This is a genomic window from Rhodococcus sp. X156 (assembly GCF_004006015.1).
Classification (GTDB): Bacteria; Actinomycetota; Actinomycetes; order Mycobacteriales; family Mycobacteriaceae; genus X156.
In genome coordinates, this window is record NZ_CP034766.1 from 2815497 (window position 1) to 2871173 (window position 55677).

The 55677-nt window shown below is 73.1% G+C and carries 57 protein-coding genes and 2 pseudogenes (2 of these 59 running past the window's edge); 31 read left to right on the plus strand and 28 right to left on the minus strand.

All coding sequences use genetic code 11. The annotated features are described in order from the left end of the window. From ELX43_RS13320 to ELX43_RS13340, 5 genes are all read left to right on the plus strand, one after another. Positions 1-208, plus strand: the 3' portion of a protein-coding gene (locus ELX43_RS13320; RefSeq protein WP_241248952.1) for an ABC transporter substrate-binding protein. It extends 776 nt beyond the left edge of the window; the window shows 208 of its 984 coding nt (coding positions 777-984); its start codon lies beyond the left edge, outside the window; it ends in the stop codon at positions 206-208. 86 nt (positions 209-294) lie between these two features. Next, the gene (locus ELX43_RS13325) at positions 295-1056 is read left to right on the plus strand and encodes an ABC transporter permease subunit (protein ID WP_241249925.1); all 762 of its coding nucleotides are present in this window, start codon (positions 295-297) and stop codon (positions 1054-1056) included. Further along, positions 1053-1760 carry an ABC transporter ATP-binding protein gene (locus ELX43_RS13330; protein WP_241248953.1) on the plus strand — a complete coding sequence of 236 codons (708 nt, stop codon included), beginning with the start codon at positions 1053-1055 and terminating at the stop codon, positions 1758-1760. The genes ELX43_RS13325 and ELX43_RS13330 overlap by 4 nt, the downstream gene beginning before the upstream one ends. Continuing rightward, positions 1757-2935: an LLM class flavin-dependent oxidoreductase gene (locus ELX43_RS13335; protein ID WP_127783847.1), complete on the plus strand. Its 1179-nt coding sequence runs from the start codon at positions 1757-1759 to the stop codon at positions 2933-2935. Before ELX43_RS13330 ends, ELX43_RS13335 begins: the two co-directional genes overlap by 4 nt. Positions 2936-2974: 39 nt before the next feature. Beyond that, positions 2975-3463 carry a carbonic anhydrase gene (locus ELX43_RS13340; RefSeq protein ID WP_127783848.1) on the plus strand — a complete coding sequence of 163 codons (489 nt, stop codon included), beginning with the start codon at positions 2975-2977 and terminating at the stop codon, positions 3461-3463. Between the two features lie 6 nt (positions 3464-3469). Here the strand turns inward: ELX43_RS13340 and ELX43_RS13345 are convergent, their stop codons facing one another. Both ELX43_RS13345 and ELX43_RS13350 read right to left on the minus strand, forming a co-directional pair. Continuing rightward, positions 3470-4507 (minus strand): hypothetical protein, encoded by a 1038-nt coding sequence (locus ELX43_RS13345; RefSeq protein ID WP_127783849.1) that lies wholly within the window; start codon positions 4505-4507, stop codon positions 3470-3472. A 103-nt stretch (positions 4508-4610) separates the two neighbouring features. Then, on the minus strand, positions 4611-4829 hold the full coding sequence (locus tag ELX43_RS13350) for a hypothetical protein (RefSeq protein ID WP_127783850.1): 219 nt from the start codon (positions 4827-4829) through the stop codon (positions 4611-4613). Positions 4830-4914: 85 nt separating this feature from the next. Between ELX43_RS13350 and ELX43_RS13355 the strand changes: the two genes are divergently transcribed. Together ELX43_RS13355 and ELX43_RS13360 are read left to right on the plus strand one after the other, a co-directional pair. After that, entirely contained in the window at positions 4915-5871 is a 957-nt protein-coding gene (locus ELX43_RS13355) for a helix-turn-helix domain-containing protein (protein WP_127783851.1), read from the plus strand. A gap of 83 nt (positions 5872-5954) precedes the next feature. Then, positions 5955-6707: a GAF and ANTAR domain-containing protein gene (locus tag ELX43_RS13360; RefSeq protein ID WP_127783852.1), complete on the plus strand. Its 753-nt coding sequence runs from the start codon at positions 5955-5957 to the stop codon at positions 6705-6707. Here ELX43_RS13360 and ELX43_RS13365 read toward each other — a convergent pair whose 3' ends face one another. Beyond that, positions 6708-7052 (minus strand): ANTAR domain-containing protein, encoded by a 345-nt coding sequence (locus ELX43_RS13365; RefSeq protein ID WP_127783853.1) that lies wholly within the window; start codon positions 7050-7052, stop codon positions 6708-6710. Between the two features lie 492 nt (positions 7053-7544). Between ELX43_RS13365 and ELX43_RS13370 the strand changes: the two genes are divergently transcribed. Next, the gene (locus tag ELX43_RS13370) at positions 7545-8108 is read left to right on the plus strand and encodes a GAF domain-containing protein (RefSeq protein WP_127783854.1); all 564 of its coding nucleotides are present in this window, start codon (positions 7545-7547) and stop codon (positions 8106-8108) included. 4 nt (positions 8109-8112) lie between these two features. Here the strand turns inward: ELX43_RS13370 and ELX43_RS13375 are convergent, their stop codons facing one another. The 4 genes and pseudogenes from ELX43_RS13375 to ELX43_RS18060 form a co-directional block, all read right to left on the minus strand. Further along, positions 8113-9033, minus strand: a complete 921-nt coding sequence (locus ELX43_RS13375) for an alpha/beta hydrolase (RefSeq protein WP_127784903.1) — start codon at positions 9031-9033, stop codon at positions 8113-8115. Positions 9034-9159: 126 nt separating this feature from the next. Next, entirely contained in the window at positions 9160-10044 is an 885-nt protein-coding gene (locus ELX43_RS13380) for a thioesterase family protein (RefSeq protein ID WP_164860663.1), read from the minus strand. 229 nt (positions 10045-10273) lie between these two features. Then, complete coding sequence (locus ELX43_RS13385; protein WP_241249926.1) at positions 10274-10762, minus strand: nuclear transport factor 2 family protein; 489 nt, start codon at positions 10760-10762, stop codon at positions 10274-10276. After that, positions 10742-11170 (minus strand): annotated as a pseudogene (locus tag ELX43_RS18060) (nuclear transport factor 2 family protein); the annotation flags it as partial. The gene ELX43_RS13385 and the pseudogene ELX43_RS18060, both read right to left, overlap by 21 nt. Positions 11171-11482: 312 nt before the next feature. On the opposite strand from ELX43_RS18060, the gene ELX43_RS13390 reads away from it, so the two are divergent. The 3 genes from ELX43_RS13390 to ELX43_RS13400 are packed head-to-tail and all read left to right on the plus strand — an operon-like array spanning position 11483 to position 14311. Further along, positions 11483-12874: an MBL fold metallo-hydrolase gene (locus ELX43_RS13390; protein ID WP_127783856.1), complete on the plus strand. Its 1392-nt coding sequence runs from the start codon at positions 11483-11485 to the stop codon at positions 12872-12874. Further along, positions 12871-13452 (plus strand): rhodanese-like domain-containing protein, encoded by a 582-nt coding sequence (locus ELX43_RS13395; protein ID WP_127783857.1) that lies wholly within the window; start codon positions 12871-12873, stop codon positions 13450-13452. The genes ELX43_RS13390 and ELX43_RS13395 overlap by 4 nt, the downstream gene beginning before the upstream one ends. A 7-nt stretch (positions 13453-13459) precedes the next feature. Continuing rightward, the gene (locus ELX43_RS13400; RefSeq protein ID WP_206518264.1) at positions 13460-14311 is read left to right on the plus strand and encodes a sulfite exporter TauE/SafE family protein; all 852 of its coding nucleotides are present in this window, start codon (positions 13460-13462) and stop codon (positions 14309-14311) included. A 117-nt stretch (positions 14312-14428) separates the two neighbouring features. Here ELX43_RS13400 and ELX43_RS13405 read toward each other — a convergent pair whose 3' ends face one another. From ELX43_RS13405 to ELX43_RS13415, 3 genes are all read right to left on the minus strand, one after another. Further along, positions 14429-15598: an acyl-CoA dehydrogenase family protein gene (locus ELX43_RS13405; protein WP_164860664.1), complete on the minus strand. Its 1170-nt coding sequence runs from the start codon at positions 15596-15598 to the stop codon at positions 14429-14431. A gap of 68 nt (positions 15599-15666) precedes the next feature. Continuing rightward, positions 15667-16167 (minus strand): 5-(carboxyamino)imidazole ribonucleotide mutase, encoded by a 501-nt coding sequence (gene purE, locus ELX43_RS13410; RefSeq protein ID WP_277601698.1) that lies wholly within the window; start codon positions 16165-16167, stop codon positions 15667-15669. Further along, positions 16160-17377 carry a 5-(carboxyamino)imidazole ribonucleotide synthase gene (locus ELX43_RS13415; RefSeq protein WP_277601732.1) on the minus strand — a complete coding sequence of 406 codons (1218 nt, stop codon included), beginning with the start codon at positions 17375-17377 and terminating at the stop codon, positions 16160-16162. The genes purE and ELX43_RS13415 overlap by 8 nt, the downstream gene beginning before the upstream one ends. Positions 17378-17538: 161 nt before the next feature. On the opposite strand from ELX43_RS13415, the gene ELX43_RS13420 reads away from it, so the two are divergent. Continuing rightward, positions 17539-18081, plus strand: coding sequence for a GtrA family protein (locus ELX43_RS13420; RefSeq protein WP_127783859.1), 543 nt, complete (start codon positions 17539-17541; stop codon positions 18079-18081). 58 nt (positions 18082-18139) lie between these two features. On the opposite strand, the gene ELX43_RS13425 is transcribed toward ELX43_RS13420, so the two are convergent. From ELX43_RS13425 to ELX43_RS13440, 4 genes are read right to left on the minus strand one after another with little or no spacing between them, the layout of a single operon-like run. Further along, positions 18140-19498 (minus strand): HAMP domain-containing sensor histidine kinase, encoded by a 1359-nt coding sequence (locus tag ELX43_RS13425; RefSeq protein ID WP_127783860.1) that lies wholly within the window; start codon positions 19496-19498, stop codon positions 18140-18142. 15 nt (positions 19499-19513) lie between these two features. Further along, the gene (locus tag ELX43_RS13430) at positions 19514-20221 is read right to left on the minus strand and encodes a response regulator transcription factor (RefSeq protein ID WP_127783861.1); all 708 of its coding nucleotides are present in this window, start codon (positions 20219-20221) and stop codon (positions 19514-19516) included. A gap of 36 nt (positions 20222-20257) precedes the next feature. Continuing rightward, positions 20258-20806, minus strand: a complete 549-nt coding sequence (locus tag ELX43_RS13435; protein WP_127783862.1) for a PH domain-containing protein — start codon at positions 20804-20806, stop codon at positions 20258-20260. A gap of 35 nt (positions 20807-20841) precedes the next feature. Next, positions 20842-21672 carry a biotin--[acetyl-CoA-carboxylase] ligase gene (locus ELX43_RS13440; protein ID WP_127783863.1) on the minus strand — a complete coding sequence of 277 codons (831 nt, stop codon included), beginning with the start codon at positions 21670-21672 and terminating at the stop codon, positions 20842-20844. 65 nt (positions 21673-21737) lie between these two features. Here ELX43_RS13440 and ELX43_RS13445 point away from each other — a divergent pair. The 3 genes and pseudogenes from ELX43_RS13445 (at position 21738) to ELX43_RS13455 (ending at position 24289) form a co-directional block, all read left to right on the plus strand. Further along, positions 21738-23374, plus strand: a pseudogene (locus tag ELX43_RS13445) (acyl-CoA carboxylase subunit beta). Continuing rightward, the gene (locus ELX43_RS13450; protein ID WP_241248954.1) at positions 23371-23640 is read left to right on the plus strand and encodes an acyl-CoA carboxylase epsilon subunit; all 270 of its coding nucleotides are present in this window, start codon (positions 23371-23373) and stop codon (positions 23638-23640) included. Before ELX43_RS13445 ends, ELX43_RS13450 begins: the two are co-directional and overlap by 4 nt. 7 nt (positions 23641-23647) lie before the next feature. Continuing rightward, positions 23648-24289 carry a Maf family protein gene (locus ELX43_RS13455; protein WP_241248955.1) on the plus strand — a complete coding sequence of 214 codons (642 nt, stop codon included), beginning with the start codon at positions 23648-23650 and terminating at the stop codon, positions 24287-24289. A 133-nt stretch (positions 24290-24422) separates the two neighbouring features. Here the strand turns inward: ELX43_RS13455 and ELX43_RS13460 are convergent, their stop codons facing one another. Next, positions 24423-25505, minus strand: a complete 1083-nt coding sequence (locus ELX43_RS13460) for a ScyD/ScyE family protein (protein WP_164860665.1) — start codon at positions 25503-25505, stop codon at positions 24423-24425. A gap of 249 nt (positions 25506-25754) precedes the next feature. On the opposite strand from ELX43_RS13460, the gene ELX43_RS13465 reads away from it, so the two are divergent. The 5 genes from ELX43_RS13465 (at position 25755) to ELX43_RS13485 (ending at position 30928) form a co-directional block, all read left to right on the plus strand. Further along, positions 25755-26657 (plus strand): sulfurtransferase, encoded by a 903-nt coding sequence (locus tag ELX43_RS13465; RefSeq protein ID WP_206518020.1) that lies wholly within the window; start codon positions 25755-25757, stop codon positions 26655-26657. Then, positions 26654-27085 carry a SufE family protein gene (locus tag ELX43_RS13470; protein ID WP_127783866.1) on the plus strand — a complete coding sequence of 144 codons (432 nt, stop codon included), beginning with the start codon at positions 26654-26656 and terminating at the stop codon, positions 27083-27085. The genes ELX43_RS13465 and ELX43_RS13470 overlap by 4 nt, the downstream gene beginning before the upstream one ends. A 57-nt stretch (positions 27086-27142) precedes the next feature. Further along, positions 27143-28117 carry an NADPH:quinone oxidoreductase family protein gene (locus ELX43_RS13475; RefSeq protein WP_127783867.1) on the plus strand — a complete coding sequence of 325 codons (975 nt, stop codon included), beginning with the start codon at positions 27143-27145 and terminating at the stop codon, positions 28115-28117. A gap of 344 nt (positions 28118-28461) precedes the next feature. Beyond that, positions 28462-30261 carry an acetyl/propionyl/methylcrotonyl-CoA carboxylase subunit alpha gene (locus ELX43_RS13480; protein WP_127783868.1) on the plus strand — a complete coding sequence of 600 codons (1800 nt, stop codon included), beginning with the start codon at positions 28462-28464 and terminating at the stop codon, positions 30259-30261. Between the two features lie 106 nt (positions 30262-30367). Further along, positions 30368-30928, plus strand: a complete 561-nt coding sequence (locus tag ELX43_RS13485) for a GNAT family N-acetyltransferase (protein WP_127783869.1) — start codon at positions 30368-30370, stop codon at positions 30926-30928. A 28-nt stretch (positions 30929-30956) separates the two neighbouring features. Here ELX43_RS13485 and ELX43_RS13490 read toward each other — a convergent pair whose 3' ends face one another. Continuing rightward, positions 30957-32681, minus strand: coding sequence for a glycerol-3-phosphate dehydrogenase/oxidase (locus ELX43_RS13490; protein ID WP_127783870.1), 1725 nt, complete (start codon positions 32679-32681; stop codon positions 30957-30959). A 76-nt stretch (positions 32682-32757) separates the two neighbouring features. Next, a complete protein-coding gene (locus ELX43_RS13495) occupies positions 32758-33732 on the minus strand; it encodes an MIP family channel protein (RefSeq protein WP_127783871.1) in 975 nt (324 codons plus the stop codon). 150 nt (positions 33733-33882) lie between these two features. Here ELX43_RS13495 and glpK point away from each other — a divergent pair, with 150 nt between their 5' ends. Then, entirely contained in the window at positions 33883-35418 is a 1536-nt protein-coding gene (gene glpK / locus ELX43_RS13500) for a glycerol kinase GlpK (RefSeq protein ID WP_127783872.1), read from the plus strand. Here the strand turns inward: glpK and ELX43_RS13505 are convergent, their stop codons facing one another. Further along, the gene (locus tag ELX43_RS13505; protein WP_127783873.1) at positions 35419-36852 is read right to left on the minus strand and encodes an NAD(P)H-quinone dehydrogenase; all 1434 of its coding nucleotides are present in this window, start codon (positions 36850-36852) and stop codon (positions 35419-35421) included. It lies immediately after the preceding gene. Between the two features lie 136 nt (positions 36853-36988). Here ELX43_RS13505 and ELX43_RS13510 point away from each other — a divergent pair, with 136 nt between their 5' ends. Then, positions 36989-37456, plus strand: coding sequence for a gamma-glutamylcyclotransferase (locus ELX43_RS13510; RefSeq protein ID WP_127783874.1), 468 nt, complete (start codon positions 36989-36991; stop codon positions 37454-37456). Here the strand turns inward: ELX43_RS13510 and ELX43_RS13515 are convergent. Next, on the minus strand, positions 37453-38706 hold the full coding sequence (locus tag ELX43_RS13515) for an amidohydrolase (RefSeq protein ID WP_127783875.1): 1254 nt from the start codon (positions 38704-38706) through the stop codon (positions 37453-37455). The genes ELX43_RS13510 and ELX43_RS13515 overlap by 4 nt on opposite strands. Then, complete coding sequence (locus ELX43_RS13520; RefSeq protein ID WP_127783876.1) at positions 38699-39397, minus strand: enoyl-CoA hydratase-related protein; 699 nt, start codon at positions 39395-39397, stop codon at positions 38699-38701. Before ELX43_RS13520 ends, ELX43_RS13515 begins: the two co-directional genes overlap by 8 nt. Before the next feature lie 101 nt (positions 39398-39498). Between ELX43_RS13520 and ELX43_RS13525 the strand changes: the two genes are divergently transcribed. Continuing rightward, positions 39499-40446, plus strand: a complete 948-nt coding sequence (locus tag ELX43_RS13525) for an alpha/beta hydrolase (protein ID WP_127783877.1) — start codon at positions 39499-39501, stop codon at positions 40444-40446. Positions 40447-40462: 16 nt separating this feature from the next. Here ELX43_RS13525 and ELX43_RS13530 read toward each other — a convergent pair whose 3' ends face one another. Next, positions 40463-40666 (minus strand): hypothetical protein, encoded by a 204-nt coding sequence (locus ELX43_RS13530; RefSeq protein WP_127783878.1) that lies wholly within the window; start codon positions 40664-40666, stop codon positions 40463-40465. 62 nt (positions 40667-40728) lie between these two features. On the opposite strand from ELX43_RS13530, the gene ELX43_RS13535 reads away from it, so the two are divergent. Continuing rightward, positions 40729-41232 carry a flavin reductase family protein gene (locus ELX43_RS13535; RefSeq protein ID WP_127783879.1) on the plus strand — a complete coding sequence of 168 codons (504 nt, stop codon included), beginning with the start codon at positions 40729-40731 and terminating at the stop codon, positions 41230-41232. A 21-nt stretch (positions 41233-41253) separates the two neighbouring features. Here the strand turns inward: ELX43_RS13535 and ELX43_RS13540 are convergent, their stop codons facing one another. Then, on the minus strand, positions 41254-42015 hold the full coding sequence (locus ELX43_RS13540; RefSeq protein WP_127783880.1) for an SDR family oxidoreductase: 762 nt from the start codon (positions 42013-42015) through the stop codon (positions 41254-41256). Positions 42016-42233: 218 nt separating this feature from the next. Here ELX43_RS13540 and ELX43_RS13545 point away from each other — a divergent pair, with 218 nt between their 5' ends. Next, a complete protein-coding gene (locus ELX43_RS13545; RefSeq protein WP_127783881.1) occupies positions 42234-43046 on the plus strand; it encodes an aquaporin in 813 nt (270 codons plus the stop codon). A gap of 10 nt (positions 43047-43056) precedes the next feature. On the opposite strand, the gene meaB is transcribed toward ELX43_RS13545, so the two are convergent. Genes meaB through mutA form a run of 3 tightly spaced genes read right to left on the minus strand, consistent with a single transcriptional unit; the run spans position 43057 to position 48301 of the window. Next, positions 43057-44046, minus strand: a complete 990-nt coding sequence (gene meaB, locus ELX43_RS13550; protein ID WP_127783882.1) for a methylmalonyl Co-A mutase-associated GTPase MeaB — start codon at positions 44044-44046, stop codon at positions 43057-43059. A gap of 2 nt (positions 44047-44048) precedes the next feature. Continuing rightward, on the minus strand, positions 44049-46379 hold the full coding sequence (gene scpA, locus ELX43_RS13555) for a methylmalonyl-CoA mutase (RefSeq protein WP_127783883.1): 2331 nt from the start codon (positions 46377-46379) through the stop codon (positions 44049-44051). Continuing rightward, positions 46376-48301: a methylmalonyl-CoA mutase small subunit gene (gene mutA, locus ELX43_RS13560; protein ID WP_127783884.1), complete on the minus strand. Its 1926-nt coding sequence runs from the start codon at positions 48299-48301 to the stop codon at positions 46376-46378. Before mutA ends, scpA begins: the two co-directional genes overlap by 4 nt. A gap of 98 nt (positions 48302-48399) precedes the next feature. Between mutA and ELX43_RS13565 the strand changes: the two genes are divergently transcribed. Then, complete coding sequence (locus ELX43_RS13565) at positions 48400-49233, plus strand: purine-nucleoside phosphorylase (protein ID WP_127783885.1); 834 nt, start codon at positions 48400-48402, stop codon at positions 49231-49233. Then, positions 49230-50912 (plus strand): phospho-sugar mutase, encoded by a 1683-nt coding sequence (locus tag ELX43_RS13570; protein WP_277601699.1) that lies wholly within the window; start codon positions 49230-49232, stop codon positions 50910-50912. Before ELX43_RS13565 ends, ELX43_RS13570 begins: the two co-directional genes overlap by 4 nt. On the opposite strand, the gene ELX43_RS13575 is transcribed toward ELX43_RS13570, so the two are convergent. Beyond that, a complete protein-coding gene (locus tag ELX43_RS13575; protein ID WP_206518266.1) occupies positions 50909-51886 on the minus strand; it encodes an aldo/keto reductase in 978 nt (325 codons plus the stop codon). The two genes, ELX43_RS13570 and ELX43_RS13575, sit on opposite strands and share 4 nt — an antisense overlap. A gap of 211 nt (positions 51887-52097) precedes the next feature. Between ELX43_RS13575 and ELX43_RS18065 the strand changes: the two genes are divergently transcribed. Then, positions 52098-52535 (plus strand): SRPBCC family protein, encoded by a 438-nt coding sequence (locus ELX43_RS18065; RefSeq protein WP_241248956.1) that lies wholly within the window; start codon positions 52098-52100, stop codon positions 52533-52535. A gap of 73 nt (positions 52536-52608) precedes the next feature. Here the strand turns inward: ELX43_RS18065 and ELX43_RS13585 are convergent, their stop codons facing one another. Continuing rightward, on the minus strand, positions 52609-53157 hold the full coding sequence (locus ELX43_RS13585; RefSeq protein WP_127783886.1) for a hypothetical protein: 549 nt from the start codon (positions 53155-53157) through the stop codon (positions 52609-52611). A gap of 139 nt (positions 53158-53296) precedes the next feature. Here ELX43_RS13585 and ELX43_RS13590 point away from each other — a divergent pair, with 139 nt between their 5' ends. The 3 genes from ELX43_RS13590 to ELX43_RS13600 are packed head-to-tail and all read left to right on the plus strand — an operon-like array spanning position 53297 to position 55034. Further along, positions 53297-53773, plus strand: a complete 477-nt coding sequence (locus ELX43_RS13590) for a sigma-70 family RNA polymerase sigma factor (RefSeq protein ID WP_127783887.1) — start codon at positions 53297-53299, stop codon at positions 53771-53773. Further along, on the plus strand, positions 53770-54387 hold the full coding sequence (locus ELX43_RS13595) for a methylated-DNA--[protein]-cysteine S-methyltransferase (RefSeq protein WP_127783888.1): 618 nt from the start codon (positions 53770-53772) through the stop codon (positions 54385-54387). Before ELX43_RS13590 ends, ELX43_RS13595 begins: the two co-directional genes overlap by 4 nt. After that, a complete protein-coding gene (locus ELX43_RS13600; protein WP_127783889.1) occupies positions 54384-55034 on the plus strand; it encodes an alpha-ketoglutarate-dependent dioxygenase AlkB in 651 nt (216 codons plus the stop codon). Before ELX43_RS13595 ends, ELX43_RS13600 begins: the two co-directional genes overlap by 4 nt. A 22-nt stretch (positions 55035-55056) precedes the next feature. On the opposite strand, the gene upp is transcribed toward ELX43_RS13600, so the two are convergent. After that, positions 55057-55677 carry the 3' portion of a uracil phosphoribosyltransferase gene (gene upp / locus ELX43_RS13605; RefSeq protein WP_127783890.1) on the minus strand. It continues 3 nt past the right edge of the window, so only the last 621 of its 624 coding nucleotides appear in the window; its start codon lies beyond the right edge, outside the window; its stop codon occupies positions 55057-55059.

A 55677-nucleotide genomic window follows, 5' to 3' on the forward strand; every position in this document is an offset into this window, starting at 1 on the left:
CCAGCTGACCAACCTCCCGGCCTCGGTGGCCACCGTCACCTTCGACACCTCCCGGGGCCGGGCGATCCCCATCGACGACCGGGTGATCGCCCGCCAGCAGGAGCTGGCCGACCGCTTCGCCGCCGTCAGGCTCATCCCGTCCGCACCGAAGGTCCGCGACTTCTTCGACGACCGGTTCAACGCCGACGTCACGGCGGCCCAGCCGTGACCGCCACGACCGTGCGCCCGCCGGCGGCTCCCGCGGTGACCTCCGAGGCCCCCGCGGCGGCGGGACCCGCCCACCCGCGGCGACGGCTGCGCGCCGGCTGGTTGTTGCGCCTGGTCAGCCCGCTGCTGCTGCTCGCGCTGTGGCAGGGCCTCAGCAGCGCCGGCGCGATCTCCGAGCGCAAGCTGTCCTCCCCGCTGTCGGTGGTGGACGCAGCGGTGGAGCTGTGGCGCAACGGGCAGCTCTCCGACGCGGTGGGCATCTCCCTGCAGCGGGTGCTGGTCGGGGTCGGCCTGGGCCTGCTGACCGGGGTGGTGCTGGCCCTGGTCTCCGGCTTCTCCCGCCTGGGCGAGCTGGCGCTGGACCCACCGCTGCAGATGCTGCGCACCGTGCCGTTCCTGGGTCTGGTGCCGCTGTTCATCCTGTGGTTCGGCATCGGGGAGCAGCCCAAGGTGCTGCTGGTGGCCCTGGGCGTCACCTTCCCGCTGTACCTCAACCTGTTCGCCGGCATCCGCGGCGTGGACGGCAAGCTGGTCGAGGCCGCCCGCACGCTGGGGCTGAAGGGCTTCGCCCTGGCCCGCCACGTCGTGCTGCCCGGTGCGCTGCCCCAGGCCCTCGTCGGGCTGCGGCAGTCGCTGGGCATCGCCTGGCTCTCGCTCATCGTGGCCGAGCAGATCAACGCCGACGCGGGCCTGGGCTACATCGTCATGAACGCCCGCGAGTTCTACCGCACCGACATCGTCGTGCTGGGCCTGGTGGTCTACGCCCTGCTCGGCCTGGCCACCGACGGCATCGTCCGCACCCTGGAGGGGAGGGCGCTGTCATGGCGTCAGTCGTTCGTCCCCGCGTGAGCACCCCCGAGCAGACCCAGCTGGTCACGGCCCGCGGCGTGGGCCGCGCGTTCGGCACCGACCCGGTGCTGCGCGACGTCGACCTCGACCTGATCCCCGGTGAGATCGTCGCCCTGGTGGGGCGCAGCGGCTCCGGCAAGTCCACCCTGCTGCGCGCGCTGGCCGGCCTGGACACCGGCCACACCGGCACCATCGAGGTGCCCGCCAGCCGGGCCGTCGCCTTCCAGGAGCCGCGGCTGCTGCCGTGGAAGCGGGTGCGTGACAACGTCGCCCTCGGGCTGGGTCGGGGCGGCCGGGAGCGGGCCGAGGCCGCGCTGGCCGAGGTCGGTCTGGCCCACCGGGTGCACGCCTGGCCGCTGACCCTCTCCGGCGGTGAGGCCCAGCGGGTGTCGCTGGCCCGCGCCCTGGTGCGCAACCCCGAGCTGCTGCTGCTGGACGAGCCCTTCGGCGCGCTGGACGCGCTCACCCGGCTCAGCGCCCACGAGGTGCTCGGGCGGCTGTGGGACCAGCACCGCTTCGCGGTCCTGCTCGTCACCCACGACGTGGAGGAGGCGGTGCTGCTGGCCGACCGCGTCCTCGTCCTTGACGACGGCCGTATCGCCCACGACCTCCCCGTCGACCTGCCCCGTCCGCGCCGGCGCTCCGACCCCGCCCTGGTCGCCCTGCGCACCACCATCCTCAGCCACCTGGGAGTCACCGCATGAGCATCCACCTGCACTGGTATCTGCCCACCTCCGGCGACGGCCGGGAGGTGATCGGTGCCCAGGCCCACCTGGGCACCGCGTCGGCTCCGCGCGCCGCGTCGCTGGACTACCTGGCCCTGGTGGCCCGGGCCGTGGAGCAGCTCGGCTTCGAGGCCGTCCTCACCCCCACCGGCACCCACTGCAACGACGCCTGGCTGACCACGGCGGCGCTGCTGCGGGAGACCCGCACGCTGAAGTTCCTGGTGGCCTTCCGCCCCGGCCTGGTCAGCCCCACCCTGGCCGCCCAGCAGGCCGCCGCGTACCAGGAGATCTCCGACGGGCGCCTGCTGCTGAACATCGTCACCGGCGGCGACGCCCAGGAGCAGCGGCGCTTTGGTGACTGGCTCGACCACGACCGCCGCTACGAGCGCACCGCGGAGTTCCTCACCGTGCTGCGCGGGGCGTGGTCGGGCACCCCGTTCGACCACACCGGCGAGCACTACCAGGTGCAGGGCGCCACCGTGCACAACCCGCCGTCCCCGGTGCCCGAGGTGTTCTTCGGCGGGGCCAGCCCGGCGGGGCGGGAGGTGGCCGCCCAGCACGCCGACACCTACCTCACCTGGACCGAGCCACCGGCCAGGACCGCGGAGCTGCTCGACGACGTGCGCGCCCGCGCAGCGCGACACGGGCGCAGCCTCAGCCACGGCATCCGGGTGCACGTGATCAGCCGCGACACCACCGAGGAGGCCTGGGCCGAGGCCGCCAGGCTGCAGTCACGCATCGACCCCGCGCTGGCGTCGTTGGTGCAGGACAAGCTGGCGACGGTGGAGTCGGAGGGCCAGCGCCGCCAGACCGCGCAGCTCGCCGGCGCCAACGAGCGCCTAGAGGTCTACCCGGGCCTGTGGGCCGGCTACGGGCTGATCCGGCCCGGCGCCGGCACCGCGCTGGTGGGCAGCCACCAGGAGGTGGCCGACCTGCTGGCCGAGTACGCCGCCCTCGGCGTGGACCACTTCATCCTCTCCGGCCAGCCGCACCTGGAGGAGGCGTACTGGTTCGGCGAGGGGGTTGTCCCGCTGCTGCGCCGCCGCGGCCTGCTCGGTGACGGCGGGCCCGACCAGGCGCCGCCGGCATCGCCGGCATCGCCCCAGCCAGCGTCGGGGGCCTCGGTGCGCGAACCTGTGCTCAGCCCGTCCTGATCTGTCTCACCCGCGAACACCCACCGAACGGACCTGACCATGAGCGTCACCGACGAGTACCTGCACAACAACGAGGCATACGCCGCGTCCTTCACCGGGCCCCTGCCGCTGCCCCCGGCCAAGCACGTGGCGGTGCTGGCCTGCATGGACGCCCGGCTCGACGTCCACGCCGCGCTGGGCATCAAGGAGGGCGAGGCCCACGTCATCCGCAACGCCGGCGGGGTGGTCACCGACGACGAGATCCGCTCGCTGGCCATCAGCCAGCGGCTGCTGGGCACCCGGGAGATCGTGCTGATCCACCACACCGACTGCGGGATGCTCACCTTCACCGACGACGACTTCCGCTCCGCCATCGAGCAGGACGTCGGGACCCGGCCCAGCTGGGCGTCCGAGGCCTTCACCGACCTCGAGACTGACGTCCGCCAGCAGGTGCAGAAGATCCTGGACAGTCCGTACGTCCCGGTGAAGGACAGCGTGCGGGGCTTCATCTTCGACGTGGCAACCGGCCGGTTGTCCGAGGTGCGCTGACCGGGCTCAGTCGCCGTCGGCGAGGGACTCCACCCGGGCGGCGGCACGATCCCGGGCCTTCTCGGCGGCGGCGGCGTCCCGCTCGGCACTGCTGGTGCGCTGCTGGGCCTGGGCCAGCTCGGTGCGCGCCTCGTCCGCGGCCCGCTCGGTCTGGCGCAGCTGGGCGTGCAGCTGCGCCACCTGGTCGGCCAGCTCGTCGCGCCGAGCGGTGAGCTCCGCCACCCGGTGGGCCTCCTCCTCGGCGGTGGCTCGCGCCTCCTCGGCGTCGGCCGTGGCCCGCTCCGCCGCGTGGCGGGCCTCGGCCAGCTCCTGCCGCCGGCGCTCCGCGGCCTGGCGCTGCTCCTCGGCCCGCTGCTCCTCGGCCCGCTGCTCGTCAGCCCGCTGCTCCTCGGCACGCCTCTGCTCGTCGGCCCGCTGTTTCTCGCCGGCCCGCTGTTTCTCGCCAGCCCGGCGCCGGGGCACGGGTGTCGGCCGGGGCGCTGCCGTGGCCGGGGACGGGGTCGCGCGGCTGCGGGCTGGCGTGGTCTTCTCCTGGTGCGGCGGCACCAGCCGCAGGTCCGGCCGCCCGGTCACCGTGCCGAAGCCGCTGGTGGCCATCGGCTGCACCAGTCGCCCGGTGAGCAGCGCCTGGCCCGCGTCGGGGTCCACCATGGCGGCACGCAGGGTGTCCTCCACCTGCCCGGCCACGCTGCTGCTCACCCGGAGACCGTGCTCACGGGCCAGGGTGGATGCCTGCCGGGTGAGCGCCGAGAGCAGCTGCATGCGCTGGCGGTTCAGTGCCCGCAGGTCCTCGCCCACCAGGTTCTGCTGCGCCTCCCGCAGCTGCCCGCCCAGCTCGACCAGCCCGGTGACCTCGTCGCGGCGCAGGCGCACCACCAGGTTGCAGACCCAGGCGGCCGAGGTCGGCTTGGCCAGCTCGCCAATCGCCTTGGCCAGGGGCCGGTCCCCGGCCGCGCGGGCCTCGGCCTGGCGCTCCTTGCGGGTCTCGACGAAGTCCTCGGGCAGCACCGAGTACAGCTCGTCGGCCACCTGCTCGAGATCCACGCCCGGCCTCTTCTCCCCCGCGCCGCCTCGTCTCCCGCGGCCTCGTCCCGGCCATCCAACCGTGCCGGGTCGCGCTCCGCGCGCAGCGGGTGGGCCCTGCTGCTCAGCGCGGCCAGCCGCCCTCGGCGTGGTCGCGGGCCGCCTGCAGGTCGCGGTGCAGCCGCTGGGCGTCGCGGTCACCGCCCACCGGGCCCACCAGCGGAGCGGCAGGGGTGAACCAGCGGGCGACGTCGACCCGCCGGAGGCGGGCAACCAGCCCGACGCGTGCGGTGTCGGGCGCGTGCGTGCGGGACAGGGACGGGATGCTCAGTGAAAAGGTCATGGCAGCAATGCTGCGACCACCCAGGAAGTGCCACCAGTGGCAGGAAAGCCGGCATTCGCAAAGATCCTGCCGTTATGCTGGTCAGATGCTGAAGTCGGTCGCAGCCCTGGTCCTGGACGGCCTCGCCGTCTTCGAGTTCGGCGTGGTCTGCGAGGTCTTCGGGATCGACCGCACCGAGGACGGGGTTCCCGCCTTCGACTTCCGGGTGTGCGGCCCGGAAGCCGGAGTCCCGCTGAGCTCGCCCGTCGGCGTGCAGGTGGTGCCCTCCCACGGGCTCGAAGGTCTGGCGGGAGCCGACCTGGTGACCGTTCCCGCCGTGGAGACGCTGGAGGGCTACCCGCCGGAGGTGCTGGCGGCGCTGCGCGAGGCCCACGACAACGGCGCCGTGTTGCTCAGCGTGTGCTCCGGGGCCTTCGTCCTCGGTGCTGCCGGACTGCTGGACGGCCGGCGCTGCACCAGCCACTGGCGCCACGTCCGTGAGCTGCAGGACCGCTTTCCCCTGGCCCAGGTGGACCCCGACGTGCTCTTCGTGGACGAGGGCAGCCTGATCACCAGCGCAGGGACGGCAGCCGGGATCGACGCCTGCCTGCACCTGGTGCGCCGGGAGCTGGGCTCCAGCGTCACCAACGCCATCGCCCGGCGGATGGTCGTGCCCCCGCAGCGCGAGGGCGGACAGCGCCAATTCTTCGAGCGGCCGGTCCCGGACTGCACCAGCGACGGCCTCGGCGAGATCCTCGGGTGGATGCTGGAGCACCTCGACCAGCCGCACACCGTGGCCGCCCTGGCCGCACGGGCCCACACCTCCGCCCGCACCTTCGCCCGCCGCTTCGCCGCCGAGACCGGCACCACCCCGCTGCAGTGGCTCAACACCCAGCGGGTGCTGCAGGCGCAGCAGCTGCTGGAGGACACCGACCTGGACATGGACGCCGTCGCGCAACGGTGCGGCTTCGGCACCGCCACGCTGCTGCGCCACCACTTCACCCGCGCCGTCGGCGTCTCCCCCAGCGGGTACCGCAAGACGTTCAGCACGATCGCTCGCTGAGAGCGCCACGACGCGCGGACCGGGTCCAGCCACCGACGTAAAGTGGTGACCTGCCCTGCCCGGGCCGACAGAGGAGACCCTTCATGGCCATCACCAACGGTTCCTCCGCCACCGCCGCCCGCGTCGACACCCGAGACCCGCGCGCGGAGCTGACGGAGTCCGTGCACGCCCTTGGTCGCATCGTGCTGGACGAGACCCCGCTGGCGGACGTCGTCGCGCAGGTCGCCACCCTGGCCAAGGAGTGCATCCCCGGCGCCCACGAGGTCTCGGTGACGGTGCTCAAGGGCACGCGGGCGGCCACCTTCGCCTCCACCGGCGAGGTCGCCCTCCGCCTCGACGAGCGGCAGTACAGCACCGGCCACGGACCGTGCCTGGTCGCCGCCACCAGCGGACGCACCGTCCTGGTGGCAGACATGCGGGCCGAGACCCGCTGGCCCGACTACACGCCCAGGGCGGTGCAAGCCGGCGTGCTGAGCTCGGTGTCGGTGCCGCTGCCGCTGCGCGGGGAGACCGTCGGGGGTCTCAACATCTACGTCACCCGCACCGACGTCATCGACGACTTCGCCATGGAGGTCGCCAAGCACTTCGCCGGCTACGCCGCGGTGGCCATCACCAACGCCCACCTCTACGCCACCACCGCCGAGCTGGCCCAGCAGATGGACCAGGCGATGGAGTCTCGGGCGGTGATCGAGCAGGCCAAGGGCATCATCATGGGCGAGCGCCGCTGCACCGAGGACGAGGCGTTCCAGATCCTGGTGCAGGTCTCCCAGGACGCCAACCGCAAGCTGCGTGACGTCGCCGCCGCCCTCGTCGCCCAGGCCCACCCCACCGGCTAGTCATCCCACGCCAAGGGTCAGCCTCCACAGCGGGCGGGCCGGCAGGTTCAGCGCCTCGCCCCAGTTCAGCCGCACCACCATGGCCGCCTCGTCGTGTGGGTGATCGGGGCTCAACGGGTTCGGGTTGCAGACCATGCGCACCAGTGCGACGGCCAACCGGCTCTGGCGCACCTGGTGGCGCTGCGAGACGTCTCGCAGCGCTGCAAGTGCTTGGTCCCTGTCGTAGCCGAACAGGGACATGAGCATCCCGACGGCCATGTCCACGCTAGGCCGCTCCTGCAACAGCTGTCGCAGGTTCTCGGCCTCGATCTGCAGCTCGTCACCAAGCTGCGCAATGTAGTTCACGGGCGTTCCTCGCTGCGCTGGCACCAGACATCGGCGAGCGGCGGTCTCCACCCAGGCCAGAGTTTCAGACGTCCGCCCACGGCCGCGCCACTCGAGCGCCCGCCCGGTCCACGCCCGACCGTGTCCGCAGCCCGCTGACCACCGGGTTCGGCGTACAGTGATTCGTGCCACACAGATTGGTGGCGCCCACCCGGGCCGCCCCTCGGCGTCGAGCCGGACCAGACCGGCTGGACTATGGTCAGCAGCACGAATGCACACGGCGCGCTTGCGCTGATTCGTACGAGGCGCCGCCGGGGTCCAGGACCGGGACCGGCCGTCGACGTGCCGACGAGAGCTGTCCGCCCCGGCACCCGGCCTCGGTACTCACCGTGTCGTGCCGCGGGCCCCGCGGCACTCGCGTCACAGGAGCGCCCCATGAGTGCCACACCTGATCCATCCACTCCCGCGGAGCCCACGCCAGCTCAGCCCAACGCCGCACCGGCATCGCCGCCGATGGCCGAGACCGGTTCGCGGGTGGCTGGCGACGTCGCCCGCGAGGAAATCCTGTCCCTGGTCGCGCTGCTGGCCAAGGACACCGTCGCCGGCGCAGAGGAGGTGTCGGTCACGCTGGTGGGCGAGGGTGACCCGTTCACGGTGGCCTCCACCGATCCGCTCGCCGGGCGGATGGATGCGCTGCAGTACGCCGCTGGCGCCGGCCCGTGCCTGCTGGCCGGCACCGGCGGTGTCACCCAGCTGGTGGAGGACGTGACGGCCGAGGTGCGCTGGCCCGCGTTCGCCCGCGGAGCCGCCGAGGCTGGTGTGCGCAGCGTGCTCTCCACCGCGGTGCCCGGGCACGGGGCGACGGTGGGTTCGGTCAACATCTACTCCCGCGCCGCGGCCGCCTTCGACGCCCGTTCCCGGCAGGCCGCGCACGAGGTGGCGGAGGTGGCGGCGGCCGCTCTTGCGGAGGCGGGCAACCAGCGCAGCGTGGCCGGCCTGACCGACCGCCCCCCACCGGTCTCCCGTGCGGGGGACCCGCGCGTCGCCGGCGCTGCGCCGCAGTGGCCGGCCGTCTAGCCGATCAGTCCAGGGTGGCGAGGAAGTCCACCATGATGCGGTTGACCTGCTCGGCCGCCTCCATCTGCACGAAGTGCCCGGCGCCGGCGATGACGTGCTCGGCGGCCAGCCCCGGCACCGAGGCCCGCATCTGCTCCATCGACCTGGCCCCGGTCATCGTCTGCACCGGGTCGCGGTCACCGGTGATGAAGCAGACCGGCACGGTGACCGGTTCGTCGGGGCGCTGCTGCTTCTCCCGCCAGATGTGGTCGTGGGCGCGGTACCAGCTGAGGCCGCCGGTGAAGCCGGTGCGGGTGAACTCCTGCACGTAGTGGTCGAGCTCGGCCTCGCTCAGCCACGGCCAGGGCAGCGGCGGCGCCTCGGGCAGCACGTCCAGGTAGCCGTTGCCCGCGCTGGGGTGGGCGAAGATGTCCAGGTAGCGGTAGCCGCCGCTGAGCGCCCAGAACACCCGGCTGAGGAAGCCACGGGGATCGGCACCGAGCTCGGCGTCGGCGACACCGGGCTGCTGGAAGTAGTGCAGGTGCAGGAAGTGCCGCTGCGCCTGGTGGGCGAAGGCGGCGCTGGGCAGCACGGGCATCGGCGGCGTGCGCGGCACGCTGAGCTGGACGAGGGCGCGCACCCGGCCCGGCGCCCACTGCGGCAGGTCCCACACCAGCGCGGCGCCGAAGTCGTGGCCCACGAACACCGCGTCGTCCAGGCCCAGCGCGTCGAGCAGCCCCACCATGTCGGCGACGGTGCTGGCCCGGTCGTAGGCCCGCGGGTCGGTGGGGGCGTCGGTGCGGCCGTAGCCGCGCATGTCCACCGCGATGGCCCGGTAGCCAGCCGCGGCGAGCGCGGGCAGCTGGTGGCGCCAGCTGTAGGAGAGCCCGGGGAAGCCGTGGCAGAGCACCACCGCCGGCCCGCTGCCCTGCTGCACCACGTGCATGCTCAGCCCGCCGACGTCCACCGTGCTCTCGGTGGCCGTGCCCTGGTCTGCACCTGCTGCTCCCACGTCTGGCTCCTCTGCCTCTGGTGAACCAGATCACACCACACCGCGCCCCGAACGGAGGCGCTACTGCGGGCGGCGCTCCACCAGCACGTTCTGGGTGACGCGGCCGATCGGCCCGGCAGCGGAGTGGATGACCCCCGAGCTCATGGCCACGCCGTCGCTGCCCACCGACGTCTCCGCCGTCAACCCCACCCACTCGCCCGCGGGCGGCTGGAACAGGTGGATGGTCAGCTCGGTGTTGAGGAACATCCAGTCGGCGGCGTCCAGGCGCGCTCCCAGCCCGTTGGCCACGTCCACGATGGTGCTCACGCGCTCCAGGTCGGTTGGCTCCTCGCCCTCCACCAGCGGCATCCGCAGCCGCATCCACGCTCCGGTGGTCGTGCCGAGCTGGTCGGCGGCGGGCGGCACCTGCCACTCCAGCGCATCGACGAACCCGTGCTGCCAGGCATCCGGGAACGGCAGGTGTCCGAGGTCCTGGGCCCCGGCGCTGACCACCGGCAGCGGCGGGTCGGCGAGGTGCTGCACGTCGGCGGTGTCGCCGGTCTGCAGCCGCCACCCGTGCGCGCGGGCCACCGGCCGCAGCGTGCCGGTGCGGTCGGCGGCGGTGATCTCCGCCGCCAGCAGCTCGATGCGTCGGCCGGGGCGCTCCACCCAGGCGCGCACGTGCAGCTCGCTCATCGGCACGGCGCCCAGCAGGTCGACGGTGACCCGGCCGATGCGCGCGCCCTCCCGCGGGTGGGTGCGCTCCATCGCCCGCACCAGCAGCCCGGCGACGGGTCCGGCGTGCTGCAGGTCCGGCCCCCACGGGCTGGCGACGTGCTCGCTGGAGGCGAAGACCTCGGTGCCGCCGGCGTCGGCGCGGGTGGAGACGAGGCGGTACAGGCTCCCAGCAGCGCGCCCCGAGGCGCTCCCGGGTGCGGAGTCCGCATGAACGGCGTTCGGGTGCACGACAATCCGATCCGAGTCGAGGGAGGCGCCCGACGGGCACCATCGGGCATCAGTGCCTGACCATACTTTTCGGCTTCCGCACCGCGACGCCGGCCGGTCAGCTACCCGCCCCGGCTGGCGTGGCCCGGAGGCGGTGGCACTCGGATGCGTCCTGCTCAGCGACGTGCCGGTGCGCGAGACGACGTAGTCGAGCGGCGCAGGCCGGTCAGGGTCGAGCGGCGCAGGCTGCTCAGGCCTGGGCGGGCTGCAGGACGTTGATGTCGCCGACGGTGTGCTGCACGTGGAAGAGCAGGTCGGTGATCCGCCACCCCGCCGCCGTTCGGCGCAGCTGGTGGCGGTACACGCCGAAGCACTCGTAGGGCGCCAGCGCGGCCCGCTCACCGGCGCCGTGGTGGTACACCCGCGCCTTGCAGGTGGACTCCGCAGTGTCGCCGTCGACGGTGACGACGTGCGTGGCCAGCAGGTGCTGCGAGTGCCCGCACCCACCGAGCATCGCCTTGATCGAGTCCACCAGGGCCACCCGTCCCTCGATCACCGGGCGGCTGGGGTGGCCGTAGCGGGCGACGGCGTGCTCGGTGAACACCTGGTCGAGCCGGTCCCAGTCGCGGTCATCCAGGGCGTAGGCGTAGCGGTTGACCACGGCGGTGACGTCGGCGTGGTCGGCACCGGGGAACGCCGTGGCCGCACCAGGCACCGGAAAGGCCAGGTGTCCGGACACGTCGCCCACCAGGTCGAGCATCGTGTAGTCGCGGGCGGCGAAGCGCCACGTCCCGTCCACCCGCTCCAGCTCGTCGTGGTACCGCCCGGCCGCCACCACCTGCAGCGGCAGCGTGGGGGTGGCCTGCAGGACCGTGTAGTACGACCGGCAGGTGGCGCGGCCGGCCGTCTCGTCGATCTCCACGATGGGGTTGGTGATGACGTGCTTGGTCCGCGGCGTGCCGTCGGGATACAGCCTCACCATGGCGCGCCACTGCGCCAGCAAACCGGCCTCGTCGAGAACTCGGTCTCCCCCGCTGCGCACCTGGGCGTGCCGGAACAGCGCGGCGGCGGCGTCCAACCGGCCGGCGTCCATGAGCTCGGCGTAGCGGTGGAGCAGGTTGGTGATGGCGGTCTCGGGGCTCGTCATGGTGCGTCCCTTCCCAAGCTGTGTCCCGCGTCATTCTGCGGACGGCGACCACGCCGGCAGGACGGCGCTTCCACCCACCGGAACGCGATACCCCCTGGGGTAAGCCATCTGCCGTGCTACAGTGGAGACCATATACCCCCCTAGGTATAGGAACGCCGTTTCAGGAGCTGCCGTGAGGCCCGAGATCGACCGGAGCACGCGGTCGGCACCGACGCCACCAGCGTGGCCGGCGGCACCGCGGCGTGGATCGAGGCCGGGTGCCCGGTCCAGACCGCTGCCTGACCAGGCGACACCACAGCACGAGAGGAACCCATGACGATCACCGTCCTTCCCCTGGACACCCCCGGCCTGGGTGACCGCACCTACCTGGCCCACGACGGCGAGGTCGCCCTGGTGGTCGACCCCCAGCGTGACGTCGACCGCGTCGTCGGGCTGGCGGCGGCCGCCGGGGTGCGCATCACGCACGTCTTCGAGTCGCACATCCACAACGACTACGTCACCGGCGGCTACCAGCTGGCCCGCGAGGTCGGCGCGCAGTACCTGCTCAACGCCGACGACCCGGTCTCCTTCGAGCGCACCGGTGTCTCCGACGGCGACGTCGTGGAGGTCGGTGACCGGATGCGGGTGACGGTCCTGCTCACCCCGGGGCACACCCACACCCACCTGTCCTTCGCCCTGTCCGAGGGCGACGAGCCGGTCGCAGTGTTCACCGGTGGCTCGCTGCTCCTCGGCTCCACCGGCCGCCCCGACCTGCTCGGCCCCGACCACACCGACACCCTCGCCCACGCCCAGTGGCACTCGGCACGCCGGCTGGCCGCCGAGCTGCCCGACCCCACCGCGATCTACCCGACGCACGGCTTCGGCAGCTTCTGCTCGGCCACCCAGTCCGCCGGGACCGCCAGCACCATCGGCCAGGAGAAGCTCGCCAACCCGGCCCTGACCAACGACGAGGCCCGCTACGTGGCGGAGCTGCTGGCCGGCCTGGACGCCTACCCGGCCTACTACGCGCACATGGGCCCAGCCAACGCCGCCGGCCCCGGCGAGGTCGACCTCTCGCTGCCCACCGAGGCCGACCCCACCGAGCTGCGCCGGCGCATCCACGACGGCGAGTGGGTCGTGGACCTGCGCACCCGCACCGCGTTCGCCGCCGGGCACGTGGCCGGCACCCTCAGCCTCGGCCTCGACGGCCAGCTCGCCACCTACCTCGGCTGGCTGATTCCCTGGGGCACCCCGGTGACGCTGCTCGGCGAGGCGGCCGAGGACGTCGCCGAGGCCCAGCGCGAGCTGGTCCGCATCGGTATCGACCGGCCGGCCGCCATGGCCACCGGCCGCCCCGAGGACTGGGCCGGCGGCCAGCCGCTGCGCAGCCACGCCACGGCCACCTTCGCCGACCTGGCCGCCGAGCTGGCCGGCAACCCCCGGACGGCGATCCTCGACGTGCGCCGCGACCAGGAGCGAGCGCAGGCCCACATCGCCGGGTCCACGCACGTCCCGATCCACGAGGTGCTGCACCGCCTCGACGAGGTGCCTGTCGGCCCGGTCTGGGTGCACTGCGCCGGGGGCTACCGCGCCGCGGTCGTGGCCAGCCTGCTCGACGCCCGGGGCGTGGAGGTCGTCGCGGTCGACGACTCCTTCGACAACGCCGGCCTCGCCGGCTGCCCCCTCGTCCACCCCACCGAGAACAACCAGGAGACCCCCGCATGAGCACTCCCGACGTCGACGCCCCCACCCTCGCCGAGCGCCTCGGCGACAGCTCCAGCCCGGACCCCACGCTGATCGACGTGCGCACCCCGGCGGAGTTCGAGGCGGGCCACGTCCCCGGTGCGCTCAACGTCCCCCTGGACGAGCTGAAGGCCTCCCTGGACGAGCTCTGCTCGGTGCTCGCCCACCACGACGAGGTCGTCCTGGTCTGCCGTTCCGGCGCGCGGGCCGGACAGGCGCTGCAGGCGCTGCAGGCGGGCGGGCTCAGCTCGCCCACCGTGCTCACCGGCGGCATGGTGAGCTGGGAGCAGGCCGGCGGCGCGGTGAACCGCGGTCGGCAGAGCTGGGAGCTGGAGCGGCAGGTGCGCCTGGCCGCCGGGGCGCTCGTGCTCACCGGGATCCTCGGCAGCACCGTCGTGCCGCGGGCGAAGTGGCTGTCCGGGTTCGTCGGCGGTGGCTTGGTCTTCGCCGCCGTCTCCAACACCTGCGCGATGGGCATGGCCCTGGCGCGGATGCCGTGGAACACCCGCGGCGCCCGCACCACCGGCTCAGCCCTGGACCAGCTGAGCCAGCGGCGGTGACCCGGTGCTGATCGCGCTCACCGTCACCCTCGCCGTCGTCGTCGGGCTTGCCCTGGGGCTGCTCGGCGGCGGCGGGTCGATCCTGATGGTGCCCCTGCTGGTCTACGTGGCCGGCATGGACGCCAAGGAGGCGATCGCCGCCTCGCTCGTGGTGGTCGGGGTGACCTCCGCGGTCAGCGTCGTCGGCCACGCCCGCGGCGGGCGCGTCCGGTGGCGCACCGGCCTGCTCTTCGGTGCCGCCGGCATGGCCGGCGCGCTGGTCGGCGGACTCCTCGGCGGGCACCTGCCCGCACAGCTGCTGATGATCGGGTTCGCCGCGATGATGGTGGCCACCGCGGTCGCCATGCTCCGCGGCCGCAAGGAGTCTGACGCCGCAACGGCGCACGCCCAGCTGCCGGTGGGCAGGGTCCTGCTCGACGGCGCGGCCGTCGGCCTGGTCACCGGACTGGTCGGCGCGGGCGGCGGCTTCCTGGTGGTCCCGGCGCTAGCGCTGCTCGCCGGGCTCCCGATGGGGGTGGCCGTGGGCACCTCGCTGCTGGTCATCGCCATGAAGTCCTTCGCCGGCCTGACTGGCTACCTGGCCACGGTGTCGATCGACTGGTCCCTGGTGGGGGCCATCACCGCCGCCGCCGTGGTCGGGAGCCTGCTGGGCGCCCGGCTGGTCGACCGCATCCCGGCCGACGCCCTGCGGAGGGCCTTCGGCTGGTTCGTGCTGGCCATGGGCGCGTTCGTGCTCGTCCAGGAGGCGCCCGAGGGCGTCCGGCTCCCGGGACTGGTCGCCCTCCTGGGCGTGGCCGCAGCGATGTTGACCTGCTCGGCGCTGGTGCCGCGGTGCCCACTCCGCCACGTGGGGACCTGACAGCGCGGGCGCCTGACCCCACGACAGCGCCGCGCGGTGCGACCGGTGTCTGCCGGTCGCACCGCGCGGCGCTGGTGCCTGCACCCGCAGGCGAGGGCCCTGCGTGAGCGGGGGCTCCTACTTGAGCAGCGAGCGGGCCATAACCATGCGCTGGATCTGGTTGGTGCCCTCGTAGATCTGGGTGATCTTGGCGTCGCGCATCATCCGCTCCACCGGGAAGTCACGGGTGTAGCCGGCGCCACCGAAGAGCTGCACGGCGTCGGTGGTCACCTCCATGGCGACGTCGGTGGCGAAGCACTTGGCGGCCGAGGAGATGAAGCCGAGGTTGGGCTCCATCCGCTCTGCGCGCGCCGCGGCGGTGTACACCATGTGCCGGGCGGCCTCGATCTTCATGGCCATGTCCGCGAGCATGAACTCCACGCCCTGGAACCGGCTGATCGACTGACCGAACTGCTTGCGGTCCTTGGTGTAGGCGATCGCCGCGTCGAGTGCGCCCTGGGCGATGCCGACGGCCTGCGCACCGATGGTGGGCCGGGTGTGGTCCAGCGTCTTCAGGGTGGTCTTGAAGCCGGTGCCGGGCGCGCCGATCATCCGGTCGCCGGGCACGCGGCACTGCTCGAAGTAGACCTCGCGCGTGGGGCTGCCCTTGATGCCGAGCTTGCGCTCCTTGGCACCCACCGAGATGCCCTCGTCGTCGGCGTTGACCATGAACGCGGAGATGCCGTTGGCACCCTTCTCGGGGTCGGTCACGGCCATCACGGTGTACCACTGGGACACGCCCGCGTTGGTGCACCACGCCTTGGTGCCGTTGATGATCCAGTCGTCGCCGTCGGCCTTGGCGCGGGTGCGCATGGAGGCGGCGTCGGAGCCGGCCTCGCGCTCGCTCAGCGCGTAGGAGGCCATGGCCGCCCCGGAGGCGATGGACGGCAGCACCTGCTGCTGCAGCTCCTCGCTGCCGGACAGGATCAGCCCCATGGTGCCCAGCTTGTTCACCGCCGGGATCAGCGACGACGAGCCACAGACCCGCGCGACCTCCTCGATGACGATGCAGGCCGCGACCGAGTCGGCGCCCTCGCCGCCGAAGCGCTCCGGCACGTGCACGGCGTTGAAGCCGGCGGCCACGAGGGCCTTGCGGGCCTCCTCGGGGTAGCGCTCGTGCTCGTCGACGTCCGCGGCGTAGGGCGCGATCTCCTTCTCGGCGAGCGAGCGCACTGCCTCGCGCAGGGCCTCGTGCTCGTCACCGAGGCGGTACATGTCGAAGTCGGGGTTGCCGAACTGGCTGGCCACAGGGTTCCTCCTGGTTAACGATTAGTAACCCCGATCGTAGTCGCCCGCCACACACCGCAGCAGGCGCCTCAGCCCAGCAGGCTCTCGCGCAGCGCTGCGTCCTTGGCGTGCACCGACTTCTCCAGCGCCACTTGGAAGTCCGCCATCCGCTGGCGCAGCGCGGGATCGCTCGCCCCGAGCACCCGCACCGCGAGCAGGCCGGCGTTGCGCGCCCCGCCCACCGACACCGTCGCCACCGGCACCCCGGCCGGCATCTGCACGATGGACAGCAGCGAGTCCATGCCGTCGAGGTGCTTCAGCGGCACCGGCACGCCGATCACCGGCAGCGGCGTGGCCGAGGCCACCATCCCGGGCAGGTGCGCCGCCCCGCCGGCTCCGGCGATGATCACCCGCAGTCCCCGACCGGCCGCGCTGGTGGCGTAGTCGAGCATGCGCTGCGGGGTGCGGTGAGCGGAGACCACGCCCACCTCGAAGGGCACCTCGAACTCGGCCAGCGCCTCGGCAGCCGCCTGCATCACCGGCCAGTCGGAGTCGCTGCCCATGATCAGGCCCACCTGCGGATCACTCACCGTGCACGTCCCATCCGTCGGTCCACTCCGCGTGCGACATCCAGCGTGCCGCCAGCTCCGCCTCGCGCTGCACCTGCTCCAGGTCGTCCCCGAGCACGGTCACGTGGCCCACCTTGCGGCCCGGCCGCTCGGCCTTGCCGTAGAGGTGCAGCTTGGCGTGCGGCAGGCGGGCGAACAGGTGGTGGGTGCGCTCGTCCATGCTCATCGCCGGCGCCTCCGCGGCCCCGAGCACGTTGGCCATCACCACCACCGGCGCGGTCATGGCGGTGGAGCCCAGCGGGTAGTCCAGCACCGCCCGCAGGTGCTGCTCGAACTGCGAGGTGCGCGCCCCCTCGATGCTCCAGTGCCCCGAGTTGTGCGGGCGCATCGCCAGCTCGTTCACCAGCAGCTCGCCGTCGGCGGTCTCGAACAGCTCCACGGCCAGCACCCCCACCACGCCCAGCTGCGCGGCCAGGCCCAGGGCCAGCTGCTCGGCCTGCTCGGCCAGGGCGTCGGAGAGCTGCGGAGCCGGGGCCAGCACCAGCGCGCAGATGCCGTCGCGCTGCACCGTCTGCACCACCGGCCAGGCCGCGCCCTGCCCGAACGGCGAGCGCGCCACCACGGCGGCCAGCTCCCGGACGAAGGGCACCCGCTGCTCCACCAGCAGCGGGGTGCCCGCCGCCAGCTGCTCGGCCACCACGGCGCGGGCCTGCTCGGCGTCGTCCAGCATCCACACCCCGCGGCCGTCGTAGCCGCCGCGGATGGCCTTGAGCACGCACGGCCAGCCGTGGGTGTCGCCGAAGGCGATGACGTCCTCGGGGCGGTGCACCTCGGCGAAGGGCGGCACCGGCGCACCCAGCTCGGCCAGGCGCGTGCGCATCACCAGCTTGTCCTGGGCGTGCAGCAGCGCCTCCGGCGGGGGCAGCACGGCCACTCCCTCGGCCACCAGGGTGTGCAGGTGCTCTTGGGGAACGTGCTCGTGGTCGAAGGTGACCGCCGTGGCACCGGCGGCCACCAGCCGCAGCGCGGCCAGGTCGGTGTGCGCACCGAGCACCACGTCCGGGCTGACCTGCGCGGCGGGGTCCTGCGGGCCGGCGGAGAGCACCCGCAGGGTCTGGCCCAGCGCGACCGCGGCCTGGGCCGTCATCCGGGCCAGCTGACCGCCGCCGATCATGGCCACCACCGGCGAGTCGCCGGCGCGGGCCGGGGCCGGTCGCGGGGCTTGCGCCACCGGTGTGGCGAGGTCCACGGGACGGGGCTGCACGTCATCGGTCACAGGCACAGATCGTGCCACGCGCTCGCGTGACGTCCCGCACCGCGCAGCCGTGCTCGGGCTACGCGGCGGCCCGGTCAAGGCGTCGGAGCCCGAGGTCGCCTCGTAGAGTGCGGGTCGTGTCCTTCGTCGACGCGGCTGTGGCCCGCATGCCAGCACCGCTACAAAAGCTGGCGCTCGCCCACCGTGAGCTAGTCAAGTTCGCCATGGTCGGCGGCACGACGTTCATCGTGGACACCGCCGTCTTCTACCTGCTCAAGACCACGGTGCTGGCGGAGAAGCCGGTGACCGCCAAGATCTTCGCGGTGCTGGTGGCCACGATCCTGTCGTACGTGCTCAACCGCGAGTGGTCGTTCAAGGCGCGCGGTGGCCGCGAGACCCACCACGAGGCGGCGCTGTTCTTCGCGATCAGTGCGGTCGGCATGGGCATCAACGCCGCGCCGCTGTGGATCTCCAGCTACGTCTTCGAGCTGCGGGTGCCCAACGTGACCCCGCTCGAGGAGAACATCGCCGACTTCATCAGCGCGCAGATCATCGGCACGCTGCTGGCGATGGTGTTCCGCTGGTGGGCCTTCCGCAAGTTCGTCTTCCTCGAGCTGGAGGAGGACCTGGCGGCGGTGGAACCTCCCGGCGACGACCTGGCTGAGCGCGAGGCCAGCTGACCGTCCGAGCTCGCTGATCGTTCGCGCTCGCTGATCGTTCGCGCGTGCTGGGCGCTGCCTAGCGGGGCTCGCGCGCCACGGTGGCGGGCCGCTGGCTGAGCGTCGGCTCCGGGCCGGGCTCGCCGTCGGGGTGGGGCACGGTGAGGAACAGCGCGAACACCGGTGGTCGTGCCCTTCGCAGCTCCAGCCGTCCCCCGTCGGTCTCGGCCAGCGACCGGGCCAGCGCCAGCCCCACGCCGGTGGAGTCCGCCCCGCTGAACCCTCGCTCGAAGACGTGCCGGACCAGCTCGTCGGGCACGCCCGGCCCCTCGTCGGCCACCTCGATGAGCGCGGTGGGCTCCATGAACGAGTCGCTGCCGGGACCCAGGCGCCCGGGCACCAGCCGCATGGTGAGCCGCACCTCGCCCGCGCCGTGGGCCAGCGCGTTGTCCAGCAGCACGCCGACGGTCTCGCGCAGCCGCGCCTGGTTCACCCGGGCGGTGGCGCTCTCCGGCACGTCCACCCGCAGCACCCGGCCGGCGTCGGTGTAGAGCGGCTCCCACTCCGCCACCAGCTCGTGCAGCACCCGGGCGGCGTCGGTGGCGCCGGCGGCGGAGGTCCGCACCGCCCGCGAGGCGGTCACCATGTCGTTGATGGCGTTGGTCAGGCGGTCCACCTGGGCCAGCGCGGCCGCGGCCTCCTCCACCACCACCGGGTCGGCGTGGTCGGCCAGCTCGTCCAGGCGCAGCCGCACCGCCGTGAGCCGGCTGCGCAGCTGGTGGGACACGTCGCCGACCAGCTCGCGCTCGCGGCGCACCAGGGCGGCGAGCTCCGCGGCGGAGGAGTCCAGCACGTCGGAGACGCGGTCGAGCTCGGCGATGTCGTAGCGGGTGGGGTCGGCGCGGAAGTCCCCCGAGCCCAGCCGGGCCGCTCGGTGGGCGACGTCCATCAGCGGACCAGCCAGCCGCCGGGCGGTGATGGTGGAGATCAGCGCCCCGCCGCCGGTGGCCACCAGGATGACCACCAGCACCACCGCCATCGCCTGCAGCTGGGTGGTGCGCAGCCCGTCGCTGGGCACCTGCAGCTCCAGCGACCCGGTGCGCCCCAGGTCGAGCACCTGCACCACCGGGTTGGCCACCTCCGGCGCCCCGATCACCACGCTCTGCATGGCGCCGTTGCCGTCGGGGTAGGTGACCTGCAGCCGTCCGCCCGCGGGCAGGGCCAGGCCCAGCCGGTCGGTGTCCAGCACGCCGTCGATGCGGTTGTTGTCGCCCTCCTGAGCGGTGAGGTCGGCAGCCACCCGGTCCAGCCGCGCAGCCAGGTCACCGGTGGTGACGTCGTCCACCAGCCGCCAGGTGGTGAACATCAGCGGCACCCCCAGCAGCAGCGCGGTCAGTGCCACCACCAGCAGGGTGGACATCAGGATGCGACGGCGCATCAGGCAGCCACCGGATCAGATGAGGTTGAGGCGGAACCCGACGCCGCGGACGGTGGAGATGCGTCGGTCGAGGTCGCCGTTGTCCACGCTGACGCTGGCACCGCTGCTGTGCCCGCCGATCTTGCGGCGCAGCCACGACATGTGCATGTCCAGGGTCTTGGAGCCGCGCAGCGACGGGTCGCCCCACACCTCGGTGAGGATCTGCTCGCGGGTGACCACCTGGCCGGCGTGCTCCAGCAGCAGCTTGAGCAGCTCATACTCCTTGTTGGCCAGGCTCACCTCGAGCCCGTCCACGTACACCCGCCGCGCGGCGTGGTCCAGCCGGATGCCGGCGATGTCGAGCACCTCGTCACCCCCGCTGCCGCGGCGGCGCAGCAGCGCCCGCACCCGGGCCATCAGCTCGGCCACCCGGAAGGGCTTGCCCACGTAGTCGTCGGCCCCGGCGTCCAGGCCCACCACGAAGTCCACCTCGTCGGTGCGCGCGGTCAACATGAGCACCGCGACGTCCGGACGCACGGTCCGCAACCGGCGGCACACCTCCAGCCCGTCCATGCCGGGCAGCCCCAGGTCGAGCACCAGCAGGTCGAAGTCACCAGTGGTGGCCTGCTTCAGCGTGTCCGGCCCGTCGGCCACCACCTCCACCGCGTAGCCCTCCCGCTGCAGGGCCCTGGCGAGCGGCACCGCGATGGCCTCGTCGTCCTCCGCGAGCAACACCTTCGTCACAAGAAGCCAGCCTATGCCTGCCCGAGCTTGGTGCGCTCAACGCTCGCTCTTTGCCGGGTCCGGCCACGCCTCGCGGTCGGGGTCGCGCTCCGCCGGGCCCCGGTCGCTGTCCAGCACCTCGTGGTAGAGCAGCGTGTGCACCCGCGCCACCTGCGGGATGTCGTCGAACTCCAGCGGCTCCTGCGACGCCGACTCCACGATCAGCGTGCCGGTGCGCAGCAGCCGGTCGGTGAGGCTGTGCCGGAAGCGGACGCTGTTGATGCGGGTGATCGGGATGTCCAGGCCCGAGCGGTGCAGCAGCCCCTGGCGCACCAGGATCCGACGATCGGTGAGCACGAAGTGGGTGGTGGCCCAGCGCAGGAACGGCAGCAGCGTCAGCCGCCCCACCGCTGCGGCGGCCAGCACAGCCAGCACCACCCAGCCGGCGTGCGCCCAGCTCTGGTTGCGCAGCGCGGCCGCCAGGAAGCACGCCAGCCCCACGGTGCCCAGCAGCGCCAGCACGGGGCCGACCAGCATCTTCCAGTGCGGGTGCCGGTGCAGCACCACCTGCTCCTCCGGCGCGAGGGCGTCCTCGGGGTATGCCACGAGACCTCCCAGGTCGACGACGGGCGCGGGGAACGCTACCGCTGCGCGGATCGCACGTGCGTCACGTCTCCGGCGGACAGGGCGTGGGTGCGCCCGGTGGCGTCGCGCACCACCAGGCGGCCGGTGGCGTCCACGTCCACCGCCTCTCCGGCGAGCTCCTCGCCGTGCGGCAGGTGCACCAGCACCTCCTGGCCCAGCGTGGAGCAGCGCGCCCGGTAGGCCTGCGCCAGCCCGGACAGCACCGGGTCGCCGGCCTTGCCGCGCCAGGCGCGCTCCTGCCGGGCCAGCTCGCGCAGCACCGCGCGCACCACCGGGTCGCGATCGGTGCAGGCGGACTGCTCCAGCGCCAGCGAGGTCGCGGTGGGCACGGGCAGCTCCTCGGCCCGCAGGCTGACGTTGAGGCCCAGCCCCACCACCACCACGGGGTCCGGCCCGGTGGCGGCCAGCTCGGCGAGGATGCCGCCCAGCTTGCGGCCGTGCACCAGCACGTCGTTGGGCCACTTCAGCGTCACCGGCACCTCGGCGATCTGCTGCACCGCCTCGGCCACCGCCACCCCGGTCAGCAGCGGCAGCCAGCCCAGCTGGTCCAGCGGCACACCGCGAGTGCGCAGCAGCACCGACAGGTTCACCCCGGCGCGCGGCGGGCTGGTCCACTGACGGGCGTGTCGGCCCCGGCCGGAAACCTGCTCCTCGGCGATGAGCACCGTCCGGTCCGCGGCCCCGGCCCGAGCGGCGTCGAGCAGGTCGGCGTTGGTGGACCCGGTGCTGGTCACCACGTCCAGGGCCGCCCACCCACCGGCCGGTTCCACCAGTGCCGAGCGCAGCGCCGCGGCGTCCAGCGGGGGCCTGTCCAGGTCTGTCCACATGCCTCGATGGTCCCACGTGCCGCCATGCTGACACCGACGCGAGCGCGCCCGATAGAGTCCGCAACATGACCAGTGCGACGGAGCAGGCGGAAGCGGTCTCTTCTGCCCCAGACATCCACACCACCGCAGGCAAGCTCGCCGATTTCCACCAGCGCGAGGAAGCCGCCATCCATGCCGGGTCGGCCAAGGCCGCCGAGAAGGCGCACGACATGGGCAAGATGACCGCCCGCGAGCGCATCGAGGCCCTGCTCGACCCCGGCTCGTTCGTGGAGCTGGACGCGCTGGCGCGGCACCGCTCCACCAACTTCGGGTTGGAGAAGAACCGCCCCCTCGGCGACGGCGTCGTCACCGGCTACGGCACCATCGACGGCCGCGAGGTGTGCCTGTTCAGCCAGGACGCCACCGTCTTCGGCGGCAGCCTCGGTGAGGTCTACGGCGAGAAGATCGTCAAGGTCATGGACCTGGCCATCAAGACCGGGCGCCCGCTGGTCGGCATCAACGAGGGCGCCGGCGCCCGCATCCAGGAGGGCGTGGTCTCCCTCGGCCTCTACGGCGAGATCTTCCTGCGCAACGTGCACGCCTCCGGCGTCATCCCGCAGATCTCCCTGATCATGGGCCCCTGCGCCGGTGGTCACGTCTACTCCCCCGCGCTCACCGACTTCATCGTGATGGTCGACCAGACCAGCCAGATGTTCATCACCGGCCCGGACGTCATCAAGACCGTCACCGGCGAGGACGTCACCATGGAGGAGCTGGGTGGCGCGCGCACGCACAACAGCAAGTCCGGTGTCGCCCACTACATGGGCAGCGACGAGCAGGACGCGCTGGACTACGTCAAGGAGCTGCTCAGCTACCTGCCGAGCAACAACCTCTCCGAGGCCCCCGCTTCCCGGCGCCGCCGCTGACCGAGGGCTCCATCGCGGACAACGTCACCGAGGCCGACCTCGAGCTGGACACGCTGATCCCGGACTCCGCGAACCAGCCCTACGACATGCACGAGGTCATCTCCCGCATCGTCGACGACGGCGAGTTCCTCGAGGTCCAGTCGCTGTGGGCGCCGAACATCCTGGTCGGTTACGCCCGGGTGGAGGGCCGCAGCGTCGGCATCGTCGCCAACCAGCCCACCCAGTTCGCCGGCTGCCTGGACATCGACGCCAGCGAGAAGGCCGCTCGCTTCGTGCGCACCTGCGACGCCTTCAACGTCCCGGTGCTGACCCTGGTGGACGTGCCCGGCTTCCTGCCCGGCACCGAGCAGGAGTACATGGGCATCATCCGGCGCGGCGCCAAGCTGATCTACGCCTACGCCGAGGCCACCGTCCCCAAGGTCACCGTCATCACCCGCAAGGCCTACGGCGGCGCGTACGACGTGATGGGCTCCAAGCACCTCGGTGCCGACGTGAACCTGTCCTGGCCCACCGGCCAGATCGCCGTGATGGGTGCCTCCGGCGCGGTGGGCATCGTGCACCGTCGCAAGCTGGCGGCGGCCAAGGCGGCCGGCGAGGACGTGGACGCCCTGCACCAGCAGCTGCAGCAGGAGTACGAGGACACCCTCGTCAACCCCTACATCGGCGCCGAGCGCGGCTACGTCGACGCGGTCATCCAGCCCTCGCACACCCGTGGCCAGGTGGCTCGTGCGCTCAAGATCCTGGAGAGCAAGCGGGAGACGCTGCCGCCCAAGAAGCACGGGAACATCCCCCTGTGAGCGCGGACGCCGTGAGCGAAGGTACCGACGCGCAGGAGGCCACCCCGGCTCCTGAGCAGCCGCAGGCTGAGCCGATGCTGCGGGTGCTGCGTGGCCAGCCGACCGACGCCGAGCTGGCCGCGCTGGTGCTCGTGGTGGCGGCGGCCAGCTCCTCGCCGGAGCCCGAGCCCGAGCTCCGCTCGCTGTGGAACGACCCGGCGCTGCTGCTGCGCTCCTCGGCGATGCCGTCGTCGAGCGCGTGGACCTCGCCGGTCCGGGCGCGCTGACGCAGTCGTGACCACCACCCTGGTGCTGGCCTCCGCCTCACCGGCTCGCCTCGCCGTGCTCCGCGCGGCCGGGGTGCAGCCGGTGGTGCGGGTCTCCGGGGTGGACGAGGACGCCCTCGTCGCGGAGCTGGGCGAGGCGCCACCGGAGGCGGTGGTGACGGCGCTGGCCCAGGCCAAGGCCGCCGACGTGGTGGCCGCCCTGGGCGCAGACCCCCTGCTGCACGACGCCGTCGTGGTCGGCTGCGACTCCATGCTGCACATCGGCGGCACCCTGGTGGGCAAGCCGGGCACCACCGAGGTGGCCCGCCAGCGGTGGGGCGCGATGGCCGGCGGCAGCGGGGAGCTGCTCACCGGCCACTCCGTGCTGCGGGTGCGCGAGGGCGCGGTGACCAGCCAGGCCACCGGGGTGGGCCGCACCGTGGTGCGCTTCGCCGACCCGTCCGAGGCGGAGCTGCAGGCCTACCTGGCCACCGGGGAGCCGCTGCGGGTGGCCGGCTCGTTCACCCTGGACGGGCTGGGGGGCTGGTTCGTGGACGGCATCGACGGCGACCCCTCCAGCGTCATCGGCATCGGGCTGCCCCTGCTGCGCGGACTGCTCGCCGAGGTGGGCGTCGCGGTGCACACCCTCTGGGCGCCCGCCGGAGCCTGACCCTGCCCGACTCAGCACTGCCCGACCGAGCCTCCGGATGGTGTGGGAACAGGGATCGGCGGGTGTCGGGTCCTCGTTCGACCCGGCACCCGCCGTCTCGCCGCGGCGCTGCGGCCGCTCGCCCCTGCCCGGCTCAGTCCGCCGGGATCGGCTCAAACCCGTCGGGCGACACCGCCACCACCTGGCCGGCACCCGGGCCCGCCAGCGACATCGCGGTGGCGTACAGGGTCCCGTCCGAGAACGTGATCCCCAGCGGCATGGGCACCGCCGCGGCATAGCGTCCGCCCCCGTCCGGGTCGATCTTCACGATGCGCCCTGGCGGCGGGGCGTCCGGCGGGGGCTGCTCCCCCTCCGGCGCTCCGTAGGTCACCTCGGTGACGTACACCGCCCCGTCCGGACCCACGGCCACGCCGGTGGGCCCGTCCAGCCCGGTGATGGTGTTCTCCAGCTCACCGGTGGCCGGGTTGATCACGTACACCCGGCCCTCCCCGGGCACCCCGGCGGTGAAGGCGCTGACGTAGAGGCTGCCCTCCGGACCGAAGGCCAGCCCGGTGGGCACCGAGTCGCAGCCCGGTGTCTCCGGCGAGTTGTTGGGCAGGCCCGCGCACGCGCCGGTGTTCACCGTCGGTGGGACGAACAGCGTGCGCACGTTGCCGAGGAAGTCGACCGCCAGCACGTCGTTGGCACCGCCGTCGGCGATGTAGGCGTCCTCGAAGTAGCCGCGCTTGAGGACGCGGAACGGGTTGGACAACGCGTCGAGCAGCTCGCCGTTCGGCCCCTCCTGCAGCTGGCCGTCCGGGTTGTTGGCCCGCTCGTAAGCGGTGAGGTCCGCGACCTTCTGCGGCGGTCCGAACAGGTTGGCCAGGTACAGCGACGCCGGGTCGGGTGAGCCCGCGGGCAGCGGCGGTGCCTCGGTGCCCGGCTCCGGCGCACCGGTGACGAAGGGCAGCTGGCCCCACGGCACGGTGGCGCTGGCGATCCCGCCCAGGTTCTGCACCAGCGGGACGTGGAGCTGCAGCGGGGGCAGCACGGCGGTGACCTGGCCGGCTCCAGCCTCGGTGACGTAGAGCAGACCCAGCGGGCCGCCCTGCACGTCGTAGGGGTTGCTCAACCCGCCGACGACCACCGAGTACGGGGGTGGCGGACCGGTCTCCTGCGCGTGGACGCTGGGTGCCGCCACCAGCGCCATCGCGGTCGCCGCAGCTGCGGTGCACACCGCCGCTGTCCGCCTCCGTCGTGTGTTTCCCCGCATGCCGGCCCCCTGGATGTGAAGTTGGTGTGAGCAACGTAACGTGGCGCTGGCGCGTTGACAAGGTCCTTAGCCCTCTGACCTGGGGATATGCAGCGCGCCAAGGGTTTCCTCGAGCAACCGCCGGGCCGCGCGGGAATCCGTCGGCCACCTGTGGCAACGTCAGCACTGCATGCGCCACGTTGGCGCACACACACGTTTGCCTTGGAGGTAGCTGTGCCCGTCGCTGCGGAACAGAACGCCGAGCTCGCCGACTACGCCCATCCCGAGCGCCTGGTGTCCACCGGCTGGGTGGCCGAGCACCTGGGCGAGCCCGGCCTGAAGATCGTCGAGTCCGACGAGGACGTGCTGCTCTACGAGAGCGGCCACATCCCCGGCTCGGTCAAGATCGACTGGCACACCGACCTCAACGACCCGGTCACCCGGGACTACGTCGACGGCGAGGGCTTTGCCCGGCTGATGGCCAGCAAGGGCATCAGCCGCGACGACACCGTGGTGATCTACGGCGACAAGAGCAACTGGTGGGCCGCCTACGCCCTCTGGGTCTTCACCCTCTTCGGCCACCCCGACGTGCGGCTGATGAACGGTGGCCGCACGCTGTGGCAGGCCGAGGGCCGCGAGCTCACCCGGGACAAGCCCACCGTCACCCCCGCCGAGTACCCGGTGGTGCAGCGCTCCGACGAGGCCATCCGCGCCTTCAAGGACGACGTGCTCGCCCACCTGGGCCGCGGTCCCCTCATCGACGTGCGCTCGGTGCCGGAGTACACCGGCGAGCGCACCCACATGCCTGACTACCCGGAGGAGGGCGCCCTGCGGGGCGGACACATCCCCTCCGCCGCCAGCGTCCCGTGGGCGAAGGCCGCCGCGGAGGACGGGCGCTTCAAGTCCCGCACCGAGCTGGAGGCGGTGTACCAGGACGAGGCCGGCCTCACCCCCGGTGACGACGTGATCGCCTACTGCCGCATCGGTGAGCGCTCCAGCCACACCTGGTTCGTGCTCACCCACCTGCTGGGCTACGACAAGGTCCGCAACTACGACGGGTCCTGGACCGAGTGGGGCAACATGGTCCGGGTGCCGATCGTGCGCGGCGCGGAGCGCGGGGAGGTCCCGACCTCGTGACCCTGCCCGCCAAGCTGACCGAGATCATCGAGGACTTCGAGGCCGTCGAGGGTCAGGACAAGCTGCAGCTGCTGCTGGAGCTCAGCGACGAACTGCCCGCCCTGCCCGCCGAGCTGGCCGAGCACCCGGAGCTGCTCGAGCCGGTGCCGGAGTGCCAGACGCCGCTGTTCCTCAAGGTCGACGCCGCCGACGCCGAGCACGTGCGGCTGTACTTCTCCGCCCCGCCGGAGTCGCCCACCACCCGCGGGTTCGCCTCGATCCTGCACCAGGGCCTGGACGGGGAGAGCCGGCAGACCGTGCTCGCCGTGCCGGAGGACTTCTACCTCGCCTTCGGCCTGGGCGAGGCGGTCAGCCCGTTGCGCCTGCGTGGGCTCTCCGCGATGCTCAGCCGGATCAAGCGTCAGGTCCGCGAGGCCCAGCAAGCCTGAGCAAGCAGCTGGTCGCTCGTCCAGCCCGGTTCTCCCGTCCGTCCAGAGAGGTTCCGCATGCGCGCCGTCCAGATCACCAGCCTCGATGGTCCCGAGGCAGTCGAGGTCGCCGAGGTGGCCGAGCCGAAGCAGGACGACGCGCTGGTGCGGGTGCAGGTGCACGCCGCCGGGGTCGCCTTTCCCGACGCGCTGCTCACCCGCGGGCTCTACCAGTACAAGCCCGAGCCGCCGTTCACCCCGGGCAGCGAGGTGGCCGGGGTGGTGCTGTCGGCGCCGGAGGGCAGCGGCTTCACCCCTGGCGACCGGGTGGTGGGGCTGACCGGCATGGGTGACGGCATGGCCGAGGTGGCCAACCTGTCCCCGGACATGACCTTCCCGCTGCCCGACGCCGTCTCCATGGCTGCTGGTGCCGGCCTGCTGTTCAACGACCTCACCGTGCACTTCGCGCTGGGCAAGCGCGGTCGGCTGGCCGACGGCGAGACGGTGCTGGTGCACGGCGCCGCCGGCGGCATCGGCACCTCCACGCTGCGGATGGCCAAGCTGCTCGGCGCCGCGCGCACCATCGCGGTGGTGAGCACCGAGGCCAAGGTGGCCACCGCCCGCGAGGCCGGCGCCGACGAGGTGGTGCTGGCCGAGGGCTGGCTGGCCCAGGTGAAGGAGCTCACCGGCGGCACCGGCGTCGACGTCATCCTCGACCCCGTCGGCGGCGACCGCTTCACCGACAGCATCCGTGCCCTCGCCCCTGCCGGTCGGCTGGTGGTGGTCGGCTTCACCGGCGGTGACATCCCCACCGTCAAGGTGAACCGGCTGCTGCTCAACAACGTGGACGTGGTGGGGGCCGGCTGGGGCGCGTGGTTCATGACGCACCCCGGGTACGTGTCGTCGCAGTGGGCGCAGATCCAGCCGTGGCTGGCCTCCGGGGAGCTGAGCGCCCCGCAGCCCTCGGTGTTCCCGCTGGAGCAGGCTGCCGACGCCATCGGTGCGCTGGAGCGCCGCGAGGCGCTGGGCAAGGTCGTGCTCACCCTGCGCTGAGCCGCACGCAGGGGCTGGTCAGCGCGGCAGCCGACGCGCATGCCGGCCGGCACGAGCGAGCAGCCAGCCGGCCGAGACGCCCACCACGAGTGGGGGCTGCGCCCCGGCTGACCGGTGGCCACCGCCCAGCTCGGCTGGTCCGGCGTGACCACCGAGCGGGAGCCCCGCGCGGCGTGGACCGGGGCAGGTGCGACGATGAGTCCCGCCTGCAGAGCCGTGGCGACCGCGACACGACGTGCGCGGCAACCACCTCGTGAGCAGCCAGCGACATCGGCTGCCTAGACTCCACAGGCAAACTCCCGCGATCCCCGCCGTGGCGATCGCCCGCGACGACAGGAGGCTTCGTGCCGACTCCAGGCTCAGCGCCCACCCAGGACAGCGCAGCGATCACGAAGGTGCTCGTCGCCAACCGTGGCGAGATCGCGGTCCGCGTCATCCGTGCCTGCGCCGACTCGGGCATCAGCAGCGTCGCCGTCTACGCCGAGCCGGACGCGGACGCCCCGCACGTGCGCCTGGCCGACGAGGCCTTCGCGCTCGGTGGCCAGACCGGAGCCGACTCCTACCTCAACATCGAGAAGCTCCTCGACGCCGCGAAGAAGTCCGGCGCGGACGCGATCCACCCCGGCTACGGCTTCCTCTCCGAGAACGCCGACTTCGCCCAGGCGGTCATCGACGCCGACCTCATCTGGATCGGCCCGAGCCCGCAGTCCATCCGCGACCTCGGCGACAAGGTGACCGCCCGCCACATCGCCACCCGCGCGGGCGCGCCCCTGGTCCCCGGCACCAACGACCCGGTGGCCAACGCCGACGAGGTCGTGGCCTTCGCCAAGGAGCACGGTCTGCCCGTCGCCATCAAGGCCGCCTTCGGTGGCGGTGGCCGCGGCATGAAGGTCGCCCGCAGCATCGAGGAGATCCCCGAGCTGTTCGACTCCGCCACCCGCGAGGCCGTCAGCGCCTTCGGTCGCGGCGAGTGCTTCGTGGAGCGCTACCTGGACAAGCCCCGCCACGTGGAGGCGCAGGTCCTGGCCGACATGCACGGCAACGTCATCGTCGTCGGCACCCGCGACTGCTCCCTGCAGCGCCGCTTCCAGAAGCTGGTCGAGGAGGCCCCCGCGCCGTTCCTCACCGACGAGCAGCGCAAGGAGATCCACACCAGCGCCAAGGCCATCTGCAAGGAGGCCAGCTACTACGGCGCCGGCACGGTGGAGTACCTGGTGGGCCAGGACGGGCTCATCTCCTTCCTCGAGGTGAACACCCGCCTGCAGGTGGAGCACCCGGTGAGCGAGGAGACCACCGGCATGGACCTGGTGCGTGCCCAGTTCCGCATCGCCGAGGGCAAGGCCCTGGAGATCACCGAGGACCCCGAGCCCCGCGGGCACTCCTTCGAGTTCCGCCTCAACGGTGAGGACGTGGGCCGCGGCTTCCTGCCCGCCCCCGGCACCGTCACCCGCTTCGTCCCCCCCGCCGGTCCCGGCGTGCGCAACGACGTGGGCGTGGAGAGCGGCAGCGTCATCGGCGGCCAGTTCGACTCCATGCTCGGCAAGCTGATCGTCAGCGGCGCCGACCGCAAGCAGGCGCTGGAGCGCTCCCGCCGCGCGCTCGACGAGCTCGTCGTCGAGGGCATGGCCACCGTGGTGCCCTTCCACCGGCTGGTCGTCCGCGACCCCGCCTTCATCGGCACCGACGAGGGCTTCGACGTGCACACCCGCTGGATCGAGACCGAGTGGGAGAACACCGTCGAGCCCTTCGGCGGCGCGGTTCCCGCCGACGACGACACCACCCCCCGCCAGACCGTGGTGGTCGAGGTGGGCGGACGCCGCCTGGAGGTGTCGCTGCCCGGCGACCTCGCCCTCGGTGGCGGCGGTGGCGCGGCTGCGGCCAAGAAGCCCAAGTCCCGCAAGCGTTCCGGTGGTGGCGCTGCCGCATCGGGCAACTCGGTGGTGGCGCCCATGCAGGGCACCGTCGTCAAGGTTGCCGTGGAGGAGGGCCAGCAGGTCACCGCGGGCGAGCTCATCGCGGTGCTCGAGGCGATGAAGATGGAGAACCCGGTCACCGCCCACAAGGACGGCACCATCTCCGGCCTCTCCGTCGAGCCCGGCGCGGCGGTCACCCAGGGCACCGTGCTCTGCGAGCTGAACGACTAGCAGCACCTGATCGACTCACCGGCCCTGCCCCGCGAGCTTCGCGAGGCAGGGCCGGTGCACGTTCGGCCCGAGACCTGACCAGACCAGCCCCGAGGGAGCCCCGACGGTGGAGCCGATCGAAATCAACGCCGGCACCTGGTACCTGCGCGCGCTGCGCGCCGACGAGCGGGTGGACGACTGCGCCACGCTGCTGACCACCGCGAACGACCCCGCCACCCTGCGCCACGCCCCTGAGCTGGTGGTGCGCACCCGGGAGGAGGCGGTGGCCTCGGTGGCGCGGCGCGTCGCGCAGTGGGCCGACGAGACCGGCTTCTCCTGGGCCGTGTGCGAGCCCACCACCGGGGAGATGCTCGCCGAGGTGCGGCTGCGCAACGTCGACCACACCCACCGCAGCGCGGAGCTGGCCTGCTGGACCGCGCCGGCACACCGCCGCCGCGGCGTCATGGGCACCGCCGCCGGAGCGGTCACCCGGCTGGCCCTGGCCCCAGAGCGACTGGGCGGGCTGGGCCTGCACCGGCTCAGCTACCTGCACACCGCGGACAACCCCGCCGCCGCGGCGATCGCGCTGGGCTGTGGCATGACCGCAGAGGGTCGCCTGCGCCAGGCAGCGCTGCTCGACGACCAGTGGCAGGACGTGCTGCTGCACGCCCGGCTGGCCACCGACTAGGCCTGGCCGGAGCACCCGTCAGGGCGGCTCAGGTCAACGGCTCGGCGATCTTCTCCCGCGCCTCGGGGGCGGCGGCGCGCAGCGCGTCCGCAGCGGCGTCGGTGAGCTCGGTCTGCGACTCCACCTCGGCGTGCACCCGCGACGTGTAGGTCTCCACCTCCCGCGTGGTGGTCGCCTCGTCCCACCCGAGCGCCGGAGCGAGCAGCTCGGCCACCTCCCTGGCGCAGTCCACGCCGCGGTGGTCGTACTCGATGGAGATGCGGGTGCGCCGGGCCAGCACGTCCTCCAGGTGCAGGGCGCCCTCGGCCGCAGCGCCGTACACCACCTCCACCCGCAGGTAGTCCGGCGCCTTCGCGAGGGGACGCAGCAGGCTCGGGTCGTCGGCGGCCAGCGCGAGCACCTGGTCGATCTCCGAGCCGTAGCGGTCGAGCAGGTGGCGCACCCGGTAGGGGTGCAGCCCGTGGCGCTCACCCACCTGCTGTGCCTGGTTCACCAGCGCGAAGTAGCCGTCCGCCCCCAGCAGCGGGACCTTGTCGGTCACCGAGTCAGCCACCCGGGTGGGCACGTCCTCGGCGGCGACGTCCACGGCATCGGCGCCCATCACCCGGTAGGTGGTGTACTTGCCGCCGGCGATGGCCACCAGCCCCGGCGCGACGCGGGCCACGGCGTGCTCGCGGGAGAGCTTGGAGCTCTGCTCGCTCTCCCCCGCGAGGAGTGGGCGCAGCCCGGCGTAGACGCCCTCGATGTCGGCGGGGGTCAGCGGCACCGCCAGCACCCGGTTGACGTGGTCGAGCAGGTAGTCGATGTCGGCACGGGTGGCCGCCGGGTGCGCCAGGTCGAGGTTCCAGTCGGTGTCGGTGGTGCCGATGATCCAGTGGTGGCCCCAGGGGATGACGAACAGCACCGAAGTCTCGGTGCGCAGGATCATCGCCGCCTCGCTCACGATCTTGTCCCGGCCCACCACGACGTGCACGCCCTTGGAGGCCCGCACCTTGAACCGCCCACGCCCGCCGGCGACGTGCTGCAGCTCGTCGGTCCACACACCGGTGGCGTTGATGACGGCGTGGCCGTGCACCTCGGTCTCCCGACCGTCCTCGGAGTCGCGCACCCGCACCCCGCTGATCCGGTCGGCCTCGCGGAGGAACCCCACCACCTGGGTGGAGGTGCGCACCACCGCGCCGTAGTGCGCCGCCGTGCGGGCCACCGTCATGGTGTGCCGGGCGTCGTCCACCACGGTGTCGTAGTAGCGGATGCCGCCGACCAGCGCCTTGGGCTTGAGCCCCGGAGCCAGCCGCAGCGCAGCCGCCCGGGTGAGGTGGTGCTGGCGCGGCACCGACTTGGCCCCGCCCATGGTGTCGTAGAGGAACATCCCCGCCGCCACGTACGGGCGCTCCCACACCCGGTGGGTGAGCGGGTAGAGGAACTTCAGCGGCTTGACCAGGTGCGGGGCCAGGGTGGACAGCGACAGCTCCCGCTCGTGCAGCGCCTCGCGCACCAGGCCGAACTCCAGCTGCTCCAGGTAGCGCAGGCCACCGTGGAACATCTTGGACGAGCGGCTGGACGTGCCCGACGCCAGGTCGCGCGCCTCCACCAGGGCCACCCGCAGCCCTCGGGTGGCCGCGTCCAGCGCCGCGCCCGCGCCCACCACCCCACCGCCGATGACGATCACGTCGAACTGCTCAGCACCCAGCTTCTCCCAGGCCTCCGCACGCTCGCGCGGGCCCAACACTCCATCTCGCTGCTGCTCGGTCAAGTCGGCTCCCTGGGTCGGACGTGCCTGCCTGCGGTGCACCGTGTCGTCGTGCTGCTGCCTCCGCCGCGCCGCGTGGTCACTCCTCGGAGGCGAGCGGGTCGGTCTCGTCAGCACGGTGCCGGGGGGCGTCGAAGGCGTCGTCGGACGCCTGCAGTGCCGACCTGGCGTGCAGCACGTCACCGATGAACCAATCGTAGATGAGCACGCCGACCACGCCCCCGACCAGCGGACCCACGATGGGGATCCAGAAGTACCAGCTGAAGGCGCCCGGCACCGTGCCCGGCAGTGCCACCTCGCCCCACCCGGCGAAGAACGCGAACAGCCGCGGCCCGAAGTCACGAGCAGGGTTGATGGCGTAGCCGGCGTTGGCCCCGAAGGACATCCCGATCGCGGCCACCACCAGGCCGACCAGCAGCGGGCCGAGGTTGGCCCGCACCGCCTGGTTGCGCAGGTCGACCACCGCCGCCACGAAGACGATGAGGAACGCGGTGCCCACCACCTGGTCGATCAGCGGTCCGGCGATGGCGCCCTCGAAGTACGGCGCAGGCACGGTGCCGAAGATGGAGAAGGTGGTGTTGCCGCCGGCGGAGCTCCTGGTGGCCCCCACCGCGGCGTTGTACGCGTCGATCGCGTCGTAGTAGACCAGGTAGACCAGCGCGGCTCCGAGGAAGGCACCGACCACCTGGGAGCCCATGTAGGGCGCGACCTTGCGCCAGGCGAACCCGCGGCGCACGGCGAACGCCAGGGTGACCGCGGGGTTGAGGTGCGCCCCGCTCACGCCGCCGGCCACGTACACCCCGAAGGCCACGGCCAGCGCCCAGCCCCAGGTGATCAGCAGCCAGTCACCGGCACCCAGGAAGAACGTGGTGGGGCTCTCGGTGCGCTCGGAGCCGGGCAGCCCCGCCACGGCCATCGCCACCACGCCGTTGCCGAAGGAGATGAGCACGAAGGTGCCCAGGCCCTCGGCCAGGCACTCCCCCCAGGTCCCGCCCAGCCGCTTCAGCCCGCTGCCCTGGCGAACGGCTCGTCGCAGCGGAGTCACGTCGGTCATGGCCTCGCCTCCCGGCACTGCCTTCGCCGTCCACCGGCACCGCCTTCGCCGTCCACCGGCACCGCCTCACGCGATAGCGTGTGGGCTACGTCACCCACCTCAGAACGGTACAACCGCAGCCCAGGACCGGCCAGGAGAGAGGGAGGACCCGTGAGCAGCTCCAGCAGCGCCGCCCCCCAGAAGTACGTTGCCGCGATCGACCAGGGCACCACGTCCAGCCGGTGCATGATCTTCGACCACTCCGGCCGCGTGGTTGCCGTCGACCAGCGCGAGCACGAGCAGATCTTCCCGCGGGCCGGCTGGGTGGAGCACGACCCGATGGAGGTCTGGAACAACGTCCGCAACGTCACCGCGGGGGCGCTGGCCGACGCCGACCTCACCGCCGACGACATCGCCGCGGTGGGCATCACCAACCAGCGGGAGACCGCGGTGGTGTGGGACCGCCGCACCGGCGAGCCGATCTACAACGCGATCGTCTGGCAGGACACCCGCACCGACCGCATCTGCTCGGCCCTGGGCACCGACGACGGCCCGGACCGCTACCGCGACGTCACCGGGCTGCCGCTGGCCACGTACTTCTCCGGCCCCAAGGTGATGTGGATCCTGGACAACGTCGAGGGGGCGCGGGAGCGGGCCGAGGCCGGCGAGCTGTGCTTCGGCACCATGGACTCCTGGGTGCTGTGGAACATGACGGGCGGCCCGGACGGCGGGGTGCACCAGACCGACGTCACCAACGCCTCGCGGACGCTGCTGATGGACCTGGACACCCTGGCCTGGGACCCGGCGATCTGCGCGGACATGGGCATCCCGGAGTCGATGCTGCCCGAGATCAAGAGCTCCTCACAGATCTACGGCGAGGTGCGCGCCCGCGGCACGCTCAGCCGGGTGCCCATCGCCGGCATCCTGGGCGACCAGCAGGCAGCCACCTTCGGCCAGGCCTGCCTGGTGCCGGGCGAGGCCAAGAACACCTACGGGACCGGCAACTTCGTGCTGCTGAACACCGGCACCGAGAAGGTGATGAGCAAGAACGGGCTGCTCACCACCGTCTGCTACAAGATCGGCGAGAACGCCCCGGTGTACGCGCTGGAGGGATCCATCGCCGTCACCGGCTCGCTGGTGCAGTGGCTGCGGGACAACCTGGGCATGATCGACACCGCCGCCGACATCGAGACCCACGCCCGCTCGGTGGACGACAACGGCGGGGCCTACTTCGTGCCCGCCTTCTCCGGGCTGTTCGCCCCGTACTGGCGCTCCGACGCCCGCGGCGCCATCGTCGGGCTCACCCGCTACGTCACCAAGGGCCACCTCGCCCGCGCCGTGCTGGAGGCGACCGCCTACCAGACCCGTGCGGTCATCGACGCGATGAACAAGGACTCCGGCGTCGACCTCACGGTGCTCAAGGTCGACGGCGGCATGGTGGTCAACGAGCTGCTCATGCAGTTCCAGGCCGACCTGCTCGGCGTGGAGGTGGTCCGTCCGGTGGTGGCGGAGACCACCGCCCTGGGCGCGGCCTACGCCGCCGGTCTCGCGGTGGGGTTCTGGGCCAGCGAGGACGACATCCGGGAGAACTGGCGCGAGGACAAGACCTGGTCACCGGCGATGGACCCCGCGGAGCGCGACCGTCTCTACGCCGGCTGGCAGAAGGCGGTCACCCGCACCTTCGACTGGGTCGACGACGAGGAGTAGCTAGTCCAGGTCGTCGTGGCCCATCAGCTGGCGGCCGGTCTCGGTGATCGACCCGGACAGCGACGGGTACACCGAGAACGTCTGGGCCAGGTCGGTGACGGTGAGGTGGTGCTGCACGGCCAGCGCGATGGGCAGGATCAGCTCCGACGCCACCGGGGCCACCACCACGCCGCCGATGACCACGCCGGTGGAGGGCCGGCAGAACAGCTTGACGAAGCCGCGGCGCAGGCCCTGCATCTTGGCGCGCGGGTTGGTGGCCAGCGGCAGCAGCACGGTGCGCGCGGCCACCTCGCCGGCGTCGATCGCGTTCTGGCTGATGCCCACCGTCGCCAGCTCCGGCCGGGTGAACACCGCCGAGGCCACGGTCTTGAGCTTGATGGGCAGCACGCCCTCGCCGAGGGCGTGCCACATGGCGGTGCGGCCCTGCATCGCGGCCACGGAGGCCAGCGGCAGCAGGCCGGTGCAGTCGCCGGCGGCGTAGATGCCCGGCACCTGGGTGCGGGAGACCCGGTCCACCGGGATGTAGCCGCCCCGGTTGAGCTGCAGGCCGACCTGCTCCAGGCCCAGGCCTGCGGTGTTGGGCACGGAGCCCACCGTCATCAGGGCGTGGCTGCCCTCCACCGTGCGACCGTCGGCCATCACCACCCGAACCCCGGACTCGGTGCGCTCCACCGTCTCGGCGCGGGCCTCCTTGACCAGGGTGACGCCGCGCTCGGCGAGCACCGCCTCCAGCACCGCGGCGGCGTCGGCGTCCTCCCCGGGCAGCACGCGGTCGCGGCTGGAGACCAGGGTGACCTTGACGCCCATCTCGGTGTAGGCGGAGACGAACTCCGCGCCGGTCACGCCGGAGCCGACCACGATGAGGTGCTCGGGCAGCTCGGTGAGGTCGTAGATCTGGCGCCAGTCCAGGATCCGCTCGCCGTCGGGCACCGCACCGGGCAGCACCCGGGGACGGGCGCCGGTGGCCAGCAGCACCACGTCGGCGTCGAGCACCTCGGCCTCGCCCTCCTCGGGCGGGGTCACGTTGCCCTCCGCGTCCAGCCGCTCCACCGCGACCCGGTGCGTGGCCAGGCCGGGGACGTCGTCCACCAGGCGCGCGCGGCCGCGGATGAGCTCCACACCCTCGCGCTGCAGGCGCACCCGGATGTCGGCCGACTGGGCCAGGGCGAGGGACTTCACCCGGCCGTGCACCACGGGCACGGCCACCGCGGCCTCGTCCAGGTCGATCTGCACGCCCAGGTCCGCCGCGCGCCGCAGGTCGGTGCGCACGCCGGCAGAGGAGATGAACGTCTTGGAGGGCACGCAGTCGTAGAGCACGCAGGCCCCGCCGAGGCCCTCGGCCTCCACGACCACCACGTCGGCGCCGTACTGCGCCGCCACGAGTGCCGCCTCGTACCCGGCAGGGCCACCACCGATGATCACGATGCGGGTCACTGGTTCCTCCAAGCTTGGTGATGCTCGATGCCCACGTCGGGGCCCGGTAGGACCAAGGGACGCGGGTTTGACGGCACCCACGGTATCGCCTGCACCGATGACGGCTGCGCCACACCGCGCGGCTACGCTCTTGTCCGTGCCGATCTACGCCGCCTACGGCTCCAACATGGACCCGGAGCAGATGATGCAGCGGGCCCCCCACTCCCCCATGGCGGGCACCGGCTGGTTGCCCGGCTGGCGGCTCACCTTCGCCGGCGAGGACCTGGGCTGGGAGGGCGCGCTGGCCACGGTGGTGGAGGACCCCGACTCCCAGGTCTTCGTGGTGCTCTACGACATGAGCCCCGACGACGAGGAGAGCCTGGACCGCTGGGAGGGCGCCGAGCTGGGCATCCACCGCAAGCTGCGGCTGCGGGTGCAGACCCTCACCGGCTCGGTGCTGGCGTGGCTGTACGTCATCGACGCCTACGAGGGCGGACTGCCCTCGGCCCGCTACCTGGGCGTGATGGCTGACGCCGCCTACGCCGCCGGCGCTCCGGTGGACTACGTGCACGCCCTGCGCACCCGGCCCAGCCGCAACGTCGGCCCCGGCACCAAGAGCGACTAGCCCGCCTGGCCCTCGGACTCCGGGGTGCCCGCGGGACCGCGACCGTCCGGGCCTGCCGCCCAGGTCTGCAGCGTGGTGTGCACCAGCAGGCGCACCCCCACCTCCAGCGCCCGCTCGTCGATCTCGAAGGTGGGCTGGTGCAGGTCCAGCTGTGCGCCGGTGCCCGACCACACGCCCAGCCGGGCCAGCGCGCCGGGCACGTGCTCGAGGTACCAGGCGAAGTCCTCGCCGCCGGAGGACTGGACCGTGGCGCACACCGCCTGCTCGCCCAGCCCCTGCGTGACCGCCTCGCGCAGCAGCCGCGCCGAGTCCACGTCGTTGACCACCGGGGGCACGCCACGCCGGTAGTCCAGCTCGTAGGTGACACCGGTGGGGGCCAGCAGCGACGCCACGATCTCCGAGACCACCGACTTCAGCGTCGCCCAGGTCTCCCGGTCGCCGGTGCGCAGCGTCCCGCGCAGCACGCCGCCCTGCGGGATGGCGTTGGGCGCGTCGCCGGCGTGCACCGCGCCCCACACCAGCACCGACGCCGACCGGGGGTCCAGCCGGCGGGTCAGCATCATCGGCAGCCCGGTGATGACCATGCCCAGGGCGTGCACCAGGTCAGCGGTGAGGTGCGGCCGGGCGGTGTGCCCGCCGGGTGAGCGCACGGTCAGCTCGATGCGGTCCGCGGCGGAGGTGAGCGCACCGGCGCGCACCCCCACCTGCCCGACGGCCACGTGCGGGTCGCAGTGCAGGGCGTAGATGCGGGAGACGCCGTCCAGCCAGCCGGCGGCGATGACGTCCAGCGCGCCGCCGGGCATCACCTCCTCCGCGGGCTGGAACAGCACCCGCACCCGGCCGGGCAGGGCGGGTGCCGCGGCCAGCGCCAGCGCGGTGCCGAGCAGGATCGCGGTGTGCGCGTCGTGCCCGCAGGCGTGCATCACCCCGTCCACCGTCGAGCGGTACGGCGACTGCACCAGCTCCTGCACCGGCAGCGCGTCCATGTCCGCCCGCAGCGCGACCAGCGGCCCAGGGGCGTCGGGGTCGCCGATGTCGCAGGCCAGCCCGGTGCCCGAGGGCAGGGTGCGCGGGTGCAGCCCGGCCGCCCGCAGCCGCTCGGCGACGTAGGCGGTGGTGTCCACCTCGTGGCGGGACAGCTCGGGGTGGGCGTGCAGGTGCCGGCGCCAGCGCACGAGCTCGTCGCGGCCGGTGAGCAGCCAGTCCTCCAGCCAGGCCGGGACGGCCGGGGAGGTGGCCCGCTCAGGCATTCCCGTCAAAGGAGATCGTGGCCTCGGCGGTGAGCGCGGCTGCGGCCGGGCCGTACATCACCTGCTTGATGGCGCCCAGGGTGTCGCCGCGCTTGCCCACCAGCGCCTGCGCCCGGGCCATGGCCCGCTCCAGCACCTGCTCCTGGCCGACGGCCTCGTCCACGATCCCCGCAGCGGCCGCGTCGGCTCCGCCGTAGCGCCGTCCGGTGGTCATCGCGGTGTGCGCGGTGGCCTTGGACAGCCGGGCCTGCAGCAGCGCCGCCATGCCGGGGGTGAACGGGATGTTGATGTCCACCTCGGGCAGGCAGAAGAAGCCACGGTCGGCGCGCATGACCTTCTCGTCGTGGGCCACGGCGAGCATGCCGCCGCCGGCGAAGGCGTGTCCCTGCACGGCGGCCACGGTGGCCATCGGCAGCAGCAGCACGCGGGCGAACAGCGACTGGATGGTGCCCACGTAGGACGAGGTCTGGTCGAGGTGGCCGGCGAGCCAGTCGAGGTCCAGCCCGTTGGAGTAGAACTTGCCGGTGCCGGTGGTGACCAGCGCAGCGTTGCCGGTGGAGGCCTCCACCTCGTCCAGCAGTGCGTGCACCTGGGCGAGGAAGTCGGGGCTGAACCGGTTCTCGGTGTCGGCAGCACCCTCCTCGCCGAGGTTGAGCACGAACACGTCGCCGTCACGCTGCAGGTAGGGCACACCGACTCCTCTGGGATAGGGACATTCCCGCAGACGGTATCGCCCCGCGGTGGCGACGCTCCTGCCGCAGTCCCCGCTCAGGGTGGGGCAGACTCTGCGCCATGGTGATCAAGCGCAGCCGAGGGGCCACCAGCGACGGTTCCTCCACCGCCCACCCGGGAGAGTCGTTGCACTTCTACTCCGTGCGCAGCGGCGACGGCACCGTGGTGGAGGCGTGGACCAACGACGCCGACGGGCCCACGGTGCTGCTGGCCAACGGCCTGGGCACCAACCCGCACGTGTGGCCGTCGCTGCTGCGCAAGGACTGCGGGGTGCGGGTGATCTCCTGGAACCACCGGGGCATCGGCGGCTCCGAGCGACCGGCCGACCGTGAGCGAGTCGGCGTGGACACCTTCGTGGAGGACGCGCTGGCGGTGCTGGACGACGCGGGGGTGGAGTCGGCGGTGGTGCTGGGCTGGTCCATCGGGGTGAACACCGCCTTCGAGCTGGCGGTGCGCTTCCCGGAGCGGGTGCGCGGCATCGTGGCCGTGGCCGGGGTTCCCGGCGGGACGTTCCACGCGATGGGGGCGCCGCTGCGCATTCCCCGGTTCGCGCGGCAGCCGGTGGCACGGGCGGTGGCGCGCACGCTGCAGACCGTGGGCCCGGCGGTGAGCCCGGTGCTGCGCCAGCTGCGGCTGGGCCCGCTGGCCACCAAGGCCCTGCAGCACAGCGGCTTCATGCTTCCCGGTGCAGACCCTGCGGTGGTGCGCCGGGCGGTGCACACCTACCTGGAGACCCCGCTGCAGTGGGGCATGCACCTGGCGCGCTCCGCCGACGAGCACACCCGGGTGTCGCTGAGCAAGGTCGCGGTGCCCACGGTGTTCATCGCCGGCACGCACGACGTGCTGGCCTCGGCCAAGGACATGCGCAGCGCCGCGAACCGCATCCCCGGCGCGCAGTACGTGGAGCTGAACGCCTCGCACTTCATCCCGATGGAGCGCCCGGACACGGTGCTGCGGCACCTGCGCGAGGTGGTCGAGCTCACCGAGGCAGAGCGGTCCACCGGCTGACCAGCAGCTGCTGCGCCTAGCTGCCGCTCAGTGCCTCCACCCGGCGCAGGAACGCCCGCATCCGCAGGTGCTCAGCCAGGCTGTCGCGGTGCTCGCCGCAGGCGACCCACACCTTCTCCCGCTCTGGGGTGTGCACCTTCGGGTTGTTCCACACCACGGCCCACGTCGCGGCCTCTCGGCACCCCTTGGCCGAGCACACCGCACGCTGTTCCTGGTCCACGGGCGCCAGTGTGGCAGGGGTCCGCCGCGCACGGGCTCGGCGGGCTGCGAGACGATGAGCCCATGACAGCTGACAACGATGGTGGCGCCGCGTTCGAGACCCTGGTCGGGCAGCTGAACTACCCGATGTTCGTGGTGACCACCGCCGTTGCCGGTCACCGCTCGGGCTGCCTGGTCGGCTTCGCCACCCAGGTGAGCATCGAGCCGCGTCGCTTCCTGGTCGGGCTGTCCAACAAGAACCACACCTACCGGGTCGCCGCCGAGGCCACGCACCTGGCGGTGCACGTGCTCTCCCCCGCCGACCGCGAGCTGGCCCGCCTCTTCGGCTCCACCACCGGCGACGAGGTGGACAAGTTCGCCGACTGCGCCTGGCACGAGGGGCCGGAGGGACTGCCGATCCTGGACGGCGCCACCGCCTGGTTCAGCGGACGCATCCTGGAGCGGCTGCCGCTCGGCGACCACGTCGCCCACCTGCTGGAGCCGGAGTCCGGCAGCGTCGCCGAGGAGATCGGCGAGCTGGTCACCTTCGGCGACGTCAAGGACCTGGAGCCCGGTCACGACGCGTGAGCAGGCCCCGGCCCTGCCCGGCTAGGTGATGGTGATGCCGCCGTCCACGGCCAGCGTCTGCCCGGTGACGTAGCCGCCGGCGCTGCTGGCCAGGAACAGCACCGCAGCAGCGAGCTCCTCAGGGTCGCCCATCCGGCCGGCCAGCATCCGGGGCTGCTGGGAGCTCAGGTACTCCGGGGCGTAGGCGTCGGTCATCTCCGACTCGAAGAACCCCGGAGCGATGGCGTTCACGCGAATGCCCTTGCGCCCGGTCCACTGCTGGGCCAGGTCACGGGTCAGCCCGATCAGTCCTGCCTTGCTCGCGGCGTAGGCGGCCTGCGGCAGCCCAGCGGTGGTCAGGCCCAGGATGCTGCTGATGTTCACGATGCTGCTACCCGGCTGCATCACCCGTCCGCACGCCTGTGCCATCCAGTAGCAGCCGTTGAGGTTCACGTCGATGACCTGGCGGAACTGCTCCGGGGTCTCCTTGGTGGCGGGTACCGCGGTGCCGATCCCGGCGTTGTTGACCAGCACGTCCACCCGGCCGAACTCCGCCATCGCCGCGTCCACCAAGGCCTGGCAGTCCTCCGGCCTGGCGACGTCGGTGGCCACCGCGATCGCGCGCCGGCCGTTGGCCTCCACCATCGCCTTGGTGGACTCCAGCCGGTCGACCCGGCGTGCACCCAGCGCGGTGTCGGCCCCCGCCTCCGACAGCGCCTTGGCAAAGGCCACGCCGAGACCTGCGGACGCGCCCGTGATGACGGCGACCTTGCCGTCGAGGCGGAATCGGTCGAGGACGGACATGTTTCCTCCGGAGGACGAAGCGACAGTGGACAAGCCGGGCCGTACCCACCGCGAAGGGCACGTAGCGGGCACGTCACCACCATCCTTGCGCAGCCCGGAACACCACTGCGCCTTGGGCGCCACGCCGGTGGCGGTGGACAGTGCCGGTGACCTGGGCCACTCTGGACACACCGGCTCCGTGCCACGCGCGGACCCCCGCCCTCGCCCGGAGGTGCACGATGGATCCACGCAAGCTGTTCGCGGAGCTGCTCGGCACGGCGCTCCTGGTCTTCTTCGCAGTCGGGGTGGCCACGCTGTCGCTCGGCTTCGGTCTCACCGGTACCTCGCCGTCGGCCGGCATCGTGGCCACCGCGCTGACCTTCGGCCTGGTCCTGCTGGTGCTGGTCTACTCCCTCGGCACCATCTCCGGCTGCCACGTCAACCCGGCCGTCACCATCGGCTTCCTGGCCGCTGGTCGCATCGGGATCACCGAGGCCATCGGCTACTGGATCGCCCAGTTCATCGGCGGCATCATCGGCGCCCTGGTGCTGTGGGCGATGTTCGAGGCCTCACCGGCCTACGACCGGGAGACCGTCGGCCTCGGCGCCGACGGGTTCGGAGCCGAGTCGCTGATCCTGGTCAACGGCTGGGGCGCGTTCCTGGCCGAGGTAGTGCTGACCTTCCTGTTCGTGCTGGTGGTGCTGACCGTCACCCGCAGGTCAGCGTGGCCGCAGCTCGGCGGGGTGGCCATCGGCTTCGCCCTCACCACGGTGCACCTCATCGGCATCCCGATCACCGGCACCTCGGTGAACCCTGCCCGCAGCCTCGGCCCCGCCCTCATCGTGGGCGGCCCGGCGCTGAGCCAGCTGTGGCTGTTCATCGTGGCGCCGCTGATCGGCGGAGTGATCGCCGCGCTGGTCACGCTGTTCCTGTTCCCGGACGAGCGGCGCAGCGCCGAGGCCACCGCCCGGGAGACCCCCGGCGAGCACACGCGGTCGGCCGGCACCACGGCGCACGACCGGGGCGACAGCTCTCCCGGCGCCACCACCTAGCCAGGCGCGGCTAGCCGTCGAAGGCGGCCAGGATCTGCTGGGCGGCCAGCGCGGCGGTGAGCTCACCGTCGCGCACGGCCTGCTCGGTGTCGGCGCGCAGGGCCCGCACCTGCGGGTGGTCGCGCAGCCGGTCCAGCAGCTGCTCGCGCACCATGGTCCAGGTCCAGTCCACCTGCTGCTGGCTGCGCTTGCGGTCGAGCTCCCCGGCGTCGCGCAGCACCTTCTGGTGGCGCAGCACGGTGTCCCAGAACTCCCGCAGCCCGGTGCCCTCCAGCGCGCTCGTGGTGAGCACCGGTGGGCGCCACAGCGAGTCCGGTGGGTAGATCAGCCGCAGCGCCCCGGCGAGCTCGCGGGCCGCGCGCTCGGCGTCCTTGGCGTGGTTGCCGTCGGCCTTGTTCACGCTGACCAGGTCGGCCAGCTCCAGCACACCCTTCTTGATGCCCTGCAGCTGGTCACCGGTGCGGGCCAGGGTGAGGAAGCAGAAGCAGTCGACCATGTTCGACACGGTCACCTCCGACTGCCCCACCCCGACGGTCTCCACCAGGATCACGTCGAAGCCCGCGGCCTCCAGGAGCACCATGGTCTCGCGCGTCGCCCGCGCCACCCCACCCAGCGTCCCCGCCGTGGGCGAGGGCCGGATGAACGCCTGGGGGTCGTTGGCCAGCCGCGTCATCCGCGTCTTGTCGCCCAGGATCGACCCCCCGGTGCGGGTCGAGGACGGGTCGACCGCCAGCACCGCCACCCGGTGCCCGTCGCCGGTGAGCAGCGTGCCCAGGGCGTCGATGAACGTGGACTTGCCCACGCCGGGCACACCGGTGATGCCGATCCGGTGTGCCCCGCCGGCCTGGGGCAGCAGCTTCAGCAGCAGCTCCTGCGCCTGCTGCCGGTGATCAGCCCGGGTGGACTCCACCAGGGTGATCGCCCGAGCCAGCTGCGCCCGGTTGCCCCCGGTGATGCCCTCGGCCAGCGCGTCGACGTCAACGGGCGGACGTGCGCCCATGCTCAGGCGTCGGCGGTGTCGGTCGGCTGGGCCGGTGCGGTGCGGGTCGCCGAGCTGTCCGTCGCCCCGGTGTCCACCGACTGCGCGTCCGCACCCTGCAGGGTGTGCCCGTTCTGCTCGGCCAGCTTGACCAGCAGCCCCGCGGCAGCGTCGGCGATGACGGTGCCGGGCGGGAAGATCGCCGTGGCCCCGGCCGCGTACAGCTCGTCGAAGTCCCCCGGCGGGATGACGCCACCCACGACGATCATCACGTCCGGGCGACCCACCTCGGCCAGCGCGTCGCGCAGCGCCGGCACCAGGGTGAGGTGACCGGCAGCCAGCGAGGACACCCCGATGATGTGCACGTCGGCGTCGGCGGCCTGGTTGGCCACCTCCTCCGGCGTCTGGAACAGCGGGCCGACGTCCACGTCGAAGCCGATGTCGGCGAACGCGGTGGCGATGACCTTCTGGCCGCGGTCGTGCCCGTCCTGGCCCATCTTGGCCACCAGGATGCGGGGGCGACGGCCCTCCGCCTCGGCGAACTGCTCCACCAGCTCGGTGGCGTGCTTGATGTTGGACACCGATCCCGCCTCGTCCCGGTAGACACCACTGATGGTGCGGATCTCCGCTGCGTGCCGGCCGTAGACCTTCTCCAGCGCCTCGGAGATCTCCCCGACCGTGGCCTTGGCCCGGGCCGCGTCGATGGCCAGGGCCAGCAGGTTGTTCTCCATGCCGCCCTCGGTGGCCGCGGCGGCGCGGGTGAGCTGGGCCAGCGCAGCCTCGACGGCGTCGTTGTCGCGCTCGGCGCGCAGCCGCTCCAGCTTGTCCAGCTGCTCGCGGCGCACCTGGGCGTTGTCCACCCGGCGCACCTCGACGGTGTCGGGCTCGCCTGGCACGTACTTGTTCACGCCCACCACGGGCTGGCGGCCGGAGTCGATGCGCGCCTGGGTGCGCGCCGCCGCCTCCTCGATGCGCAGCTTGGGGATGCCCTCGTCGATGGCCTGCGCCATGCCGCCGGCCTCCTCCACCTCGCGGATGTGCGCGCGGGCGCGGGCGGCGAGGTCGTGGGTGAGCTTCTCCACGTAGGAGGAGCCGCCCCACGGGTCGATCGGGCGCACGGTGCCGGACTCCTGCTGCAGCACCAGCTGGGTGTTGCGGGCGATGCGGGCGGAGAACTCCGTGGGCAGGGCCAGCGCCTCGTCCAGGGCGTTGGTGTGCAGGCTCTGGGTGTGGCCCTGTGTGGCGGCCATCGCCTCGATGCAGGTGCGTCCCACGTTGTTGAACACGTCCTGTGCGGTCAGCGACCAGCCCGAGGTCTGGCTGTGCGTGCGCAGGCTCAGCGACTTGGCGTTCTTGGGCTCGAACTCGGCCACCAGCTCCGCCCACAGCAGGCGGGCGGCGCGGAGCTTGGCCACCTCCATGAAGAAGTTCATCCCGATGGCCCAGAAGAAGCTCAGCCGCGGGGCGAAGGCGTCGACGTCCATGCCGGCAGCCAGGCCGGCCCGGATGTACTCGATGCCGTCGGCCAGGGTGTAGGCCAGCTCCAGGTCGGCCGTGGCTCCGGCCTCCTGGATGTGGTAGCCGGAGATGGAGATGGAGTTGTAGCGCGGCATCCGCTCGCTGGTGTAGGCGAAGATGTCGGAGATGATCCGCATCGACGGCTTCGGCGGGTAGATGTAGGTGTTGCGCACCATGAACTCTTTGAGGATGTCGTTCTGGATGGTGCCGGCCAGCTTCTCCGGCTCCACCCCCTGCTCCTCCGCCGCGGCCACGTAGAGCGCCAGGATGGGCAGCACCGCACCGTTCATCGTCATCGAGACGCTGATCTGGTCCAGCGGGATGCCGTCGAAGAGCTCGCGCATGTCGTAGATGGAGTCGATGGCCACCCCGGCCATGCCCACGTCGCCGGCCACCCGGGGGTGGTCGGAGTCGTAGCCGCGGTGGGTGGCCAGGTCGAAGGCCACCGACAGCCCCTTCTGCCCGGCCGCGAGGTTGCGGCGGTAGAAGGCGTTGGACTCCGAGGCGGTGGAGAAGCCCGCGTACTGGCGGATGGTCCACGGCTGGTTGACGTACATCGTGGGGTAGGGCCCACGCAGGTAGGGCGCCGCGCCGGGGAAGCTGCCCAGCGGGTACGGCGGCTCGCCGTCGCTGGGCTTGGCGATCTCCTCGAGGTCAGCGCGGGTGTACACCGGCTTGACGTCGATGCCCTCGGGGGTGCTCCACACCAGCTCCTCGGCGGGCTGGCCCGCCTCGGTGGCCGCGGCCTGGGTCCACTGCTCGGTGTCGGCGACGGTGGGGGCCGTCTCGGCGGCGTCCCCGCCCAGCTCGACCTCGGCGAAGTTCGGGATGCTCACTTGACCCCCAAGGTCTCGAGTAGTCCGGTCAGTGCGGTGACGGCGTTGATGCCCACGCCCAGGAAGCCGTCGGGCTGGTGCTCGTTGTCGGCGAAGCCCTTCTTGGCCCCGGCGACGAACACCTGGCCCGCCCCGGCCTCGCGCAGCGCGGCCACCGCGGCCGAGCCGTCGGCCCCGTAGCGCTTGTCGGTGCCGCAGACGACGGCCACCGGGCTCTCCGCCGCGGCGAAGGCCGCGCGGACGGCGTCGGCGGAGTCCAGCGGACCCGGGTTGACCACCGCGATGCCGCCGCTGGCCAGCAGGTTGGTGATGAAGCCGGCCCGCACGTTGTGCTCGGCGATGGGGCCCAGGGTGGCCAGGAAGGCCGTGGGCCGCGAGCCGGTGGCCGCCAGGTGCGCGTCGGAGCGGTCCCGCAGGCGCTCGAACGCCGCGGCGTAGCGGATCACCGGCAGCGCGCCGGTGTCCCCGGTGGTCCCGGGGTTGGCGACCGGGTCCTCGTCCAGGTTGGGGAACTCGTTGACGCCGGTGAGGGCGGTGCGCCGGTGCGCGATGTCGTCCTTGCGACGCTCGCGGGTGACGGCGATGCGCTCGTCCAGCAGGCCCTTGTCCAGCGCCGCGCGGAAGCCGCCGGCCGCCTCGAGCTCCTGGAAGAACGCCCACGCCGTCTCGGCGACCTGGTCGGTGAGCTGCTCCACGTAGTAGGAGCCACCGGCCGGGTCGACCACGCGACCGAGGTGCGACTCCTCCAGCAGCAGCAGCTGGGTGTTGCGGGCGATGCGCGCGGCGAAGGCGTCGGAGACCCCCGGTGCGCCGTCGGGCAGGGCCGCGTCGAAGGGCAGCACGGTGACCGCGTCCGCCCCGCCCACGCCGGCGCCGAAGGCGGCGACGGTGGTGCGCAGCATGTTCACCCACGGGTCGCGCTGGCTCATCATCGCCGCGGAGGTGACGACGTGCTGGCGGGCGCCACCGGCCGCGGCGGCGCCGACGACCTCGGCCACCCGCGCCCACAGCCGGCGACCGGCGCGCAGCTTGGCGATGGTCTGGAACTGGTCGTCGGTGGCGGCGTGCCGGAAGTCGATCTGGGCCAGGGCCTCGGCGACCTCCAGGCCGGCGTCGGTGAGGGCCCGCAGGTACTCCACCCCGGCGGCCAGGCTCGCGCCCAGCTCCTGGGCGTCGCTGGCGCCGGCGTCGTGGAACACGGTGCCGTCCACCACCAGGCTGCGCAGCAGGCCCGGACGCTCCACCGCCTGCTGGGCCAGCTCCACCGCGGCGGGCATGACGTCCTGGCCGGTGCGGATGAGCACGGTCAGCGGGTCGGCGCCGAGGGAGGCCTCCACGTCGGCGGACTCGAACTCCCCGCTGGCGTCGACCACGTCCAGGAAGGCCTGCGCGGCGGCGGCGAAGTCGGCGCCGGCATCCAGCACCACCGGGGCCAGGTCCAGGTACACGCCCTCGAGGACCTTGGGCAGCGCGGAGATCGCCATGTCGTCCCCGCCCAGCGCCAGCCACAGCGAGGTGACGCCGTTCTCCAGGTCGGTGAGCACCGCCTGGTTGAGCTTCTCGGCGTCGGCGTCAGCGCCCACGCCGCGGCCCACCCGGGTGCGCACGTGCCAGCCCACCGTCACGTCCGGGCGCGGGTTGCGGCCCCGGGTGAACGGCGCGACCCCGGGCAGCGGGTGCTCAGGCAGCGAGTCGCCAGGGGTGTAGAGCGGGGCGACGGTGATCCCGTCGTAGGTCAGCGTGTCCAGCAGGCGCTCGGGCTCCTCGCCCAGCTCGGCCGGCTCCACCCGGCGGGACTTGGCCAGCACGCCGGCCACCGCCTTGCGCCAGGCCGCGAGGGCCTGGGGGTCGATGCCGTCCGATGCGCCGACCAGCGCGCTGGCCGGCAGCCCCGCGTCGTCGTGTGCAGACTCCGTCGTCATTCCGGTGATGCTAATGGCCGTGTGCCAGGCCACGTCCAAGCACCTCCGGTTGCGGCGACCGGGCACCGCCGGCGCAGGAGGTCCTAGGGTCTGCGAGCGTGACCTCTCCCCGTGCGAGCACCCCACCGTCCGACGTCTCCACCGACCCCGCCGGCGCGGCCCGGGCCGCCGCTGCGGCCATCGCCGAGCGCACCGGCCACAGCCACCACGACGTGGCCGTGGTGCTGGGCTCGGGCTGGCGCCCCGCCGCCGACCGGCTGGGCACCGCCGACGCCGAGATCGCCATGAGCGAGCTGCCCGGCTTCACCGCCCCCAGCGTGGCGGGGCAGGCGAACGCGGTGCGGTCGGTGCAGGTAGGCAGCGTGCGGGTGCTGGTGCTGCTGGGGCGCATCCACGCCTACGAGGGCTACGACCTGGCCGACGTGGTGCACCCGGTGCGGGCGGCGTGCGCGGCGGGCGTGCGCACGGTGGTGCTCACCAACGCCGCGGGCGGGCTGCACCAGGGGATGACGGTGGGCCAGCCGGTGCTCATCGCCGACCACCTCAACCTCACCGCCCGCTCCCCGCTGGTGGGCCCGCGCTTCGTGGACCTGACCGACGCCTACTCCCCCGCGCTGCGGGCGGCGGCCCGCGAGCTCGACCCCACGCTCACCGAGGGCGTCTACGCCGGGCTGCCCGGCCCGCACTACGAGACGCCGGCGGAGATCCGGATGCTGCGCACCCTGGGCGCCGACCTGGTGGGCATGTCCACCGTGCACGAGACCATCGCCGCCCGGGCCGACGGCGCTGACGTGCTGGGCATCTCGCTGGTGACCAACCTGGCCGCCGGCATCACCGGCCAGCCGCTGGACCACGCGGAGGTTCTCGCCGCGGGCGCTGCGGCCACCGAGGACATGGGCGCGCTGCTGCACGGCCTGCTGAGCCGCCTGTGAACCCCACCCCGCAGCAGGTGCAGGACTGGCTGGACGGCGACCCGGACGAGTCCACCCGCGTCGAGCTGGCCGCACTGGCTGCCGCGGACGCCCCGGAGCTGGCCCAGCGCTTCGCCGGGCCGCTGCGCTTCGGCACCGCGGGGCTGCGCGGGCCGGTCCGCGCTGGCCCGAACGGGATGAACGTGGCCGTGGTGGTGCGCACCACCGCCGGGCTGGCCCGCTGGCTGGGCGAGCACGGCCACGGCGGCGGCGTGGTGGTGGTGGGCCGCGACGCCCGGCACGGCTCCGCGGCGTTCGCCGAGGCCACAGCCCAGGTGCTGCGCGCCGCCGGCTTCGCGGTGCGCCAGCTGCCCCGGCCGCTGCCCACGCCGGTGCTGGCCTTCGCGGTGCGCGACTGGGGCGCGGTGGCCGGGGTGCAGGTGACCGCCTCGCACAACCCCGCCGCCGACAACGGCTACAAGCTCTACCTGGCCGGCGGGGCCCAGCTGGTGCCACCCACCGACGCCGAGATCGAGACCGCGACCGCCGCGGTCGGCCCGGCCAACCAGGTGCCCCGCCAGCCCGACCCGCAGCCGGACGCGGGGCCGGCGGAGGCGCTGCTGCAGGCCTACCTGGACCGGGTGGCCGCCCTGCCCCGCGGGCGTGAGCGCCGGCTGCGGGTGGCGCTCACCCCGCTGCACGGGGTGGGCGGGCAAGCGGGCGTCGAGGCGCTGCGGCGGGCCGGCTTCACCGACGTGCACGTGGTGGCCGCGCAGGCCGAGCCCGACCCGGACTTCCCCACCGTGGCCTTCCCCAACCCCGAGGAGCCCGGCGCCTGCGACCTGCTGCTGGCGCTGGCCGCGGAGGTGGACGCCGACCTGGCCGTCGCCCTGGACCCCGACGCCGACCGCTGTGCGGTGGGGGTGCCCACGCCCGACGGCTGGCGGATGCTGCGCGGCGACGAGCTGGGGGTGCTGCTGGGCCAGCACGTGCTCGCCACCCTGGGCGCCGCCCCCGGCGCCCCAGATACCGCGGACGCCGCCGACCCGCTGGTGGCCAGCACGGTGGTCAGCTCACGGCTGCTGGCCGCGGTGGCCGCCGAGCACGGAGCCCGGCACGCGGAGACGCTCACCGGGTTCAAGTGGCTGGTGCGCGCCGGCGAGGGGCTGGTCTACGCCTACGAGGAGGCCATCGGCTACTGCGTGGACCCGGACGCGGTGCGCGACAAGGACGGCATCTCCGCGGCCGTGCTGGCCTGCGACCTGGCGGCGACGCTGCGGGCGCAGGGCCGCGGGCTGCCGGACGTGCTGGACGAGCTCGCCCTGCGCCACGGCCTGCACGCCGGCGACCAGGTGTCGGTGCGGGTGCAGCACGTGGAGCAGAGCTCGGCGATGATGCAGCGGCTGCGGGCGGCGCTGCCCACAGCCCTGGACGGCAGCACGGTGGCCGCCGAGGACCTGCGTCCGCGCACCGACGCGGTGGTGCTCCGCGGCGCCGACGTCCGCGTGGTGGTGCGCCCGTCCGGCACCGAGCCCAAGCTCAAGTGCTACCTGGAGGTGGTGGCGCCGGTCGCCGACCGGGCGAGCCTGCCCGCGGCGCGGGCCCAGGCAGCGGCCCGGCTGGAGCGCCTCCGCACCGAGGTGCTGGCGCTGCTCGGTGCCCCCGAGCCGCCAGTCCCCGGGCAGCCGGACGCTGCCTAGATGCCCAGCCCGCGCATGGCGGCGGCGGGGTAGCGGCTGCCGGTGAAGGCCTCCGCCGGGGCCAGTGCGTCGATGCGCACCAGGTCGTCGTCGGTCAGCGCCAGCGTCGCCGCCGCCACGTTCTGCTCCAGGTAGGTGCGGCGCTTGGTGCCCGGGATCGGCACCACGTCCTCGCCGCGGGCCTGCACCCAGGCCAGGGCCAGCTGACCCGCGGTGACGCCGCGCTCCCGGGCGAGCTCCTCCAGCCCGTGCACCACCGCCATGTTGGCCTCGAAGGCCTCCTCCGCGAAGCGCGGGTTGGCCCGGCGGAAGTCGTCGTCGGCCAGGTCCTCCGGGGAGGTGATGGCACCGGTGAGGAAGCCGCGGCCCAGCGGGGAGTACGCCACGATCCCGATGCCCAGCTCGCGGGCGGTGGGCACGATCTCCGGCTCGATGTCGCGGCTCCACAGCGACCACTCGCTCTGCAGCGCAGCGATCGGGTGCTCGGCGTGCGCGCGCCGCAGCGTCACAGCACCAGCCTCCGACAGCCCCAGGTGGCGCACCTTGCCGGCCGTCACCAGCTCGGCCATGGCCCCCACCGTCTCCTCGATCGGCGTGTCCGGGTCCACCCGGTGCAGGTAGTACAGGTCGATGTGGTCCACCCCCAGCCGCTGCAGCGAGCCGTCGCAGGACGAGCGCACGTACGCCGGGGTGCCGTTGACCCCGCGGTTGCCGTCGGCGTCCACGGTGATGCCGAACTTCGTGGCCAGCACCACCTGCTCGCGCCGGCCGGCGATGGCCGCGCCCACCAGCCGCTCGTTGGTGTGCGGGCCGTACATGTCGCTGGTGTCCAGCAGCGTCACGCCGAGGTCCAGCGCCTCGTGGATGGTGGCGGTGGACTCGGCGTCGTCGCGCGGGCCGTAGAAGGCGCTCATGCCCATGCAGCCGAGGCCCTGCGCGCTCACCTCCAGGTCGCCGAGCCAGCGGGTGGGCAAGGTCTGGTCGCCAGGTGTCACGGGCGCTCCTCAGGCTGGGCAGAACACGTCACGATCGGGTGCTCACGCACGCTTCTCGCTGCGCGCCAGCGCGTCAACTGGAGCGTCGTCACCGCGCAGGACGGTGGGGGCGCCCCTATCCTGCAAGGGCGCCGACGCCACCCAGTCCTGGGTCGAGCGCGGCAACCGGCCCCAGCAGAGGAGCACGTCCGTGATCACCGTGACCCGCACGACGACGGCAACCCCGGAGCAGGTGTGGGACGTGCTCAACGACGGCTGGCTCTACGTCGGCTGGGTGGTAGGCACCTCCACCATTCGTGAGGTGGACAAGAGCTGGCCGCAGCCGGAGTCGAAGCTGTACCACTCCGTGGGCGTCTGGCCGCTCACCCTGAACGACTCCACCTCGGTGGTCAGCGTCGACCCGGGCCGCTGCCTGGAGCTGCAGGCCCGCGGAAACCCCGGCGGTGAGGCCCGGGTGGTGGTGACCACCGAGCCCCGCGACGGCGGCACGCTGGTCACCATGGCCGAGGACGCGATCCGGGGTCCCGGCCGCCTCGTCCCCTACCCGCTGCGCTGGGCCAGCATCTGGCCGCGCAACACGGAGAGCCTGCGGCGGCTGTGCGCCCTGGCCGAGGGCCGCGCACGCTGAGCTGAGCTGCCGCCGAGCACCAGCCGGGCCACGTCCGCGACGTGGCCCGACCGACGTCCGGGGTGGTGGGCCCTCAGACCAGTCGGTCGGCGAGGCCGCGGAGCAGGTCGGCGGGGCGCTGCTGCTCCCCCTGCTGAGAACCGAGCACCATGATCGCGCCGGTGAGCACCGGGATGGCCCACTGCGTCACGGCGAGCTGCTTCTGCGCCTGGGCGACCGCCTCCGGGGTGCTGCCCGCCGGGGTGGTCGCGCCGGCGGCCGGCGTCTGGCCGGCCTGGGCGACCTTGGCGCCCAGCGTCCCGCTGTAGGCGGTGGCCCCCACGGCCGCCGCGGTGAGCGCCGCCTTGACCACCGTGTTGGCGGTGGCCCCCTTCTGCCCGGCCAGCCGGCCGCGGTTGACCAGGACGAGGCCGAGCCCCCCGACGAGGTGCGCCCCGATGGCCACCGCGTTGACCGGCGCCCACCGGGCCCAGCCCGCCGCGGCCACGCGGGACCGCTCTGCCGGGTCGGCCACGTCCGAGGCGGCACCGTTGAGTCCGACCGCGCCCATCAGCGACCCACCGAACCAGGCCGCACCCCCCAGGTCGTGCATCGCCCTGATCACCGTGTTGCGCTCAGACATCGTGTCCCCCTGGGTCGTCTGTCGATCATTTCTGCTGGTCAGTGCCCGACGAGTCGACCACAGGCGGTGCGGCCACGCGCGACGAGCACGGGGGGCGATCTCACGTCTGCCGCTCCCGCGGCGTCTACTGGACGTGGCCATGAGACCTTTCGAGCACGTCGTCCGCGAGCACGGCGCCACCGTGCTGCGGGTGTGTCGCGCCGTCCTCGGCCCCGACGAGGCCGAGGACGCCTGGTCGGAGACCTTCCTGGCCGCGCTGCGCGCCTACCCGCAGCTGCCCGAGGACGCCAACGTCCAGGCCTGGCTGGTGACCATCGCCAAGCGCAAGGCCATCGACGTGCACCGCACGCGCGCCCGCACCCCGCTGCCGGTGGCCGAGGTGCCGGAGGCGGCCGACCCGGCCCCGCACCCCGCGCACCGGGACGACGCGCTGTGGTCGGCGCTGGCGGCGCTGCCCCGCAAGCAGCGCGAGGCCATCGCGTACCACCACGTCGGTGGCCTGCCGTTCGCCGAGGTGGCCGTGCTGCTGGAGAACACCGAGAGCGCTGCCCGCCGCGCCGCGGCCGACGGCATGAAGACGCTGCGCGCCCGCTACCCACGAGGAGCCCGCCCATGACCAGCCCAGAGCCCGCTGCGGAGCTCTTCCCAGCCGCCGACGAGGCACCCGCCCTGCACCGCCTCCGCACCCGGCTGGCCGCCGACGCCGACGCCGCCGGGCTGCTCGACCTCGCCTACCGCACGGTGGACAGCCCCGTCGGGTCGCTGCTGCTGGTGGCCACCGAGCGGGGCCTGGTGCGGGTGGCCTTCGCCGGTGAGGACCACGACGCGGTGCTCGCCGCACTCGCCACCCGCATCAGCCCTCGGGTGCTGCACGCACCTGCCCGGCTGGACCAGCCCGCCCGCGAGCTCGCCGAGTACTTCGCCGGGCAGCGGCAGACCTTCACGGTGCCGGTGGACCTGCGGCTCAGCTCCGGCTTCCGGCGCCAGGTGCTCGACCGGATGCGGGAGATCGCCTATGGACGCACCGCCAGCTACCGCGGTCTCGCCGTCGCGGCCGGCAGCCCCCGCGCGGTGCGCGCGGTGGGCAGCGCCTGCGCCACCAACCCCCTGCCGGTGGTGATCCCCTGCCACCGGGTGCTCCGGTCGGACGGCACCCTGGGCGGCTACCTCGGTGGGCTGGCCGCCAAGACCGTGCTGCTGGAGCTGGAGAGCGCGGGAACCGCCGCGTGAGCGAGCTGTTCCCCCGCGTGCGCACCGAGGTGGCCCCCGGTGCGGTGCACGTGCCCGACTGGTTGGACCTCGCCGCGCAGCGCCGCCTGGTGCGCGCCTGCCGGGAGTGGTCGGCCGCCCCGGCGCCGATGCGCGCCGCCCGCACACCCGGCGGTGGCCAGATGAGCGTGCAGACGGTGTGCCTGGGCTGGCACTGGTCGCCCTACCGCTACACCCGCACTGCGGTGGACGTCGACGACGCCCCGGTGACCCCGTTCCCGGACTGGCTGGGCGAGCTGGGCCGGGAGGCGGTGGCCGCCGCGCACGGGCGGCCGGCCCCGGACTACCGGCCAGACGTGGCGCTGGTGAACTACTACGACGACACCGCCAAGATGGGTCTGCACCAGGACAAGGACGAGCGCGCCGACGACCCGGTGGTCAGCCTCAGCCTGGGCGACAGCGCCGTCTTCCGGTTCGGCAACACCGAGAACCGCAACCGGCCGTGGACCGACGTGGAGCTGCGCTCGGGTGATCTGTTCGTCTTCGGCGGACCGTCCCGCTTCGCCTTTCACGGCGTGGTGCGCACCCTGCCCGGCAGCTGCGAGCTGCCCATCGGCCTGCCGCGGGGCCGGCTGAACATCACCCTGCGGGTGTCCGGCCTGGGCTGACCGGGCGGGGCCCAGCCGTGGACTAGCGGGGACCGAACTGGCGGTCACCGGCGTCGCCCAGGCCCGGCACGATGTAGGCGTTCTCGTCCAGGTCCTCGTCGATGCTGGCGGTGATCAGCCGGATCGGCAGCCCGCTGTCCTCCAGCCGCTGCACTCCCTGGGGGGCGACCAGCGCGCACAGCACGGTGATGTCGGTGGCGCCGCGGCCGGTGAGCAGCTCCACGGTGCCCACCATCGACCCGCCGGTGGCCAGCATCGGGTCGAGCACGAACACCGGGGTGCTGGAGAGGTCGTCCGGCAGGGACTGCAGGTAGGTGACCGGCTGGTGGGTCTCCTCGTCCCGGGCCATGCCGACGAAGCCCATCTGCGCCTCCGGGATCAGCGCGTGCGCCTGCTCCACCATGCCCAGCCCGGCGCGCAGCACGGGGACCAGCAGCGGCGGCTTGGCCAGGGCGTACCCGGTGGTGGTGGTGAGCGGGGTCAGGACGTCGAACTCGCGGACCGGGGCGGTGCTGGTGGCCTCGTAGACCAGCATCTTGGTCAGCTCCCCCAGCGCTGCTCGGAAGCCCGCGTTGTCGGTGCGCGCGTCGCGCATCGTGGTGAGTCGAGCGGCGGCCAGCGGGTGGTCGAGCAGATGCACGTG

Bases quoted from the DNA above. Each gene is read 5' to 3' on its own strand.
- ELX43_RS13495 (WP_127783871.1), bottom strand. From the start codon at position 33,732: ATGACCGACGTGACTCCGCTGCGACGAGCCGTTCGCCAGGGCAGCGGG.
- ELX43_RS13585 (WP_127783886.1), bottom strand. From the start codon at position 53,157: ATGTCTGAGCGCAACACGGTGATCAGGGCGATGCACGACCTGGGGGGT.
- ELX43_RS13350 (WP_127783850.1), bottom strand. From the start codon at position 4,829: ATGACCTTTTCACTGAGCATCCCGTCCCTGTCCCGCACGCACGCGCCC.
- ELX43_RS13355 (WP_127783851.1), top strand. From the start codon at position 4,915: ATGCTGAAGTCGGTCGCAGCCCTGGTCCTGGACGGCCTCGCCGTCTTC.
- ELX43_RS13590 (WP_127783887.1), top strand. From the start codon at position 53,297: ATGAGACCTTTCGAGCACGTCGTCCGCGAGCACGGCGCCACCGTGCTG.
- ELX43_RS13595 (WP_127783888.1), top strand. From the start codon at position 53,770: ATGACCAGCCCAGAGCCCGCTGCGGAGCTCTTCCCAGCCGCCGACGAG.
- ELX43_RS13395 (WP_127783857.1), top strand. From the start codon at position 12,871: ATGAGCACTCCCGACGTCGACGCCCCCACCCTCGCCGAGCGCCTCGGC.
- ELX43_RS13440 (WP_127783863.1), bottom strand. From the start codon at position 21,672: ATGTGGACAGACCTGGACAGGCCCCCGCTGGACGCCGCGGCGCTGCGC.
- ELX43_RS13540 (WP_127783880.1), bottom strand. From the start codon at position 42,015: ATGTCCGTCCTCGACCGATTCCGCCTCGACGGCAAGGTCGCCGTCATC.
- ELX43_RS13525 (WP_127783877.1), top strand. From the start codon at position 39,499: ATGGTGATCAAGCGCAGCCGAGGGGCCACCAGCGACGGTTCCTCCACC.
- ELX43_RS13515 (WP_127783875.1), bottom strand. From the start codon at position 38,706: ATGCCTGAGCGGGCCACCTCCCCGGCCGTCCCGGCCTGGCTGGAGGAC.
- ELX43_RS13340 (WP_127783848.1), top strand. From the start codon at position 2,975: ATGAGCGTCACCGACGAGTACCTGCACAACAACGAGGCATACGCCGCG.
- ELX43_RS13390 (WP_127783856.1), top strand. From the start codon at position 11,483: ATGACGATCACCGTCCTTCCCCTGGACACCCCCGGCCTGGGTGACCGC.
- ELX43_RS13375 (WP_127784903.1), bottom strand. From the start codon at position 9,033: ATGCACGTGGTGCAGCAGGGCAGCGGGCCGGCGGTGGTGCTCTGCCAC.
- ELX43_RS13335 (WP_127783847.1), top strand. From the start codon at position 1,757: ATGAGCATCCACCTGCACTGGTATCTGCCCACCTCCGGCGACGGCCGG.
- mutA (WP_127783884.1), bottom strand. From the start codon at position 48,301: ATGACGACGGAGTCTGCACACGACGACGCGGGGCTGCCGGCCAGCGCG.
- ELX43_RS13475 (WP_127783867.1), top strand. From the start codon at position 27,143: ATGCGCGCCGTCCAGATCACCAGCCTCGATGGTCCCGAGGCAGTCGAG.
- ELX43_RS13425 (WP_127783860.1), bottom strand. From the start codon at position 19,498: ATGCGCCGTCGCATCCTGATGTCCACCCTGCTGGTGGTGGCACTGACC.
- ELX43_RS13370 (WP_127783854.1), top strand. From the start codon at position 7,545: ATGGCCGAGACCGGTTCGCGGGTGGCTGGCGACGTCGCCCGCGAGGAA.
- ELX43_RS13360 (WP_127783852.1), top strand. From the start codon at position 5,955: ATGGCCATCACCAACGGTTCCTCCGCCACCGCCGCCCGCGTCGACACC.
- ELX43_RS13545 (WP_127783881.1), top strand. From the start codon at position 42,234: ATGGATCCACGCAAGCTGTTCGCGGAGCTGCTCGGCACGGCGCTCCTG.
- meaB (WP_127783882.1), bottom strand. From the start codon at position 44,046: ATGGGCGCACGTCCGCCCGTTGACGTCGACGCGCTGGCCGAGGGCATC.
- ELX43_RS13535 (WP_127783879.1), top strand. From the start codon at position 40,729: ATGACAGCTGACAACGATGGTGGCGCCGCGTTCGAGACCCTGGTCGGG.